The following is a 45144-nucleotide window of genomic DNA, read 5'->3' on the forward strand; positions in this document are numbered from 1 at the left end:
CCTTCCTCAAGACCTCGGCCGACAATTATGTGCTGCTCAAGGATGAGTATCTGCAAGAGACCTGATAGGGCTGGCAGAAACAGGAAGCCCGGCATGATGCCGGGCTTCGCTTCTTATATAGATATATAGCCGTGCAGAACGGCTGACCGGAAATCAGTGGGCCTGATCCCAGTTGTCGCCGGTACCCGCTTCAACCAGCAGCGGCACATGCAGTTCGGCAGCAGCCGACATCTTCTCCTTGATGATGGCGATGTACTCCTCCAGCTTCTCTTCGCGGATCTCGAACACCAGTTCATCGTGTACCTGCATCAGCATGCGGATCGACTCATCCTCGATACCGCGAATCCAGCTGTCCACGTTGATCATGGCGCGCTTGATGATATCGGCGGCCGTCCCCTGCATGGGGGCGTTGATGGCGGCCCGCTCGGCTGCCTTGCGCAGACCGGCGTTGCGGGACTTGATATCCGGCAGATAGAGGCGACGACCAAACAGGGTCTCGACATACCCCTGGGCTTCCGCCTGCTGACGGGTGCGCTCCATATACTCCAGCACGCCCGGGTAGCGTTCGAAGTAGAGATCCATGTACTTCTGCGCTTCGGCACGACCGATCCCCAACTGCTTGGCCAGACCGAAGGCGCTCATGCCGTAGATAAGGCCGAAGTTGATCGCCTTGGCGCTGCGGCGCATGTCGGTGGTGACCGCATCAAGCGCCACGCCGAACACCTCGGCGGCAGTCGCCTTGTGGATGTCCTTGCCCTCGGCAAAGGCGGTCAGCAGCCCCTTGTCACCGGAAAGGTGCGCCATGATGCGCAGCTCGATCTGGGAGTAGTCCGCCGCCACCAGCTTGTAACCGGCGCTCGGGATGAATGCCTGCCGGATCCGGCGCCCTTGCTCGTTGCGCACCGGGATGTTCTGCAGGTTGGGATCAGATGATGACAAACGGCCCGTAGCCGCTACCGCCTGATGATAGGAGGTGTGCACCCGCCCGGTCCGGGGCTTGATCATCAGCGGCAACTTGTCGGTGTAAGTGGACTTGAGCTTGGCCAGACCGCGATGTTCCATCAGCAGTTGCGGCAGCTCATAGGTCTCCGCCAGCTCGGCCAGTACCTCTTCTGCGGTGGACGGCGCCCCCTTTGGAGTCTTTTTGATGATCGGCAGGCCTAGCTTGGTGAAGAGGATCTCCCCCAGCTGCTTGGGCGAGGAGAGGTTGAACTCCTGCCCGGCCAGCTCGTGGGCCTGTTTCTCCAGCTCCGCCAACCGCAGCTCGATCTCCTGACTCTGCTGGTGCAGCAACTTGGGATCGATGGTGGTGCCGAGCAACTCCATCCGCGCCAGCACTGGCAGCAGCGGCAGTTCGATCTCGCTGAATACCTTGGCAAGGCCCGGTACGGCCTCCAGCTGACCCCACAGGGTCTGGTGCAGACGCAGGGTGATGTCAGCATCTTCCGCCGCATAGGGGGCCGCCTGCTCCAGCTCGATCTGGTTGAAGGTGAGCTGTTTCACCCCTTTGCCCGCGATATCTTCAAAGGAGGTGGTCTCAACCCCGAGGTAACGCTTGGCCAGCGAATCCATGTCGTGGCGGCTGGCGGTGGAGTTGAGCACGTAGGACTCAAGCATGGTGTCGTAGGCGATGCCCTGCAGGTCGATGTCATGGTTGAGCAGCACGTTGCGATCGTACTTGAGATTCTGCCCCACCTTGAGACGGGTCGGGTCTTCCAGCAGCGGCTTGAGCTTGCCCAACACCACGGCCTCGCTCAGCTGTACCGGTGCCCCCAGATAGTCGTGGCCAAACGGCACATAAGCAGCCTTGCCCGGCTCAACCGCGAAGGAGACGCCGACGATCCGCGCCTCCATATAGTCGAGACTGGTGGTTTCGGTATCGAAGGCAAACAGCGGTGCCGCTTTCAGCTGCTCCAGCCAGCCGTCAAACTCGGCTTCATCCAGAATGCAGCGGTAGTCGGTTTCGATGGCGGCAACCGGAGCGGCGCTCTCATCGCCAGCCTCGTCTTGTCCGGCAATCTCGCTGCCCTCTTCACCACCGGATTCCAGCTCCTTGATCAGGTTGCGCAGCTCGTATTCGCGATAGACCGCCAGCAGGGACTCCTTGTCGACCGGCTTGAGCAACAGCTCTTCCAGACCCTGCTCCAGCTCGACATCGGTCTTGATGGTCGCCAGTCGATAGGAGAGACGAACCTGCTCCTCCTGCTCGCGGAACTTGTCGGCGAACGCCTTGGAGCCACGGAAACCGAGCGCAGCTACCTTGTCCAGGTTGGCGGCAATCTCGTCGATGCTGCCAATCCCCTGCAGCAGAGCCAGTGCGGTCTTCTCGCCGACACCGGTCATACCGGGAATGTTGTCGACCTTGTCACCCATCAGGGCCAGATAGTCGATGATGAGCTCGGGCGGTACGCCAAACTTCTCGATCACCCCTTCCCGATCGGTCTTCACATCTTTCATGGTGTCGATCAGGGTGACATGGTCGGAGACCAGCTGTGCCATATCCTTGTCACCGGTGCTGATCAGCACCGGCAGCTGCTTCTCGGTCGCCTGGCGGGCCAGGGTGCCGATCACGTCGTCCGCCTCCACCCCCTCCACCATCAGGAAGGGGAAACCCATCGCCTTGATCATCTGGTGGATCGGGGCAACCTGGCTGCGCAGATCGTCCGGCATGCTGGCGCGGGTCGCCTTGTACTCGGGATAGATGTCATCGCGGAAGGTCTTGCCCTTGGCATCAAACACCACGGCCACATGACAGTCAGGATATTGCTTGCGCAGGCTGCGCATCATGTTGGCCATGACACGGACGGCGCCGCTCGGCAAACCGGTCGATGTGCGCAGATCGGCCTGCTGGGAGGCGAAGAAGGCGCGGTAAAGATAAGAGGAGCCGTCGACCAGAATAAGGGGGTTGCTAGGGGCCATGAAATCGTCCTGCCAGAGATAAACAGCCGCTAGGATGCCACAGGGCCCCCCTCACACCAAGGGGCGCAGCAACAGCACACAGCGCCTGATAAAGGGACTCAGTCTGTGGATAACTCTGTGTTCAAAAATGGGGGACATCAGAGCGCACAGTGACAAAACTGTGCATAAGAATATAAAAAGCCATTAAAAACAACATATTGGGATCGCAAAAACCGATCATGAGACAGTTAGAATGATCTCGATCAATGTGGAAAAAGATTTAAGGGAGTAGGTACGGCAGGATCCAAAACGAAACAATCCTAGCACAGCAAGATGACTTGACCAGCGGAGGGCGAGCGATAACCATACAAAAGTACAACAATCCATCCTGGCTCACATTTTCAACAACGAGGAGTTTGCCATGAAAAAAGTGGCCGTGATTTTGAGTGGCTGCGGTGTCTTTGACGGAGCCGAAATCCACGAGGCCGTCATCAGCCTGCTGGCGCTGGCCCGTCAGGGAGCCGCCGTCCAGTGCTTCGCCCCGAACGTGGCGCAGCTCCATGTCATCAACCACCTGACCGGTGAAGTGAGCGAGGGAGAGAGCCGCAATGTGCTGGTCGAAGCGGCCCGCATCTGTCGTGGCCAGATAAAGGATGTGGCCGAGCTGGATGCGGCCAATTACGACGCGCTGCTGGTGCCCGGCGGCTTTGGCGCGGCCAAGAACCTGTGCGACTTCGCTGTCAAAGGGGTCGAGTGCCAGATCCAGCCCGATGTGCTGAAAGCGTGCCAGAGTTTTGCCAAAGCCAACAAACCGGCCGCCTATATCTGCATCGCGCCCGCCATGATCCCGCTGATCTATGGTGCCGGGACGCTGGCGACCATCGGCCATGACGAGGGTACCGCCAACGCCATCGAGGCGATGGGTGGCAGCCATCTCAACTGCCCGGTCAACGAATTCGTAGTGGATCAGGAGCGCAAGGTGATCTCCACCCCCGCCTACATGCTGGCCAACAACATAGTCGAAGCGGCGGACGGCATCGAGAAGACGGTCAAGCAACTGCTGGCGCTATAATCCTCACCCTGCCAAAAACAGACGGGCCGCTCATGGAGCGGCCCGTTTTCAATTCTGCCTGAAGGCGATGAATTAGATGGTTTCGCCCATCTGATCCATTTTGCCCAGCAGAGCACGCAGACGCTCCTGCCATGCAGTGTGCTCGTTGCGCAGCTGATGGTTCTCGTCTTGCAGCTTGCTGTTCTGCTCTTTCAGCTCGTCCAGCTCCATCTTCAGCAGGGAGATGTTGTCGACAGCGGATTGTACTTTGGATTCGAGTTGCTCAAGGACTTCTAGTGACATATGCATACCTGTTTGTTCAATTGCGATGCCCCACAGAGGGCGATTCAAGCGCGTGAAGCCAGCATACCCCGAGCGCATCGGCACAAACAAGCCAGTGCGCTGTAAAATGCGCCTTCCATAGATGTATTGTCTAAATATGCGTCTATTTTTCTCGCATCCTGCGCCCGAGCCGCGACAACACACTGAACCGTGCGTAAAAAGCCCCGCCACCCGCGCATCATTGGCACCCTCCTGACGGCCCCGCCGTTATCCATGCAAGGCGATATAAGCCCCCAGCAATAGACAGGCAACCACATACATCAGCAGGCCGTAGAGCAGGTTCCAGCGCAGGATCAGCCCGGCACTGAGGTTGTAGCGGGAGGCCAGCGCCAGATTGGATCCGGAGAGCGGACTGGTGCCAGTAGCAAGCCCCCATCCCAGCAGGAAACACATGCCGAGCAGGCTGGGATCCGGTGCCAGCGGCCAGAGCAGCGGCGCCAGCCCGGAGATACTGATGAGCGGATGTACCCCGACGATGGCCACCAGCAGGATCAGCAGCAGAGTGAGGGACGCTTCAAACCAGCCAAAGTGGTTGAACAGCGGCAGGCCGTGACCGGCACCAAGATCGATGACCGACAGCGCACTGTTGATCCCTGCCGCCAGCAAACCGGCCCCCAGAAACAGCACCAGCTGACCACCGATGGCGGGGAAGCGCTCCACCACCTGCCGCTTGAGGGCCGCCTTGCGCCCGCCCCTCGGCATAAAGAGCAGTGCCAACAGCGGGGCCACCAGCGCGATCACCGCCAGAATGCCAAGCTGGGGCCAGATCTGCTTGATGAGCAGTACCAGCAGCGCCAAGGTGACCGGCAACCCCAGAGTCTGCAGCCGCAGCGGATAACCGGCAAAGTCGGCCACCCCGATCCGCTCCACCTGCCAGGCAGTCAGCCCCATCGCCAGCAAGGCGGCGAGGATCCCGAACGGCAGAATATGGGAAAGCTGCAAGCCCGGCGCATAGGTGAGCGCCACCGCCATGGCGACAAAGAAGGGTGACCAGAAGGCGGCAGCACAGAAGACCCGGCTCAACACCATCACCTGACGCCGCTCCAGGGTGCCATTGCGCTCCAGTCGATCGCCGATGATAAAGAGCACCGAGAGGTTGATGACCGCCCCCAGCAGATTGAGGCTGGCCATGGTGCTCCACAGCCCCTTTCGCCCGGTCCAGGAGGTGGTGCCGGTCAAGAGACCCGAGGTGGCGAGGTTGAGGGTGCTCACCGCGGCAAACATGGTGAGCATATTGATGTTGGGCAACAGCCAGTCACCGGCGGTGAGGGGCGCGCCCTGCCACCAGGAGAAGATCAACAGCAGCAGGGCGGCACCATACAAGGCCAGCGCCTGCCGCTTGGCGGCACCCACCAACCAGGGCCAGGTGAGCAGTGACGCCCCCCAGGCCGCAATGGCCGCAGGCCAGGGGGAGAGCCCCAGATAGAGATGGAGCAGGTTGAGCAGCCACATCCCCAAAATCAGATAACCCGACCAGCGTTTGGCCATCGACTACTCCGGCCGGGAGATCAGAGACACTGATCCATATCCAATGAAGGCTTGTCGCACTCCGGACGGCCGACGATCTTGGCGGGTACGCCAGCGACCGTGGTATGAGGCGGCACCGGGTTGATCACCACGCTGCCCGCGCCAATTTTGGCACCCACGCCCACTTCGATATTGCCGAGCACCTTGGCGCCCGCCCCTATCATCACCCCTTCGCGGATCTTGGGATGGCGATCGCCGCTCTCCTTGCCGGTACCGCCGAGGGTCACGCTCTGCAGGATGGAGACATCATCTTCAATCACCGCTGTCTCGCCCACCACTATGCCGGTGGCATGGTCAAACATGATCCCCTTGCCGATGCGGGCGGCCGGATGCACATCCACCCCGAACACCACCGAGATCTGGTTTTGCAGATAAAGGGCCAGCGAGCGGCGCCCCTGACGCCACAGCCAGTTGGCGACCCGATACCCCTGCAGGGCATGGAACCCCTTGAGATAAAGCAGCGGGGTGGAGAAGAGATCGACCGCAGGATCCCGCTCCTGCACAGCGCAGATGTCGGCCGCCACTACCGTCAGCAGCTCGGGCTCGCTGCGCAGGGCCAGCTCGATCACCTCGCGCAGGGCGATGGCGGGCATGGTGGCGCTGTCGAGTTTGTTGGCCAGCTGGAAGCTGAGGGCCGAACGCAGATTCTTGTGATTGAGAATGGTGGAGTGGAAGAAGCTGGCCAGCATCGGCTCCTGGGCCGCCATGCACTCCGCTTCTTGCTGAATTTTGTGCCAGGTTTTGGCAACCAGTTCATCCATGTTGCAGCCTACTGTTGTTCTGGGTGAGGGCTCTGTTGTTCTTTTGTCAGCACCGAGATGGGGTCCATGTGGATGATGACATCCATCCGCTCGAATGCCTGGCGTACCGCCAGTTCGGCTTCATCGGCGATCTGATGGGCCTTGACCAGGGGGATCTGATCATCCAGTTCAAGATGCAACTGTACGAATCGGGTCGGCCCGGATTGACGGGTGCGCAGGTCATGTACGCCGTGTACACCTTCTACGGCACAGCAGAGCGCCATTATTCTCGCTTGTTCTTCCGCTGGCAACTGACGATCGAGCAGGGCCTGCACCGACTCGTAGCCGATGTGTCCCGCCCCCCACAACAGGAACAGCCCGATCAGGATGGCAAACAGGCCGTCGGCCCAGTACCACCCCTGCCCCGCCAGCACCAGCGCCAGCAAGACACCGGCATTGAGCAGCAGATCGGAACGGTAGTGCAGCATGTCGGCCTTGATGGCCACACTGTTGGTCTTGCGAATGACAACGCTCTGGAAGCTGACCAGCAGCAGGGTCAGCACGATGGAGCCACCGCTGACCCAGAGACCCGCCTCCAGCCGCAGAATAGGCGCCTGATTGAGCAGAGATGAAATTCCGTGCATCACCAGCAGCAGGGCGGAGCCGGAGATAAAGGCCGACTGGATGAGGCCCGCCAGCGACTCCGCCTTGCCGTGACCGAAGCGGTGTTCGTCATCGGCCGGGGCAAGCGCATAGCGAATGGCCAGCAGGTTGATGATGGAGGCACTCACATCCATGAAGGAGTCGGTGAGCGACGCCAGCAGGGTCGACGAGTCGGTCATCAGCCAGGCGATCAGTTTGCCGATGATCAGCAAGGTAGCGGTGGTGACCGCCGCTATGCTGGCAAAGGTCACCCAACGGGAATATTGTTGATGGCTCAAAACCGGCTTTCCTCTGGCGATGAAAAACTTATTATACCCTGACCCCGGCGTCAGTTTGGCGCGAAAATCTGCGGAATAACACCAGATGAACAGAATACTCCTGGTCGACGACGATCTTGAATTGACCCAACTGCTCACCGAAATTCTGACCCTGGAGGGATTTCAGGTCACGGTCGCCGAGGATGGTGAAGAGGGGCTGCAACGGCTGGCGGAGCAGAGCTTCGATCTGGTGCTGCTGGATGTGATGATGCCCAAGCTCAACGGCTTTGCCATGCTGACCAAGCTGCGCAAGACCCACGATACCCCGGTGCTGATGCTGACCGCCCGCGGTGACAGCCAGGATCGGGTCAACGGTCTGGAAGCGGGTGCCGACGACTATCTGGCCAAGCCATTCGATGACAGGGAGCTGCTGGCCCGGGTACGCGCCATCCTGCGCCGTACCCAGAGCGCCCCGCCCCAGCGCGGCAACTCCTCGGACGAAGTGCACTTCATGGATATCGTGCTGCAACCCGGCCTGCAGCAGGCCCGCTGCGGCGAACAGCTGCTGGAGCTGACCGCCACCGAATTCGGGCTGCTGGAGTGCCTGCTGCGCAATCCCGGCCAGATCGTCAGCAAGAGCCACCTCTCCGAGCAGGTGCTGGGCAAGAAGCTGGAACCCTTCGATCGGGCCATCGACATGCACCTGAGCAACCTGCGCAAGAAGCTGCCGGACCGCACCGATGGCCAGCCCCGCTTCAAAACCGTACGGGGGCGCGGGTACCTGTGGCTAGAGCAAGAATAGAGCGCATCAACTCCCTCAACGGGATCTCGACCCACATCTTCCTCTGGTTCTGGTTCATGCTGCTGGTGATGCTGGCCGCCGTGATCAGCCTGCCGACACTGGATCCCCGCAACCAGATCCCGCTGCCGACCCATGAAGTGGCGCGGATGCAGAACAACGTGCAGGCCCTGCTCAACGCTGCCGAGCCGGATCAGGATTTCGATCTGGCCAAGGCGATGGACAAGATCGCCATGCTGCCGGTGGACAACGTCTACCTGCGCGACGAGAAGGGGCAGATCCAGTCCACCACCCATCCGCGCAAGTTCGTGGTGCGCTTTATGGTGGATGCCGATGACCCGGCCAATCCCATGCTGGGCAACGAGGATCGCAAGGCGATCGCCGGCCCCTTCCTGATGGAGCACCACGGCCATCGCTATCACGTCTATTTCGGCCTCAATGCCGAGAATCCCTACCTGTTCCTGTTTATTCAGGTGCTGGATCACCCGATCCGCATTCTGGGCATCTCGATGCTGGTCAGCACCCCGCTCTGCCTGCTGCTCGCCTGGCGGCTGACCCGGCCCATCCTGCAGTTGCAGAAATCGGTTTCCCAACTGGCGGCCGGCAATCTGGAGGTGCAGATCCCCAACCTGGGACGGGGCGACGAGATTGGCCAGCTGGCGGATAACGTCAGCCGCATGGTGGAGACGCTCAAGAGCATGATCCAGAAGCAGAAACAGCTGCTTTCCGATATCTCCCACGAGCTGCGCAGCCCCCTCACCCGGATGCAACTGGCGCAGGCGCTGATCCGCCGCAAGCAGGGTGACAGCGCCGAGCTGGCGCGGATCGAATCGGAGATCGGACGGCTGGACAAGCTGATCGGCGATCTGCTGGATCTGTCGCGAGTACAACAGCATGTTGAAGCCCCCATCGTGCAGCCGCTGGCCGACCTGCTGGAGCCCATCCTCGAAGATGCCATGTTCGAGGCAAACCAGAGCGGCAAACAGCTCAGACTGCCGCCGCTGCCTGCCGAGTCGATCCAGATGTGGCCCGAGCTGCTGGCCCGGGCGGTGGAGAACCCCCTGCGCAACGCCCTCAAGTATGCCCGCGAGTTCATCAAGGTGGACTGGTATCGGGAGGGACTGGAGTGGGTGATGACTATTCGGGATGATGGCCCTGGCGTGCCTGACGAGCAGCAGGCGCTGCTGTTCCAACCCTTCTTCCGGGTCGATGATGCCCGCAACGCCAAGACTGGCGGCACCGGGCTGGGGCTGGCCATCGCCTCGGAGGCGATCCAGCGCCACGGCGGCACCATTGCGGCCAGCAACAATCACCCCACCGGGCTGACCATCACCATCCGCTTGCCCATCGCCTGATCCTTTTCATCCGGACGGGCGCTGGGTATGCTGGCGCCCCTTCTTGGCTTTACACCTCTTTGCAGGAGCTCGTCATGCTCGATATCGTCCTCTACCAGCCGGAAATTCCGCCCAACACCGGCAATATCATCCGGCTTTGCGCCAATACCGGTTACCGGCTCCATCTGATCGAGCCGCTGGGATTTGAGTGGGATGACAAGCGGGTAAAGCGGGCGGGACTCGATTATCACGAGTTTGCCGAGGTGAAGCGCTGGCCAAGCTATGAGGCTTTTCTGGCTGCCGTAGCGCCCAAGCGGGTGTTTGCCTGCACCACCAAGGGCCGCACCGCGTACTCGGCAGCACAATATGCCCTTGGCGACGCCCTGCTGTTTGGCCCGGAGAGTCGCGGCCTGCCCATCGAGATCATCGAGAGTCTGCCGTTCGAGCAGCGGCTGCGCATCCCTATGGTGCCCCAGAGCCGCAGCATGAACCTCTCCAACGCGGTGTCTGTCTTTGTCTACGAGAGCTGGCGCCAGCTCGGCTACGACGGTGCCATGTAAGCGCCACCGATGATCAGTGGCGGGCGTCGAGCAGATGCCCGCTGCGCTCCAGCCGCCAGCAAGTGACCCCCAGCGACAGACCGCGCCCCACCATCAGCACCGCCATCGCCGCCCATAACGCTGCCACGCCCCACAACTGACAGAGCCACCAGATCGGGAAAAAGCCGCCAAACGCGGCCAGCAACATGCTGTTGCGCATCTCCCGCGCCCGGGTTGCCCCGATAAATACGCCATCCAGCAGGAAGCACCAGACCGCCAGCAACGGCATGGCGATCAGCCAGGGAAGCTGACGATGTGCCTCCGCCACCACGGCCGGAATGTCGGTGATATAGCCGATAAGGTGGGCACCAAAGAGGGCAAACACCAGGGTAAAACCACTGGCGATGAGGGCGGCCCAGCCCAGATTGAGCACGATGGCCTCCCGCAGTTTCTGCCGATCCTGCTGACCGATGGCTCGTCCTACCATGGCCTCCACCGCATAGGCAAAACCATCGAGCCCGTAGGAGATGAGCATCAGGAAGTTGAGCAGCACCGCATTGGCGGCCACCGCCACATCCCCCAGCCGCGCCCCTTGCAGAGTCATGAAGGCGAAGCAGAGCTGCAAACAGAGGGAGCGCAGGAAGATATCGCGGTTGAGACCGAGCAGCCGCACCATGGGCGCGAACTGCCGCCAGCGCTGCCAGCCATCTAGCCACACCGTCGGCGCCAGTTGCCCCAGCTGACGGCGTACCAGCCAGATACCGACTGCCAGCGCGCAGTAGTCCGCCATGACCGAGGCTGCCGCCACACCCCGCACCTGCCAGCCGAGTCCCAGCACAAACAGGGCATCGAGCGCCATATTGACCAGATTGGTGAGGATCAGCATCACCATGGGGCTGCGGGCATCCTGCATCCCCAACAGCCAGCCCATGATCACCAAATTGCAGAGCGCCGCCGGGGCGCTCCAGATCCGCACCGCCACATATTGGCCCGCATAAAGCTGCACCTCGGGCGAGCCGCCACTCAGGGCGATCAGCCGTGGCAACAGCGGGAAGAGCAACAGCAGCAGCGTCAGGCCGAGAGCAATGGCCAGCCCCAGCGCCCGCAGCAGGGTATCGAGCTGGGCACGACCGTCGGCGGCGCCGTGCGCCTGCGCCGTCAGGCCGGTGGTCGACATCCGCAAGAAGCCGAGCAGCCAGAAGATGAGGTTGATCAGGGTCGCACCGACCGACACGCCCCCCAGAAACCAGGCCTGACCGAGATGACCGATCACCCAGGTGTCCACCAGCCCCAGCAAGGGGGTGGTGATATTGGAAAAAACCATGGGCAGGGCGAGCGCAAAGACAGCGCGGTGGCGAGAGGGGTCTCGCCACCAGGGGGCAACAGCTGGGGTCACGCTCAGTGGCCTGCCAGCTTCAGAATGCGGGCGAAGTCAGAGAGCATGGTGGCCATCTGCACCCGGGGCACCTGACCCGGCGCCACTTGCGGACGGAATACCGCCTGCAGCTTGCCCTTGGGATTGATGAGCACGATGGAGGCGGAGTGATCGATCAGGTAATCCTTCTCCCCCTGATTAGCGATGGAGTAGATGAGCCCCAGATTGCGCACGAATGGGAACAGCTTGTCGTGGGGGGCAGTGGCCGCCTTGAACTCGGGATTGAAGAAGGCGGTATAGGTCTTGAGGCGTGGAATATCGTCACGCTGGGGATCCGCCGAGATAAACACCACCTGACTGTCGGGCGCCATCTTCTTCAGCTGGTCATAGACGGAGCGCATATCTGCCAGGGTGGTGGGGCAGATATCGGGGCAGAAGGTGTAACCGACAAACAGGAAGGTCCAGTGCCCCTTCAGGTTGGCAGGGGTGAACGGCTGGTTGTCCGCATCGGTAAAGGCGAAATCATTGATGTCCCGCCCCGCCGGATAGTAGTCGGCCTGTTCCGGCTGCTCTGGCTGCGTGGCGTAGAACACCAGGATCAGGCAGGCTGTCAGCAGCAGAAAGAGCAGGGGATAGCGGAGCTTCATCATAACAAGAGACCCTTTCAATTCGAGGCAGATGGCCAGCAGTGACCGGACAAGAGGGGGCATTGTACCCCAGCGAGCCGCCAAGGTGGTTCAACCTTGTGCAACGCCCTGTCAGGAGTCGACTATTTGGCATAATTAATCGCCAGTTGCGGCCATAAAAAAACCGGCCCCCTCGGGTGCCGGTTATGGATGGATTTGTTTGTCTCTTCTGCTCAGGGGCGAACGTTACGCCCCTGCTGCAACATCTTGCCGATGGCCCGCACGCCGATGGGAATCACGGGGGCCAGCCAGCCCTCTTCCCCCTGGCGATCACCGTGACCCCGTTTGAACAGCAGCACCAGACGCACCACCTTCTCTTTCGGGCATCCCAGCCAGAGCGTCCAGTGCGAACCACGATGGTGCAGCCAGAGACCGTAAAACCAGGTCATCCGGCTACCTTTGACAAAACGGGTGATTGACGATTCCGCTGGCGCAGCCCCAGCCTCTGAATCCCATGGCGATCTTGATGCCATACCAGTCCTCCTTGACCGACAGGTCATGTTGCTTCGTCGGCCTGAACTGGGAACAGGCCCGTCACGACTATCTGCAACCATTACGAGTGGTCCCCTTTGCCTGACAAAGCTCGGGATCTCCCCACTCCCCCTTCATATCCCGTGAAGGTGTACTGCCCTATTCTCGTTGTTACCGGCCCTTCCGTACCGACGCATTGTGATGGTCAGAGGGAGGTGCCAAGGCCTGTCTCAGCGACAGGGCACTGATCTGAGCATATATCTGAAATGGATGATTGGTAGCCGGTCGCGCAGGACAAAAATACCGCCGCCGATGATCTGTTTGATATGACAGGGAAAGTGCGCCAGAAACAGCACGGCCTCCCGAAGGAGGCCGTGTGGCAAACGCAGTTGGCGGGGATGATTACATCCAGTCGGCGTTGCGGATCACCCCGACCGCCAGCCCTTCGATGGTGAGCTGCTGACAGGAGAGGTCCACCTCGATGGGGGAGAGCTCTTCATTTTCCGGCAGCAGCCATACCTGACTGCCCTTGCGCTGGAAGCGCTTGACGGTGACATCCTCATCGAGACGGGCGACCACCACCTGACCGTTGCGCACCTCCTGGGTCTTGTGCACCGCCAGCAGATCGCCATCCAGAATGCCGATGTTCTTCATGCTCATCCCTTGCACCCGCAGCAGAAAATCTGCGCGCGGGTGGAACAGGGCGGGATCCACCTGATAGTGGCTCTCGATATGCTCCTGAGCCAGGATAGGTTCACCGGCAGCGACCTTGCCGATGAGCGGCAAGCCGCTCTCTTCCAGCACCTCTTCCTCTTCGAGTAACAGGCGAATGCCGCGGGACGTGCCCGGCATAATCTCGATGACCCCTTTTTTGGCCAGGGCCTTCAGATGTTCTTCGGCCGCATTGGCCGACTTGAAACCAAGCTTCTGGGCAATCTCGGCACGAGTCGGCGGCATGCCGGTCTCGCTCATGTTCACCTTGATCAGCTCCAGCACTTCGGCCTGGCGGGGGGTAAGGGGTTTCATAGAATTGGCACCTGTCTTTTTATACAGCACACTGGCAGTATATACAGTGCAGTGGCCAAGGCAAGGCGCAGCTGACATTTGTCGCGACCAACCCCTCATTTACTGCTGTTTTGATCCTGCGCAGCCGACTCATCGTACCTCTCGGCGACAAGGGGCTGTCGATTTGCTATGCTCACGCCGCATTTTTTTGGAGAGCAGACGCACATGTCCCTAGGACAGAAGATTTCCAGAGCCATCTTGCAATGGCCGGTCAGCGGCTTGGTCAATCACAAGAGCCTGCCGGAAAATCCCATCACAGAACTCAATCTGGATCCGGCCAGACCCATCGTCTATGCCCTGAAAACCAGTTCGATCACCGACCTGATGACCCTGCAGCAGTGCTGCGAGGATCTCGGTCTGCCCGGCCCCTTCACGCCGCTGGAACTGAACGGCCAGCTGCTGCCGCGCTATGTCTGTCTGGATCGTCCGCCTCCCCTGTTTGGCAAACGCAGCAAACCGCTCCCCTTCCTGCAGGAGTTCCACCAGCTGCTGGATCTGCACAAGCAGGATCCCGAGCTGGATATCCAGGTTGTGCCCGTCACCCTGTTCTGGGGCCGCGCTCCGGGTCGGGAAGGGGAAGAAGCCTCCGGCCTCAACATCATCAGCAGCCTGGCGCCGAACCGGCTGAAGAAGGCGCTTATCGTGATCCTCAAGGGTCGCGAGAATCTGGTGCGCTTCTCGCCGCCCCTCTCCCTGCGCTACATGGCCGACAAACACGGCACCGACGAGGCGATCGCCCACAAGCTGGCGCGAGTGGCCCGTACCCACTTCAGCCGCCAGCAGCTGGCCGCCACCGGCCCGAAACTGCCGAACCGCAACCTGCTGTTCAAGCAGTTGCTCGATTCCGCGGTGATCCAGCAGGCGATTGAAGAGGAGGCCCAGCGCGAAGGGATCAGCCTCGAGAAGGCGCAAAAGCGCGCCCATGGCTACATGGACGAGATCGCCTCTAACTTCTCCTACCGGCTGATCCGCCTGGGCGAGAGCTTCCTCGGCTGGCTGTGGAACAAGCTCTACCGCGGTTTGTCGGTCAATGGCGCCGAGAAGGTACGCCAGCTGGCGCAGGAGGGTCACGAGATCGTCTACGTTCCCTGCCACCGCAGCCACATGGACTACCTGCTGCTCTCCTACGTCATCTACCACCAGGGGATGGTGCCGCCCCATATCGCGGCAGGCATCAACCTCAACTTCTGGCCGGCGGGCCCGATTTTCCGCCACGGCGGCGCCTTCTTCATTCGCCGCACCTTCAAGGGCAACCCGCTCTACAGCACGGTATTCCGGGAATACCTCAACCTGCTGTTTGCCAAGGGGTACTCGGTAGAGTTCTTCACCGAAGGCGGTCGCTCCCGTACCGGCCGTCTGCTACCGCCCAAGACCGGCATGCTGGCGATGACCCTGCAGGCAATGATGCGCGGGCTGGACAGGCCGGTCACTCTGGTGCCGGTCTATCTGGGCTACGAGCACGTGATGGAGGTGAACACCTACCACAACGAGCTTAAGGGGAGTCGCAAGGAGAAAGAGAGCTTCCTGCAGGTGCTCGGCATCCTGCGCAAGCTGCGCAACTACGGCCGTGGTTTCGTCAACTTCGGCGAACCGCTGACCCTCAACAGCTACCTGAGCGAACATATCCCCGACTGGAAAAAGCACATCGGGGAAGAGGAACGTCCGGAGTGGATGGCGGGCACCGTCAACAATCTGGCCGAACTGCTGATGACCCGCATCAACGGCGCTGCCGCGGTCAACGGCCTGACCCTGAGCGCGCTGGCGCTGCTGGCCGCCGAGCGCCACGCCCTGACCCGCGACGAATTGCAGGCCCAGCTCAACACCTATCTGGATCTGCTCAAGGCGGTGCCCTACAGCCCGCAGAGCACCATTCCGGATGAGGATGCCAAGACCCTGCTGGACCAGGCGATGGAGCTCAACAAGTTCGAGGTGAGCGAGGACAAGCTGGGGCAGATCATCAGTCTGGACCGCTATCAGGCGATCCTGCTGACCTACTACCGCAACAACATCCTCCACCTGTTCGCCATGCCCTCTCTGGTGGCGGCATTGATCGAACGGTGCGAAGGGATCTCCCGCAGCGAGATCATGGCCCGTTGCATCGACATCTATCCGCTGCTCAAGACCGAGCTGTTCCTGCGTTATGAAGAGGAGGAGCTGCCGGCGCTGGTCGACAGCCTGCTCGACGCTCTGCAAACCCAGCAACTGATCGAGACCCGCGATGACGGCTACTGGGTCAATCCGGCCAACCAGATGCGCCTGCTACTGCTGGCGGAGAGCATTCAGGAGACCCTGCAACGCTACGCCATCGTGCTGACCCGGGTGCTGGCCCAGCCTCATATCGAGGCGGAGCAGCTGGAGGCGGACGGCCTGATGATGGCAGAGCGCCTCGGCACCCTGCACGGCATCAACGCCCCCGAGTTCTTCGACCAGAAGCTGTTCAGCACCCTGATCCACACCTTGCGCAAAGAGGGCTACCTCTCTCCCGAGTGCAAGCCGGATCTTGGCCGCTTCCAGGCGCTGGCCGACAACATAGTGCCGCTGCTGAGCAACAAGATCCGCCGCACCATTCAGGCAGGCAATCAGCTCTAATCTGCAACGCAAACAAAGAAGGCCGCATCATGCGGCCTTCTTTTTTATCGGAGTCTGCGCGGGAACATGTCACGCCAGCAGGTAATCGAGCACCAGACCGGCAAACACCAGCGCCCCCACATAGTTGTTGTTGAGAAACGCCTGGAAGCAGGCTTCCCGCTGCCGCTCGCGAATAAGCCGCTGCTGATAGACAAACAGCACCGCCGCCCCCAGCAATCCCCAGTAATACCAGCCCCCCAGCGTCATCAGCTGCCCGACCACCAGCAACAGCAGCAGAGTCGAGAGTTGCAGTGCGCCGATGATCCGCTTGTCGTAACGACCAAACAGGATGGCGCTGGATTTGAGGCCGATCTTGAGGTCGTCATCCCGATCCACCATGGCGTACTGGGTGTCGTAAGCCACGGTCCAGAGCAGGTTGGCGAAGAAGAGCAGCCAGGCCACCAGCGGCAGGGCATCCGCCTGCGCCGCATAGGCCATCGGGATCGACCAGGAGAAGGCCATCCCGAGCACCAGCTGGGGATTCGAGATAAAGCGCTTCATGAAGGGGTAACTCACCGCCAACAGCAGGGCGACAAACGACAGACCGATGGTAAGCGGATTCATGGTCAGCACCAGACCAAACGAAATGAGCGCCAGCACGAAGAAGAGCGCCAACACCTCCCACGGTTTGACTCTGCCCGTGGGCAAGGGGCGACCAGCGGTGCGTTTGACATGGCCGTCGAAGTTGCGATCCGCATAGTCGTTGATCACGCACCCTGCCGAGCGCATCAGAAAGACGCCGACCACAAACACGGTCAGCACCCAGAGATTGGGCAGGCCACCAGCGGCCAGCCAGAGCGCCCACAGGGTTGGCCACAGCAGCAGCAGAGTGCCTATGGGTTTGTCGACGCGGGCCAACTGCATATAGGCAAGTCCCCGCTCCTTGGTTAACAGATTCACTCCAGCTCCTTGTCACAGACGAGAGAGGGCAGAAACAGCTCGTGCACCAGCAGTGGCCACTGCCCCAGAAACAGACGGGAACGACGCCCCCAGACAGTGGCGGCCGGGCAACGGGGATTGGCGGCAATATCGAAACGGGCCAGTTGCAGGTGATCGCGACGGGCAGGCTCATGGCCAAATACCCGCTCACCCAGCGGCTGCTCGCCAAGCTCGGCAATGCCGCTCCCTTGCAATGCGTCATCGGCAAAAAGGGTCCAGCCCAGCACGGCGGGCCCACGATCCCCATGCAGGATCACCTCGCGGCAGGTACCGGCCGGCGAGGCCGAATCCACCAGCCACTGCTCATCGGCAGTAAGGGCGATCGGGTGATTGCCCAGCCACTCCACCGAAAAGTGGCGATTGTGCTGACGCAGCCGCCGGGTCATGGAGCCGGGCTCCAGCAGCCAAGGGCGCAGGCTGGCGGGCAATTCGCAACATTCGGGGGCCAGCCACCCACTTAACGGCGTGAGGGGAACAGTCAACTCGGACTTCACAGCTTCACCATCCAGAGATTTCCGTGTTCAGGTTAAAATCCGGTTTATTATCCGTAAATCAATAGCGAAATGTAAGAACATCCGTGCTTGACGGCCCCGATGGCAACATCAAAAATGGGTTATCTCTTGCTGATGAGCCATCTATATGAAGATCTTCAAAATTCTTCTGGTGTTGTTACTGAGCTGTGGCGCCCTGCAGCAGCAAGCTCTGGCTGAAGATGAGCCGCCCGCCGAGGGCGCAGAGGGGGCTGCCAAGCCTGGTTTCTCCTACCACGCGCTCGATCCCGACATCATCACCAACTACCTGAGTGATAGCAAAACCCTCGGTTATATCCGGGTCACGGTAGAGCTGATGGCGGAAAACGAAGCCGATCTCAAGCTGCTGGAGCAGCATGACCCGCTGATCCGCGATGCCATCATCCGTCTGATTGGCAGCAAAAATGCCGATCAAGTGAAGTCCCTGACCAACCGAGAAGAGCTGCGCAAGGAGTGCGAGACAACCGTTAACGAACTGCTGGTGAAAGAGACCGGCAAGAAAGCGGTACGCGAGCTTATCTTCACCAAGTTCCTCTACCAGTAATCCCTCCCGAAACAATCGCTTATTGGCATATCGGCCAATAAGCGAGCTTTGCCGGTTTATTCGAAATGAAAATCGATTACAATACGGCCGTCAAGTCGTAGAGGTAGTCGTTATGGGCAGCAAAACCCTGTGTGAATGGCGCCGTCACGAGATCCCCACCGATCTCAAGGCGTTGCGCAAGATACTCCGCAAACCCAAGTTTGTCTGCAGCAAGTGCGCCCGCAGTGCCAATGACAAGGGTTACCTCTGCCAGCCGCTGCGTTTGAAAGAGGAGTAACGCCCCTCCCTGTCAGGGCGTTATTGATCGGTCCACCCCTGACGCCCCTGCTCGAACAATCTGCGTGCTTGGGTATCATTCGGGCAGACACCGCGATACTCCTCGCCTGAGCGGCCGGCCAGATAGAGATGCTCGGGGCGGCAATACCATGCCAACCCCTTCTGGCGTCCCTGCTCCCACAGTTCGGTGTCCACCTTTTTGCCGCACTGGCCCTGATGGATCTCGATCCGCTCGGTGGTGAAGCCCAGCTTGCCATCCGCCTCCCCCACCTCACTCCATACCTTCTCGCAGGGATCATCGTTGGAGACACAGCCACCCAGCAGGGCAGCCAACAATATGATGGAGAGTCGCATAGTCATCCTTGAGCGTCATTTGGGCAGTTCATTCTACCCAGCGCCCCGCCCCTGACCAAGGACGAACGCTCAGCCATGTGAGCGCGGCAAAAAAATCAGGCGGGCCCAAAGCCCGCCTGTTCGTTCAATGCCGTGGTTCACTGGTCATCGAAAGTGTCATCATCCTGCCAGCTTTCATCTTCCCACTGATCCAGCTCTTCTTCCCAGGAATCCGGCTCCCAATCATCATCAGAGGAGTCGTAATCCGGCTTGTGTCCACCCATCTTCACTCTCCTTGGATAGTTCACCCGCACTCCAATTTTATCCGGAATTGTCGGGCTCGCCAGTCAGAGAGAGTTCAAAGTTTGACCAGGGTCCGGCCGGCGATCTGGCCTTGCGTGATGGCCTCGGCGGCCTCCACTACCTGCTCCAGCCCAATCTCGGTGATCGCCTGTTCAAAGAAGCTGGCGGGAAGATCCCGTGCCAGTCGCTGCCACGCCAGTTGACGACGTTCAAACGGGCACATCACCGAATCGACCCCCTGCAACCGCACGTTGCGCAGGATAAAGGGCATCACACTGGTCGGCAGATCAAAACCGCCCGCCAACCCGCAGGCCGCCACGGCACCGCCATAGTTCATCTGGGCCAGCAGCTTGGCCAGCACCTGACTGCCGACGGTATCGATGGCAGCGGCCCACAGCTGCTTCTCCAGCGGTTTGGCGGGCACCAGCAGTTCACTGCGTGGCACGATGCGGCTGGCACCCAGTGCGGTCAGCATGGCGCCCTGCTCTTCGGGACGACCGGTCAGCGCCGCCACCTGATAGCCAAGGGCTGCCAGCAGGGCAACCGAGGTGGCCCCCACACCGCCTGCCGCACCGGTGACCAGCACCTCGCCGCTATCTGGAGTAATGCCCGCCTCTTCCAGCGCCAGCACGCAGAGCATGGCGGTGAGACCGGCGGTACCGATGCACATGGCCTGGCGCTCATCCAGCACGGCGGGCAACGGCACCAGCCAGTCCCCCTTGACCCGCGCCTGTTCGGCCATGCCGCCCCAATGCCCTTCGCCCACGCCCCAACCGGTCAGCACCACCTTGTCGCCGGGCTGATAGCGGCTGTCGGCAGATTCGAGCACGGTACCGGCGAAGTCGATGCCGGGCACCAGCGGCCACTGGCGCACTATCTTGCCCTTGCCGGTGATGGCCAGTCCGTCCTTGTAGTTGATGGAGCTGTAAGCGACCGCTACCCGCACCTCACCTTCCGGCAACTGGCTCTCGGCCAGCCGGGTCAGAGTCGGAACAGTCTTGCCGTCTTGGTTTTCCAGTAACAGAGCCTTGAACATGGTTGCCTCTTTGATGACGTGTGAAACGGGGATCAGCTGCTTTGACGCTTTTGCAGTTGAAAATCGAGAGCCAGCGCGGTGCCCATCACGGGCTCCCCGGCCAGTTGGCGCAGGATCAGCTCGGCAGCCTCCTGTCCCATTTTGCGATAGGGGATCTTGACCGAAGTAAGGGTCGGATAACAGGCGCGCGCCACATCCAGATCGTCAAATCCGGCGATGGCGAGTTTGCCCGGCACATTCAAATGGCGACGCTGGCACTCGAACAGTACCCCGGCCGCCAGTTCGTCGTTGACGCAGATCAGCGCGTCCAGCTCGGGCCAGCGCAGCAGAAATTCCCCCAGCATGGTGGCGCCGGTGCTGAAGCTGGGCCGCTCAGAGGTGTTGATGATGGCATCGGGGGAGAGGTAGTTGTCGAGCAGCGCCTTCTGCCAGCCCTGCATCCGCTGTTGCAGCATCCACTGCTCCTGACGGGCACAGAGAAAACCGATATTGCGGTAGCCCCGCTCGATAAGGTGGCGGGTGAGCTGATAACCGGCATCGAAGTTGGAGACCCCCACGTTCATGTCGATGGGGCTGCGGGCCATGGCACCCACCTCAACCACTGGCAAACGGGCAGCTTTCAGGCGAGTACGGATCGTCTCGCCGGGATCGCCACCAAACAGCACCACCGCCGCCGGATTGTGCTGCAAAAAACTGGTCAGCAGGCGCTCTTCCTGCTGCTTCAGATGCTGGGCATCCCCCAGCATGATCTGGTAACCCTCCTCGAGCAGGGTCTGTTGCAGGCCAGCGATCACCTCGCCACAGCCCGCTTCCGCCAGACTCGGGACGATCACTACGATGGTCTGGGAAGTCGCAGAGGCCAACGCCCCGGCGGCCCGATTGGGGATATAGCCGAGCTCTTCCACCGCAGCTTCGATGCGCTCGCGCATCCTGTCGGAGACCATCTCCGGCGTGCGCAGGGCACGGGAAACCGTCATGGCCCCCACACCAGCCAGCTGGGCCACATCGTTGAGGGTCACCCGACCCGTGCTACGGCGCTTCTTTGCTTCTGACATCCATCCCATCCTCGACTTGCGGCTGCTCACTTTAAGGCAAAAGAGCGCCACTGACCATTTGCTCAAGGCCGATTCTACTCTCTTTCCCCCACAATGAGGGCAGGATGACTCCCGTTAATGGGTGAAGTGATAGCGCTATCACAGTTTGATGTTAGCGCTATCTGATAGCGCTAACTTTCGCGATCACCCTCACAGTTTCACCACCGCAAGATCGATAGATTGGCGCCATCATAACTAGCCGGATCACCACCATGCTGACTCAACTGCTGACCGAGGATGTCATCCGCATCGAACCCGCAGCCCGCGACTGGCGTCACGCCATCGAGCTGGCGACGGCGCCCCTGCTGGCCAATGGCACCATCGAACCCTCCTACGTGGCGGCGCTGTTTCGCTCTCATGAAGAGCTCGGCCCCTACTACGTACTGGGCCCCGGTCTGGCGATGCCCCATGCCCGCCCCGAAGACGGCGTCAACCGGCTGGGTCTGGGGCTGACCGTCATCAGGCAGGGGGTCAACTTCGATTCCGAGGGCAACGACCCGATCCGGCTGCTGATCACCCTGGCCGCCAGCGACAGCAACTCCCACGTGGAGACCATCGCCCAGCTGGCCGAGCTGTTTATGAATGAAGAGGACGTGGCGGCCATCATCGCTGCCGACACCAAAGACGACATCCTGCGCATTCTGGCGCGCTACTGATCTGCGCCACTGCGCACCTGACAGAGGAAGAAACAATGAAAATTCTGGTTGTATGCGGTCACGGTCTGGGCACCAGCCTGATGATGGAGATGAGCATCAAGAGCATCCTGAAAGAGCTGGCGGTCACCGCCGAGGTGGATCACCGCGATCTGGCCTCCGCCGGCAGCGAAACCGCCGAGATCTTTGTCGCCACCCGTGACATCGCCGAGCAGCTGCAATCCATGGGGGTCAACGGCCGTCTGGTGGCTCTCGCCAACATGGTCGACAAGGCCGCGATGAAAGAGAAGCTCGCCACCGCACTGCACGAACTGGGCGCCCTCTAAGGATCCTCCATGCGGCCTGCGGGCCGCATCTTCCATTGCCAGGAGCTGACCATGGAATTTTTCAACTTTCTGATGTTTGACGTGCTGTCCGAGCCTGCCGTGCTGGTCGGCCTGATCGCGCTTATCGGCCTTATTGCCCAGAAGAAACCGGTGACCGAGTGCATCAAGGGCACGGTCAAGACCATCATGGGTTTCGTCATTCTGGGGGCCGGTGCCACTCTGGTGATCAACTCGCTGGGTGACTTTGCCGTCATCTTCCAGCACGCCTTCGGCATCAAGGGGGTCGTCCCCAACAACGAAGCCATCGTCTCCATCGCCCAGACCTCGTTTGGCAAGGAGATGGCGATGATCATGTTCTTCGCCATGCTGGTGAACATCCTGATCGCCCGTCTGACCCCGTGGAAATTCATCTTCCTGACCGGTCACCACACCCTGTTCATGTCGATGATGGTAGCGGTGATCCTCTCTGCCGGCGGCATGAGCGGTGTGCCGCTGATAGCGGTGGGCAGTCTGGTGGTCGGCGTCGCCATGGTCTTCTTCCCGGCCATCGCTCACCCCTTCATGAAGCAGATCACCGGCTCCGATGACGTGGCGCTGGGCCACTTCTCTACCTGCTCCTACGTGCTCTCCGCCCTGATCGGCGCCAAGTTCGGCAACAAGGCCCACAGCTGCGAAGATGTACAGGTGCCCAAGAGCCTGCTGTTCCTGCGCGATACCCCGGTGGCCATCTCCTTCACCATGGGCATCATCTTCCTGGTGACCTCCGCCTTCGCCGGCCCCGAGTTTGTCTCCAGCGTCGCCAAGGGCAAGCACTGGTTCATGTTCTCCCTGATGCAGTCCATCACCTTCGCCGCCGGTGTCTACGTCATCCTGCAGGGTGTGCGGATGGTCATCGCCGAGATCGTTCCGGCCTTCAAGGGGATCTCCGACAAGCTGGTGCCGAACGCCAAGCCGGCACTCGACTGCCCCATCGTCTTCCCCTATGCCCCCAACGCCGTGCTGATCGGCTTCCTGTCGAGCTTTGCCGCCGGTCTGGTGGGGATGGCGCTGCTCTACGCCATGGGCCTGACCGTCATCATCCCGGGCGTGGTACCGCACTTCTTCGTCGGCGCCGCTGCCGGGGTCTTCGGCAACGCCACCGGTGGTCGTCGTGGCGCGATTTTGGGCTCCTTCGCCAACGGCCTGCTGCTGCTCACCATTCTGCCGGTGTTCCTGCTGCCGGTACTGGGCGACCTAGGCTTCGCCAACACCACCTTCAGCGACTCCGACTTCGGTGTGGTCGGCATCCTGCTGGGGCTGATCGTTCGCTAATCCCGGCCACTGCCAAAAACAAAACGGAGCGCATCGCGCTCCGTTTTTTTATGGCCGGCCATCGATGATGGATGGCGGGCTGTATGAAAGACTGAAACTCAGTCGTTCTCCAACGCTGTGAGGCAGTGCGAGAGGGTGCGCGCCAGGGCTCCCTGATTGCGCAGCACCACGGCGCGGGCCTGCTCGCCCATCTCGCGGCGGGAGCTCTCGTCGGCAAACAGCTGGCTCACCTGCTCGCCCAGCTCGGCGGCATCGGCCACGATGGCGGCGCCCCCCTGAGCCACCAGCTGACGAGTGATATCGCTGAAGTTGAAGTAGGCGGGCCCCGTCAGGCAGGGCTTGCCGAGGGCTGCCGGCTCCAGCAGGTTGTGACCGCCGATCTTCACCAGACTGCCACCGACAAAGGCCACATCGGCCGCCGCCAGCATCAGCGGCAGCTCGCCCATGGTATCGCCGAGATAGACCTTATCCTCCGCACGCACCGCAGCACCATCAGTGCGCCGCACGCAGCCGTAAGGGGCACACAGCTCGGCCACCCGGTCGAACCGCTCAGGGTGGCGCGGCACCAGAATGAGCAGCGCAGCGGGATGACGTTTGAGCAGCAGCTCGAAGGCGGCCAGCACCTGCTCGTCCTCACCCAGATGGGTGCTGGCGGCGATCCAGACCGGCCGATCTGTCCCCAGCTGCTGGCGCAGGGCACGCCCCTTGGCCTGCACCTCGTCACCAAACTGGATATCGAACTTGATGGAGCCGGTCACCGCCAGCCGCGAACGATCGATGCCGAGGCGGGCGAAGCGGTCGGCATCATCCTGATGCTGGCAGAGCAGATGGGTCAGCGGCCGGCTCAGGGCGTCGAAGGCGCCGTGGAAGCGGGCATAACGCTGGCAGGATCGCTCGGAAAGACGGGCGTTGATGATGGTCACCGGCAGGTGGCGCGCCTCGCAGGCGGCCAGCCAGTTCGGCCACAGCTCGGTCTCCATCACCCAGAGCGCGCGCGGCTTGAAGGTGTCGAGAAAGGCCGCAATCGCCCAGGGGTAGTCAAGCGGCGCGTAGCGATGGATCACCAGATCCCCCAGCCTGGCAGCCTGATCGGCGCCGGTGCGGGTGGTGGTGGTGAGCAGGATCGGCAGATCGGGCCGCTCCGCCTTGAGGGCACGAATGAGCGGCGTGATGGCCAGCGTCTCCCCCACGCTCACCGCATGGATCCAGAGCGGCGCCTCCTGTCCGGTGGCGGGCAGCCGCCCGAGATGCTCGGCCCAGCGCTTGCCAAAGCCGGGCTTGCCTTTCTTCGGCTTGTAGAGGGCCAGCAGCGCCAGCGGCAATCCCAGATGGATCAGCAGGTTGTAGAGCAGACGGTAGGGCATCTTACTGACTCTGCTCCAGCTTCTTGCAGGCATCGACCACCTGCTCCGGCGCCAGGTCGATCAGGCACTTGAGATGGCCGAACTTGCAGGTGCGCTTGAAGCAGGGGCGACACTCGATGTTGGTGTGAACGATCTCGACCCGATCCGCCAGCGGCGGAGTATAGAGCGGCGAGGTGGAGCCATAGACGCCCACCAGCGGCCGGTTGAGGGCGGCGGCGATGTGCATCAGGCCGGAGTCGTTGGAGATGACCCGGCTGGCCAGCGCCATCAGATCGATCGCCTCGTGCAGGCTGGTCTTGCCCGCCAGCACGTGGCAGTTGGGGCGAGTCAGCAGGTTGACCCGATCCCGGATGGTATTGGCTACCGGGACATCCTTGTTGGAGCCGAAGATCCACACCTGCCACCCTTCGTCCAGATGCTGCTGGGCCACTACGGCGTAGTGCCCCTCCGGCCAGCGCTTGGCCGGGCCAAACTCGGCACCGGGGCAGAGCACCAGCACCGGGCGGGCGCGATCCAGCCCCAGTCGCTCCAGCGCCTTGCTCTGGTTGACCAGATCGACGTGCAGAGAGGGGTGGGGAATGGTCGGAATATCGGCCCGGCTCTTCATCTGCTCCTTGGGATAAGCGAGCGCCAGATAGCCCTCCACCATCAGCGGGAAGGCGGACTTATTGCTGCGCATATCGTTGAGCAGGCCGAAGCGGTGCTCCCCCTTCCAGCCGGTACGCACCGGAATGCGGGCAAACCAGGGGATCAGCGCCGACTTCATGGAGTTTGGCTGGACGATGGCCTGATCGTACTTCTCGGCCGCCAGCTGCTTGCCGAGGCGGCGGCGCGCCACCAGCTTGAAGTCACCGTGGCCAAGGGGCATGGTGATCGCCTTGTCCACCTCCGGCATCCGCTCCAGCAGGGCGCAGCACCAGGCGGGGGCCATCACGTGCAGCTCGCACTCGGGATGGTTGGCCTTGATCGCCTTGTAGAGACTCTGGGACATCACCATATCGCCGACCCAGGAGGGGCCGATCACCAATATTTTCATTACGCGTCTTCTCTCGGGTCTGGCCCGGCGGTTAATCATCACTGGGCGAGATTATGCCCCAAGAATGGTCGGATAAATAACAGAAGATCCTTGGTAGTCGCCTCTGCTTTGCCTCGGCCGAGCGAGATTACGCGCCACAAGCAGCGGCCGGATAAATAACAGAAGCTCCTTGGTAGTCGCCTCGGCCAGCCGCCACCCGGGTCATGCCCCGGCCACGCTTTTAGGCTAGAATGGGCGCCAATTCGAGCATGTCCCGCCAGACGGGCAACAACCGAGAGCCCCATTTCGTGAAAAAACCGACTCTGGCTGCCGTTCTGATCGTCAAGAATGAAGCCGACAACCTGCGCAAGTGCCTCGCCTCCCTCGACGGACTGGTGGACGAGATCGTCATTCTGGACTCCGGCAGCCAGGACGAGACCCCGGCCATTGCTGCCGAATTTGGGGCCCGCTTCTTCGTCAACGCCAAGTGGCCCGGCTTTGGCAAACAGCGCCGACTGGCCCAGTCCCACGTGCAATCCGACTGGGTGCTGTGGCTGGATGCCGACGAGCGGCTCACCCCCGAGCTGAAAACCGCCATAGCCAACGTGATGACCAATCCGGCCAGCGATACCATCTACTCGATCCCGCGCCTCTCCTGGGTCTTTGGCCGCTTTATCCGCCACAGTGGCTGGTATCCGGATCGGGTGCTGCGCCTCTATCCCAAGGCGCTCACCAGCTACAACGAGGCGCTGGTTCACGAAAAGGTAGAAGTACGGGCCAACATGAAGATCGTCAATATTCATGGCGACCTGCTCCACTTCACCTATCGGGATCTGGAGCACTATCTGGTCAAATCGGCCGGTTATGCCCGCGCCTGGGCCGATCAGCGCACCGCTCGCGGCAAGAAGGGCTCCCTCAGTCAGGGGCTGATCCATGCTGTTGGCTGCTTCCTCAAGATGTACCTGCTCAAAGCGGGCTTCCTCGATGGCAAGCAGGGGCTGCTGCTGGCGATCCTCTCCGCCCACTCTACCTTCGTCAAATACGCCGACCTCTGGGTGCGCCAGCAACCGCAGCAGCCGGAATAACCGTCATACGAAACAGGGCCCCGAGGGGCCCTGTTTGCATTGCTGCATACGTTATTTGCGCCAGAAAGGCGCCGCCCAGCGGGCCATCACCGGCACCATGGTCTTGGGATCGAGTTGACTCATATCCTCAGGATGGTCGCTATCCTCCGGCGGGCTGAAGGCGAGGTGACGCCCTTCGCTGTTGAGGGGCTTCCAGCGCAGCGGAGTAGCGGAGCGGCGCATCGGGAAGAAGCCGATGGTCGGCACATCGAGCGCCCCGGCGATATGGAGCGGGCCAGTACTGCCAGCGATAAACAGGGCTGCGTTGGCCAGCACCTGACAGAACATCGGCAGACCATCGCTGGAGCGGTAGATCCAGCCGTTGCCACCGTGGGCCAGCAACTCGGCCGCCAGCTGTTCGGCCATCTTCTCCTCGCCCGGGCCTGCGGTCAGCACGCACTGCAGCTCGGGGCAGGCCTGATTGAGCTTGATGATGATGCGGGCATACTGCTCGATGGAGAGGTTGTTGGCAGACCCACCGCTACCGGCATGCACCATCAGCCAGGGGCGGCTGGCATCGAGCTTGAGCTTGAGTGCCAGCTGTTCGCGCACCTGTAGCAGGGTCTCGTCATCGAACTGCAGGAAGGGGGTCTTGGGCTCCACCACGGCCACCTGCTGATCGGCCAGGAAGCGGCGGATCAGCTCCAGGTTGTACTCGGACTCCGGCTTTTGGGAGCGGGAGCGGCGCTGTACCAGTCGCTGGTTGTAGAGCACCTGCGCCAGCTTGGTCGCCGGTGCCAGCCGGTAAGGGATGTGCGCCTTCCACACCAGCATGGCGTTGCGGGAGTTGGAGAAGAGGCAGATGGACGCGTCGAACGCCGCCGCCTTGATCCGCGCCAGCAGCGCTCGCTGTTGCTCCTTGTCGGCCCGCACGCCCGGATCGATGATCACCTCGTCAATCCAGGGGCAGAGCCGGGCCAGCGGCGCCGTGTAGGCCGGAACCAGGGCAGTCACATGACACTCCATGGAGCCTTTGAGCATGGCGAAGCTAGGCCACGCCAGCATGAAGTCACCAATCTTGTCATTGCGAACGACCAGAATACGTTTCATAAAAAATCCCTTTGCTCCCTGTCACCAATGCAAGGAGGCTTGATGCGCGATGGCGTATTCTTGCCTGATGCACTGCTATTCTCAAGCGACGACCTTATAATGCGACCAAATTTCCAGGTTGCAGGACCGCAAAGATGACTACCAGGGTAATTTATCCCGGGACTTTTGATCCCGTTACCAATGGCCACGCCGATCTGATCGGCCGGGCCGCCAAGCTGTTTGACGAGGTGGTGGTCGGGGTCGCCAACAGCCCGAGCAAGCGCCCGCTGTTCGATCTGGCAGAACGTGTCCAGCTTGTCCAGCAAGTGACCAGCCAGCTGCCCAACGTCAAGGTGGTGGGCTTCTCCGGCCTGCTGGTCGATTTTGCCAAAGAGCATCAGGCCAACGTGCTGATCCGTGGTCTGCGCGCCGTCTCCGACTTCGAGTACGAGTTCCAGCTGGCCAACATGAACCGCCGCCTGATGCCTGAGCTGGAAAGCGTCTTCCTCACCCCGGCGGAGGAGAACTCCTTTATCTCCTCCACTCTGGTGAAAGAGGTGGCGCTGCACGGTGGCGACATCCGCCAGTTTGTCGATCCCGTGGTGGCCCAGGCCATCGCAGCCAAACAGCAACAGCGCTAATTCCTCCCCTGATGGCAGAAACAACAAGGGCTACCCGCGGGTAGCCCTTGTTGTTTCTCTCTCGCAATGAAGAGGTCAGCCTGCTTGCCGGTTACTGACGGGCAAACCGCTCATTCATCTCCTTCACCAGCAGATCGAGCCACTCGTAGCGGCGCCGATACATGGCCCGCTTCTTGGAGGCGATCTCCTCCAGCGGCTTGCGCGGCTGGGCTTGCAGGGCGACGAAGTTGGCATCCACATCCCGGGCGTCGAACTCCTGCCACAGCTCGTCATAATCGGCCTGCAAATTGGCTTTCTGCTTGCTGCTGTAGCGCTTGGCCTGAAACACGTGGGCCCGCTTACGCACCGCCAGCACCTCTGCCGCCCCCATGGCCTGCGCCAGTTGCAGCACCAGCTGCACCAGCAGAGATTTGGGCCGCAGGCCGTGCCCCTCTTTGGTCAGCTCGCGCACCCGATCCTGAGCATTGTCGACCGCAGGCTCCGGCCCCTGCATGGAGCCGATCATCAGAATCAAACGATCCACGCTACCCGCCAGCGAAAAGGCGCAGCTGTAGAGGCGCTGCCCCTCGCCATTGACGATAGAGAGCGCCAGCTCGGCCTCGCGGCGGAAGGTGCCATCGTGGCGCAGTAGAATGCGGCAGCCGCTCTGGGGATAGTGCCCCAGCGCGATCCCCTCGCCCAGATAGAGGGGGTCGATCAGCTGCGGGTAGCACTCCAGCAGCAAACGGTAGTGATTTTCCAGCATCTCGGCCCGCTCACGGGCGCTGGCACAGGCGAAGCGATAGGGGCGCATCGGCTTGTCGAGCAGCTCGGGATAGACCGCTGGCAGTGCCTTGAGCGAGTCGCACTGAAACAGGCTGAAGACCCGGCTCAGCGACTTGCGATAGAGCAGGCTGCGCAGCACGAACTTGCCGCGATTGAAGGTTTTCCGGTCACATCCCTCGGGGTAGAGGAAGCGGGCCATGGATTTTGCGCAATAGCGCTCCTGCCGGGATAAATATTCCCAGTCTATTGATTTAACTGTCATTTTTATATTCTCAAACCGCCTGAACGGTCGGGATACTAGTGACAGCTGTGCAAATCTTCAACAGAGTGGAAATACGCTGTTACAACTTCCCCCGGATCGGGGCGAAAAGTGCGCTCAGCGCTGGCAATGACTGCAAAAAACCGTGGTGCGCTGGCCCATTCTTGTCTCGGTCAGCAGGGTATGGCAGTGGAAACAGGGCTGACCGCCACGGCCGTAGACCTGCAACTGCTGCACGAAATAGCCCGGCTTTCCATCAGCACTGGTGAAATCCTTGAGGGTAGTACCGCCCTGGCGAATCGCCTCGGCCAACACGCGCTTGATCTCGGCCACCAGGGTTCCCAGCCGCTCGGCACTGATATTGCCCGCCGCCCGTTTGGGGTGAATGCCGGCAGCATAGAGCGCCTCGTTGGCGTAGATGTTGCCCACCCCGACCACCACCTGATTGTCCATCAGGAACTGTTTGATGGCGGTGCTGCGCCCCTTGGCACGCTCATGCAGGTAATCAGCACTGAAGGCATCGGTGAGCGGCTCGGGCCCCAGCTTGGCGAGCAGCGCATGGGCTTCGGCCGGTTCCCGGGTCCAAAGCAGGGCGCCGAAGCGGCGCGGATCGTTGAGCCTCAGCAGCTTGCCATTATCCAGCTCGATATCCACGTGGTCGTGCTTCTCGGCCGGGGTGCCGATATCCAGTACACGCAGGCTGCCGGACATCCCCAGATGAAGGATGGCGGTGCCAAAATCGGTCTCCAGCAGCAGGTATTTGGCACGGCGACGCACCCGATGGATGGTGAGGTCCACCAGCTCTTGAATTTCACCGGGGATCGGCCAGCGCAGGCGGCCATCCCGCACCACTACACGCGTCACCTTGATACCGGTGAGCCAGGGGGAGATCCCCTGACGACTGACTTCAACTTCTGGCAATTCGGGCATGGGCACCTCGCAAGGAAAAGGGAATCAGGGGGCAGGGCGCAGCAGATCGCGATACTGTTCAGCTGTGAGGGCGAGCCAGAGACCAGAGGGCAGCTGGGCGCCATATTGGCCGCTGTTCTGATAGAGGCCGATCTCGACCGGACCGTTCTGGCCGGCAATCCACACCTTGATGGTCACCGGGGTACCGCGCACCGCCTCGCCGGGGGGGAGCAACCAGCCTTGCCAGCGCGCCAGACGGGCATCCAGCTGAGCAGTGTCGAGCCCTAAATCCGGCACGCTGCGCCAGCCCTGACCGATCCGCTCAATCTGCCAGCTCGGCCCCTGCCAAGTGAGCACCACGGCCGCATCCGGCAGCAAGGGGCGAGCCCGCCTGGCGCTGTTCTCCTGCTGGGCAGTCTCCATACGATGCAACAGGGTGATCACGATCAGCACCACCACAATGATCACGTTATTCCAGCCTTTGCGGCTCAATTTGAACATGGCAAGCCTCCCTTTGAACCGGCAGTGTACTGAATTCGGCGCATAAAAAAACCCGGCACGAAGCCGGGTTTTTGGGAATGCAGCATCAAGTAATTACTTGATTTTGCCTTCCTTGTAGATCACATGCTGACGAACAACGGGATCAAACTTTTTGATCTCCATTTTTTCGGGCATGGTGCGCTTGTTTTTGGTAGTGGTATAGAAGTGACCAGTACCGGCGCTGGAGTTCAGGCGAATTTTCTCGCGAATACCTTTAGCCATGATCTAATTCCTTATACCTTAACACCGCTGGCGCGCAGTTCAGCCAGAACCACTTCAACGCCACGCTTGTCGATGATACGCATGCCTTTTGCGGATACGCGCAGGCTTACGAAGCGTTTTTCACTCTCAACCCAGAAACGGTGAGTGTGCAGGTTCGGCAGGAAACGACGCTTGGTGGCGTTGTTAGCGTGCGAACGGTTGTTACCAACTGCCGGGCGCTTGCCGGTTACTTGGCATACTCTAGACATGTCAGTCTCTCCAAATCTTACTTCATTGCTCGAGCAAATATCTGCCCCGCTGGCCTTCGATTGCGGGGCAAACAGAAGGCGGCATTTTATACAGCATCCGTGATCAAAGATCAACTAATACGGTGCCAGAGCACAGTTATAGCCAACCGCGCTCGGCAAAAGAAACCGTGATGCCATCACCGATCACCAAGTGATCCAGCACTCTGATATCGATCAGGGCCAAAGCGGCCGTGATCCGATCCGTGATCTGGCGGTCGGCCCTGCTGGGCTCGGCGACGCCGGACGGGTGATTATGCGCCAGAATCACCGCGGCTGCATTATGTTTGAGCGCGATCTGCACGATTTCTCTTGGCCAGACGCTCGCCGAATCGATTGTGCCGAAAAAAAGCTCAACAAATTGAATGACTCTGTGCTGGTTGTCGAGCAGCAGCAGGGCAAACACCTCGCGCGGCCGATCCCGCAGCTGGGCCTGCAGATAGTCCCGGGTCAGCTGGGGCGAGGTGAGCGCATCGCCCCGTTGCAGCTGCTCGGCCAGATGGCGTCTGGCCATCTCCAGCACCGCCTGCAACTGGGCATATTTGGCCGGGCCAAGGCCGTGCGCCTCGCAGAATGCCCGTTGATCCGCGCCCAGCAAGCTGCGCAAAGAGCCGAATTGATTCAATAGATTACGTGAAAGATCCACTGCACTCAGGCCATTGACGCCAGTGCGCAGAAAGATGGCGAGCAGCTCGGCATCGGAGAGCACAGCAGGCCCCTGACGCAGCAACTTCTCTCTGGGGCGTTCATCTTCCGGCCACTCTTTGATGCTCATTTGTCTCTCCCTCATCCCTGTTGAGAAAAAACATAGCAAAAAATTGCGCGCGCCCGACCACACCCCTTGATGCCAACCCCTGTCGTCATCCATTGCCTGTGGTATCTTAGCCGACCAGTCAGAATGAGCCGGATAGAGAAACAGCAGATGAGATTGGCCGATAAACGCATCCTGTTGGGTGTCAGTGGCGGGATCGCCGCCTACAAGAGTGCCGAGCTGGTACGCCGCCTGAAAGATCAGGGCGCCGAAGTGCGGGTGGTAATGACCCGCTCCGCCAAGGAGTTCATCACCCCGCTGACCCTGCAGGCGGTCTCCGGTCATCCGGTGGCCTACAGCCTGCTGGACCCCTCTGTCGAGGCTGGCATGGGTCATATCGAGCTGGCCAAGTGGGCCGATCTGGTACTGATCGCCCCCGCCAGCGCCAACCTGATGGCGCGGATGGCTGCAGGCATGGCCGACGAACTGCTGACCACCCTCTGTCTGGCCACTCCGGCGCCCATCGCGCTGGCACCTGCCATGAACCAGCAGATGTATCTCAACGCCGCGACCCAGGCCAACCTCAAGACCCTGGCCAGCCGCGGCATTCTGCTGTGGGGGCCGGATGCCGGCAGCCAGGCCTGTGGCGATGTGGGCCCGGGGCGGATGCTGGATCCCCTCGAACTGGTGGAGCGCTGCTGCCAGCAGCTGGCCGCCGAGCCCTTGCTGGCAGGCGTCAAGCTGCTGCTCACCGCAGGACCAACCCGCGAGGCGCTGGATCCGGTGCGCTACATCAGCAACCACAGCTCCGGCAAAATGGGTTACGCCATCGCTCGCGCCGCCCGTGAAGCGGGCGCCGAAGTGACGCTGGTGAGTGGGCCGGTGACGCTGACTACGCCAGCAGGCGTGACCCGTGTCGATGTGGAGAGCGCCGAGCAGATGCATCAGGCGGTGATGAGCCGGGTGGGCGAGTGCGACCTCTTCATCGGCTGCGCGGCGGTGGCCGACTATCGCCCCGAGCAGGTGGCCAGCCAGAAGATCAAGAAAACCGGTGACAACGACCAGATGGTGGTGAAGCTGGTGAAAAACCCCGACATCATCGCGGCCGTCGGCGCCCTTTCAGACAAACCCTTCACCGTCGGATTTGCCGCCGAAACCGTGGATGTGGAACAATACGCCCTCGACAAGTTGCAGCGTAAGCGGCTGGACATGATCGCCGCCAACGATGTGTCCCGCGAGGGGCAAGGCTTCAACGCCGATGACAATGCCCTGACCGTGTTCTGGCAAGGGGGCCAGGCCCCGCTGCCGCTGGCCGACAAGCTGACGCTGGCCCGTCACCTGATCGCCCTGATTGCACGCCACTACCGGCACTGAGCGTCCCGACAGAACAAGACTCACGGCACCCCGCCTGCCAAGAGGGGCGCCAATACAAGATCCAACTGAAAAAGCGATTCATGACTACACAAATTGAACTGAAGATTCTGGATGCCCGTATCGGTACCGAGTACCCGCTGCCCGCCTACGCCACTCCCGGCTCTGCCGGCATGGATTTGCGCGCACTGCTGGATGCGCCGCTGACTCTGGCTCCGGGTGATACCACCCTGGTGCCGACCGGTCTGGCCATTCACATCCAGGATCCGGGTCTGTGTGCCACCATCCTGCCCCGCTCCGGCCTCGGCCATAAGCACGGCATCGTGCTGGGCAACCTAGTCGGTCTCATCGATTCCGATTACCAGGGTCAGCTGATGGTTTCGGTCTGGAACCGCGGCAAGGATGAGTTCACCATGCAACCCGGCGAGCGCATCGCCCAGCTGGTGATCATGCCGGTAGTTCAGGCCAGCTTCCAACTGGTCGATGAGTTCAATCAGAGCGAACGGGGTGAAGGCGGTTTTGGTTCTTCTGGTCGCCAATAACAGACCACACCAGCCTGATGGGCGGTGCCTAATAATAGAATCAAGCCATTGTTTTTTTAGGGGAATCCATGGCAAGCAGTAATCAGAAACAGAGTCGGCGCGATCAGATCCTGCAAGCGCTCGCCCATATGCTGGAAACCAGTCCGGGTCAGCGTATCACCACGGCCCGTCTGGCGGCCGAGGTCGGCGTCTCTGAAGCAGCCCTCTATCGACATTTTCCCAGCAAGGCGCGGATGTTCGAGGGGCTGATCGACTTTATCGAGGATTCCCTGCTGTCACGGGTCAATCTGATCATGGCGGAAGAGAAGGACACCATGGCGCGCTGTCACCATATCCTGCAGCTGCTGCTGGTGTTCGCCGAGCGCAATCCCGGCATCACCCGTATCCTCAACGGCGACGCCCTGCTGGGTGAGCATGATCGGCTACGGGATCGCATCAGCATCCTGTTTGACAAGCTGGAGACCCAGATCAAGCAGGTGCTGCGCGAGAAGCGGCTGCGCGAGGGGCAAGGCTTCCAGCTCGACGAGACCATGCTGGCCAATCTGCTGCTGGCCTACACCGAAGGCCGCATCAGCCAGTTCGTGCGCTCCGAGTTCAAGCTCAAGCCGACCGCCGGTTTTGAAGATCAGTGGCAATTTATCCGCAGCCAGCTGCTGCAGAGCTGATGGTTTTTTCGCATCATTCAGCAAAAAGAAGGGAGGCTTTGGCCTCCCTTCTTTTTTGTGTCAGGTTTTTATGGCAGAAAAGAAGTACCAGATGCGACCCGTACTGTCGCGCTGCGGTGTTAGATTTATCCACCATAAACCTTTTAGAACCTGACAGGACATCCTATGGAACCCGAAATCATTACCGAAGCGCAGACCTGGCTGGTCAATAATCAGGGACTGCTGATCGAATACGGCGTCAATATCGCCGCCGCCCTGCTGACCCTGCTGGTCGGCTATATCGCCGCCAACCTCATCAGCGGTGGCGTGGTCAAGGTGATGCAGGCCCGCAAGCTGGACACCACAGTCACCCACTTCGTCGGCAGCATCCTCAAATACGCCATTCTGGTGTTCGTAGTGATCGCTGCGCTGGGCCGTGTCGGCGTGCAGACAGCCTCCTTCGTCGCCATTATCGGTGCCGCCGGTCTGGCCATCGGTCTGGCGCTGCAAGGCTCGCTCTCCAACTTCGCTGCCGGCTTCCTGCTGATCATCTTCCGCCCCATCAAGGCGGGCGAGTTTATCGAAGTGGCAGGCACTGCGGGTGTGGTGCAGTCCGTTCAGCTCTTTACCACTACCCTCACCTCCGGTGACAACAAGATGGTGGTAGTACCGAACTCCGCCATCCTCAACGGCACCATCGTCAACTACTCGCGTATGGATACCCGCCGCGTCGACATGACCTTTGGCATCGGCTACGGCTCTGACCTGCGCAAGGCCAAACAGATCCTCGAGCGTCTGGTAAGCGAAGAGCCGCGCATCCTGAAAGATCCGGCAGCCACCATCGCCGTTGCCGCGCTGGCCGACTCCTCGGTCAATATCGTGGTGCGCCCCTGGGTGAAAACCGCTGACTACTGGGGTGTCTGGTTCGACTTCCACGAGAAGGTGAAACTGACCTTTGATGCCGAAGGCATCGAGATCCCCTTCCCGCAGATGGTGATGCACATGCAAAAAACGCAGGCGTGATCGCGGTTCTGCTGCAACAGACAATGCCAGCCTTCGGGCTGGCATTGTCGTTTCTGGCCCCAGCCCATGGCCATGTCGGTGCATAACCACGCCAACCGGATGAAAACAATTTCAGGCTATCGGGGTGGCCCCAATCATGAGCAAGCGCAAGATCCGCCTTGCTTTCGTGACACATAATCCCAATGTTCTGGTTGTATGCTCCCGGCAGTGACCCATTGCGGTAAAAGACAATCGGTAAAAATCTGTTACACGGGCCGCCCGATCGGCTCGCTATAATGCTCGGATAATAAGGTTTGGCGGGACCTTGCCTGCAAGGTTCAAACACAACTTGGCATTTCAGGAATCCTATGAAAAATATCAATCCAACCCAAACCCAGGCCTGGCAGGCACTGGAAGCCCACTTTGCAGCAAACAAAGAGACCCGACTCAAGGATCTGTTCGCGCATGACCCGAAGCGCTTTGACAAGTTTTCCCTTACCTTCGGCGGCGACATCCTGGTTGATTACTCGAAGAACCTGATCACCGAAGAAACCCTCAAGTTGCTGGTTTATCTGGCCAAAGAGACCGATCTTCGCAGCGCGATCGATGCCATGTTCAATGGCGACAAGATCAACATGACCGAAGGCCGCTCCGTACTGCACGTGGCCCTGCGCAACCGCTCCGACCGCCCCATCGAGTGCGACGGCAAGGATGTGATGCCTGAAGTGAACGCTGTACTGGCCAAGATGAAGGGCTTCTGCGAGAAGGTCATCTCCGGCGAGTGGAAAGGCTACACCGGCAAAGCGATCCAGCACGTGGTCAACATCGGTATCGGTGGCTCCGATCTCGGCCCGGTGATGATCACCGAGGCACTGCGTCCCTACAAAAACCACCTGCAGATGCACTTCGTCTCCAACGTCGATGGCACCCACATCGCCGAGACCCTGAAGAAGATCGATCCGGAAACCACTCTGTTCCTGGTGGCCTCCAAGACCTTCACCACCCAGGAGACCATGACCAACGCCCTGACCGCCCGCGACTGGTTCATCAACATCGCCGGTGACAAGGCCCACGTTGCCAAGCACTTCGCAGCCCTCTCCACCAACGGCAAGGCCGTGGCCGAGTTCGGCATCGACACCAACAACATGTTCGAGTTCTGGGACTGGGTTGGCGGCCGCTACTCCTCCTGGTCTGCCATCGGCATGCCCATCGCCCTGTCTGTTGGTTTCGAGAACTTCGAAGCCCTGCTGCAAGGCGCCTTCGAGATGGACATGCACTTCGCCACTGCCTCCTATGAGCAGAACGTGCCGGTGCTGCTGGCGCTGATCGGCCTGTGGTACAACAACTTCTACGGTGCCGAGTCCGAAGCCATTCTGCCGTACGACCAGTATATGCACCGCTTCCCTGCCTACTTCCAGCAGGGCAACATGGAGTCCAACGGCAAGTACGTGGATCGCAATGGCAAGCCGGTTGACTACCAGACTGGCCCCATCATCTGGGGTGAGCCGGGCACCAACGGCCAGCACGCCTTCTACCAGCTGATCCATCAAGGCACCAAGCTGATCCCCTGCGACTTCCTGGCGCCGGCCATCAGCCACAACCCGATCGGTGACCACCATCCGAAACTGCTGGCCAACTTCTTCGCCCAGACCGAGGCGCTGGCCTTCGGCAAGAGCAAGGAAGAGGTTGAAGCCGAGTTCCTGGCTGCAGGCAAAACCCTGGAGCAGGTCAAGGATCTGGTGCCGTTCAAGGTGTTCGAAGGCAACCGCCCGACCAACTCCATCCTGTTCAAGAGCCTGACCCCGAAAACCCTGGGTGCCCTGATCGCCATGTACGAGCACAAGATCTTCGTACAGGGCGCAATCTGGAACATCTTCTCCTTCGACCAGTGGGGTGTGGAGCTGGGCAAACAGCTGGCCAACAAGATCCTGCCGGAGCTGGGCAACAACGAGGCTGTCACCAGCCACGACTGCTCCACCAACGGTCTGATCAACACCTGGAAAGCGTGGAAAGCCTGATTTATCCAGCCTTTCTGAATGCAAAAGCCCCGCTCGATGAGCGGGGCTTTTTTATGACTGTCAGGCTGGTTTTTCTGGCGGGCCGGTCGGGTGTCCAGTCCGACCGGCGACGGGGATCGTCATCCCCACCCCTTCATCATCCAGCCCGATGCGGGCTTAACCGCCAACGGCGATGCGTTTCATGTCCTTCATGTAACCGCGCAGTACCTGGCCGATCTTCTCGATCGGATGGTTGCGGGTCGCCTCGTTGGCCGCCAGCAGCGCCAGGTTATCGACGCTCTGCCCTTCCGCCTTGCTGGCACCCAGATCGCCCGCTTTCAGGGTCGGCATGAAGTGCTCGCGCAGCAACGGCACGGCGGCGTTGGCGAACAGGTAGTTGCCGTACTCGGCGGTGTCGGAGATGACCACGTTCATCTCGTACAGACGCTTGCGGGCAACGGTGTTGGCGATCAGCGGCAGCTCGTGCAGGGATTCGTAGTAGGCAGACTCCTCGTAGATACCGGAAGCCACCATGGTCTCGAACGCCAGCTCGACACCCGCCTTGACCATGGCCACCATCACCACGCCATTGTCGAAGTACTCCTGCTCGGCAATCTTGCCAGCGAACACCGGGGCGTTTTCGAAGGCGGACTTGCCGGTCTCTTCACGCCAGGTGAACAGTTTGACGTCATCTTCGGCCCAGTCGGCCATCATGCCGCGGGAGAACTCACCGGCAATGATGTCGTCCATATGCTTCTCGAACAGCGGGCGCATCAGGGTCTTGAGCTGCTCGGAGAGCTCGAAGGCGCGCAGCTTGGCGGGGTTGGAGAGGCGGTCCATCATCAGGCTGATGCCACCCTGCTTCAGGGCTTCGGTGATGGTCTCCCAGCCGAACTGGATCAGCTTGCCGGCGTAGGCCGGGTCTGTGCCTTCGGCAACCAGCTTGTCGTAGCAGAGCAGAGAACCGGCCTGCAGCATGCCGCAGAGGATGGTCTGCTCGCCCATCAGGTCAGATTTCACTTCCGCCACGAAGGAGGATTCCAGCACCCCGGCACGGTCGCCGCCGGAGGCAGAGGCCCACGCCTTGGCGAGGGCCATGCCTTCGCCCTTGGGATCGTTCTCTGGGTGAACGGCGATCAGGGTCGGCACGCCGAAACCGCGCTTGTACTCTTCACGCACTTCGGTGCCTGGGCACTTGGGCGCCACCATCACGACCGTGATATCGGAGCGGATCTGCTGACCCTCTTCCACCACGTTGAAGCCGTGGGAGTAGCCCAGCGCAGCGCCCTGCTTCATCAGCGGCATCACGGTCTTCACCACGTCGGAGTGCTGTTTGTCCGGAGTCAGGTTCAGCACCAGATCGGCGGTCGGGATCAGCTCTTCATAGGTGCCGACCGCGAAGCCGTTGTCGGTAGCCTTCTGCCAGGAGGCGCGCTTCTCAGTGATGGCGGCCTTGCGCAGGGCGTAGGAGATATCCAGCCCGGAGTCGCGCATGTTCAGACCCTGGTTCAGACCCTGGGCACCACAGCCCACAATCACCACCTTCTTGCCCTTCAGCACGTTGCAGCCGTCCGCGAACTCTTCGCGCTGCATGAAACGACACTTGCCCAGCTGGGCCAACTGCTGACGCAGGTTCAAGGTGTTGAAATAGTTAGCCATGGTGATTGCTCCGTTCGATTGATTCCATGCCGGATGGCGGCGTTTTCTGAACCACTATAGCGCGGGACACTTATTGCCTGAACTGATATATTCGAAACAGTACGTTGCAATAATTGAAACGTTAATCCTTCATAATTGCCTGCTGAATGTACCGCGAGATGGCAGAAACAAGCCGCCAACCGCTGGATATCGGGCACACAAGCCGCGCCAGGAGCTGAAAGATGGACCTTCGCAATCTCGAGCTGTTTCTCCACCTCGCCGACTCCCTCCACTTCGGCAAGAGTGCCGATGCCATGGCGGTCAGCCCCTCCACCCTGAGCCGCGCCATCCAGCGGCTGGAGCAGGAGACCGGCTGCATCCTGTTCGAGCGGGACAACCGCTCGGTACGGCTCACCCCTGCCGGCGAGAAACTGCGGGAGTTTGGTGGCGGCCTGTTGCAGGAGTGGCGTCAGCTCAAGCAGGAGCTCAAACGCAGCGATGAACCGCTGCAGGGGCGGCTGCGGGTATTCTGTTCGGTCACTGCCAGCTACTTTCTGCTGCCCGAAGTGCTGGAGCGCTTTCGCCGCCGCTACCCCCAGCTGGAAATCAAGCTGGAGACCGGCGACCCGGCGCTGGCGGTGGACAAGATCCTGGCCGATGAGGCCGATCTCGCCATCGCCGCCCGTCCCGATGCCCTGCCCGCCAAGTTGGAGTTCGCCAGCCTTCAGCTGGTGCCGCTGGTCTTTATCGCGCCGCGCAACGCACCGCAACTGAACCAGTGGTTCCGTCAGGGCGAGCCGGACTGGGAGCAGCTGCCAGTCATCCTCTCCGAGCAGGGGCTGGCCCGCAAACGCAGCGATCAGTGGTTTCGCAACAAGGGGATAGCGCCCAACATCTATGCCGAAGTGGCGGGTAACGAGGGGATTGTCGCCATGGTGGCGCTCGGCTGTGGCGTAGGATTGGTGCCGGCGGCGGTGATCGACCACAGCCCGCTCGGCGACAAGGTGCGGATCATCGACCTCAAACCCGCCTTCAAACCATTTGATGTGGGGGTCGGGGTGCTCAAGAAGCGGCTGGAAGAGCCGCTGATCCGTGCCTTCTGGGATACTGCGCAGAATCAGGGCTCACTGCGCTGACACCGGATTATAGATAAGGGCCGGATCGGCCATCATGATGCGACTGGGCAGCGGCAAGTCGGGGTTCTGCAGCTCGAGACGCACCCGCTCATCCAGCTTCAGCCGCCGAATGGTGCTGCCAAATCCCTCTTCAAAGACCCGATCAAAAGCACCAGACTGCCGCACCCGCAGCAGGCCGAGCTCGATGCGCTGGGCCAGCTCCGGATATTTTGGCGAGACAAAGAAGAGCAGCGCCAACGGGTAGCGAAACACCAGACGGGGCTCGATGGCGAGATCCGGATGCTGCCTGAGCTCATCCTCGATCTCGATGACCGAACGCAGGAAGCAGTCAAAACGCTTCTTGCGCAGCATGTTGAAGAGCGCCTCATAAAGATTGCCCACCGTCACCTTGAGGCCGTTAGCCCGCAGCAACTGGGTGTCTGGCCAGAATCTGTGCTGGCCGATGGAGAGCCCGGCGCGATGCCAGTCTGCCAACGACCCGAGCGCGGCAAAACGTCCCTCATCCCCCTGCCGAACCAGACACACCCGCCACCCCAGCAGCCCCTTGGCCAGCGGAATGTGGATTGCCAGCAACTCCCGCTCTCGCTCACCATCGGGGGCAAAAACACCGACCTGAACCAGCTCGCCGCTGCGCAGCTCCTTCACCGCCCGCCCCTGCTCCATTTGCGGGCTGGAGACCAGCTGATAGGGGCCATATTCGGGCACGGTGAGATCGAGGGAGAGGCGCAACAACTGGACGACGGCGGGGTTGGGATGATCCAGCAGCAGATTCCAGGCGCGGATAGGCTGCTCGGCTGCCGATACGCCAACCGTCCACAGTGCCATGCACCACCACCAGACTCTGATCATCCCGTGCGCCATCCGTGCCTCATGCTCCTCGCCATACTATAACGCCAGCCTGCGCCTCAACGGCGCCCTCCCTGAAAGATGTGTGAGCGCTCTCGTGTCAAATCTCGTGTCAAAAGTGACAATAGGCAAACCCGGCAGGTCATCGCAGACTGGACGTTCATCAACAAACACCAAGGCGCAGGGAGGAGAGCCATGAAACAGCATCTGGTAGAGATCAAGGGTTCAACCCTGTTTGACGAGTACCTGCAAAGCATGGGCGTGCCCAGCACGGCGCTCGACCGGGAGCAGGATATCTATCTGCAGGAACGCCACCTGGGTGCCATTCGCCGGGTGCAAGGCGAACTGCGCTTTTATCTGCGTGCCAATGCCCTCAACAAACGGTGATCAGGATCCGGTCACAGAACCCGCAGCAAAGGCGTATTAGACTGGTATCTTCCCCCTTTTGTCGGGAGTACCCATGAAAGCAAGCGGTCTGGATCGGCTGTTCAAACCCCAATCAATCGCCGTGATCGGCGCCTCGACGGACCCGCTCAAGGCGGGTCATGTGATCGTGCGCCACCTGCTGGCGGGCCAGTTCAAAGGGCCCATCCTCCCTGTCACCCCGCGCAACAAGTCCATCGCCGGCGTGCTGGCCTATCCCGACATTGCCAGCCTGCCGCTGACCCCGGATCTCGCCATCATCTGCACCAGGCGGGAGCGGGTCTTGCCGTTACTGGAAGCGCTCGGCCAAAAGGGTACAGGCGCAGCCATCATACTGGCCGCCGACTTTTCCCCCGAGGAGCGGCTGGAGCTGAAACGGGTCTGCCAGCAATATGGTATTCGCCTGCTCGGCCCCAACAGCATGGGGATGCTGCTGCCCGGCCAGGGGATCAACGCCAGCTTTTCCCCTATTGCCGCCAAGCCGGGGCAGGTCGCCTTTCTGTCGCAATCCGCCGCCGTCAGCACCACCATTCTGGATTGGGCCAAGCAGCATGAACTGGGCTTTTCCGCCTTCATCTCCCTTGGTGATCACTGCGACATCGACTTCGGCCAGCTGCTGGATCAACTCTCCCGCGACAGCGTCACCCGCGCCATTTTGATCTATATGGACAAGTTGCACGACGCCCGCCACTTTCTCTCGGCGGCGCGGGCAGCCTCGCGCAACAAGCCGATCCTAGTGCTGAAAAGCGGGCGCCACGATCCGGCCCACGGCCTCGACAATGTCTATGATGCGGCCATCCGCCGCGCTGGTATGCTGCGGGTGCGGGATACCCATGAACTGTTCGCCGCGGTCGAAACCCTCAGCCACTCCATGACCCTCAAAGGGGAGCGGCTCGCCATCATCTCCAACGGCCGCGGCCTGGCCAATATGGCGGTGGATGTGCTGCTGGAGCGGGGCGGCAAGCTGGCACGCCCGCCGCTCGATATCGGCAGCGATGCCACCATCACCACCTATCAGGAGGCGCTGGACAGCGTGTTGCTGGAGGATGGCATCGACGCCATCCTGATCATCCACGCCCCCTCGCTCACGGCACCGAGCGCGCCGCTGGCCAGCCATCTTATCGCCCATTTGAAACAGCACCCCAGAGCGCGCCGTTTCAATATCCTCACCAACTGGGCGGGTGAATACTCGGCGCAGGAGGGGCGAAAACTCTTTACCGAGGCGGGCTTCCCGACCTACCGCACGCCGGAAAGCGCCATGGCCGCCTTCATGCACATGGTGGAATACCGCCGCAACCAGAAGCAGTTGATGGAAACCCCGGCATCCCTGCATGGCAACCAGCTCAATGGCGAGCTGTGCCAGCAGCTGATCCGCCAAGCACAGGAGCGCAAGCAACTGAGACTGGATACCCATCTGGTGCACCCGATTTTGCAAGCCGCCGGTCTCTCGACCCTGCCAACCTGGATCGTCACCGACGCCATCGAGGCGACCCTGACCGCCGAGCAGATCGGCTATCCGGTGGCGGTAAAACTGCGCTCGCCCGATATCCTGCACAAGTCTGCCGTACACGGGGTGGTGCTCAATCTGCGCACCTCGGCCGAAGTGGCGCAAGCTGCAGATGCCATTCTGGACAGGGTCAAACAGCATGATCCGGGCGCCCGCATCGAAGGCTTGCTGGTGCAGCGGATGGCTCGCCGCAGCGGCGGCCTGGAGCTGCGGGTGCGGATCCAGCAAGACGCCATCTTTGGCCCCGTTATTCTGCTGGGTGAGCCGGGTGCGGAACAGCAGGAGATGGTGGCTGCCTTGCCACCGCTCAATCAGGCGCTGGCCCGTTACCAGATCATCGGCGCCCTCAAGAGCCGCAAGATCCGCGAACAGGCCACGCCGGAACGACTGGATATCGATGCCTTGGGCCAAGTGCTCTGCCAGCTCTCCGAACTATTGCTCGCCTTTCCTGAGATTCAGGAACTGGACCTGCACCCGCTGCAAGCGTACGGCGCCGAAATGGTGGTGCTGGATGCCAGCCTCACACTGAGTGACCCTACCATCCCGACAATCAACCGACTGGCAATCCGCCCCTATCCTACCGAACTGGAGGAGGGTGCCTGGCTTAAAGATCAGCGCCATATCCTGCTGCGCCCGATCCGGCCGGAAGATGAACCGGCTCACAAGCAGTTCGTGCTGCAGGTCTCCGATGAAGACAGGTACAAACGCTTCTTTGCCGATGTGGGCGAGCTGGGCCATGAAGAGCTGGCTCGCATGACCCAGATCGATTACGACCGGGAGATGGCCTTCGTGGCTGTGGGGCAAGATGGCGAGCTGCAGGATCAGATCCTCGGCGTAGTGCGCGCCATTTCGACCCCGGACCAGAGCGATGCCGAGTTTGCCATTCTGGTGCGATCGGACTTGAAAGGGGTGGGTCTCGGCAAATTGATGATGGAGAAGATCATCCGTTACGCCAAAGAGCAAGGGATTGGCCAGCTATCCGGCATGACCATGCCCAGCAATCGCGGCATGGTCAACCTCGCCAAACGACTTGGCTTCAAGATCGATGTGCAAATGGAAGAGGGGGTGGTCAATATGGAACTGCCCTGTAGTCAGCAGGCAGCAGAAGGCTGATTTGACCGCCTGTAGATGCGTCCAAATGGCTTTAAATGAAGCAGATAAGACTCGGATACTATAAACTGGTGGGGATAATCGGCTATCTGGCCATTCTTCCGACAGGTAAAAGCCAGACATTGGCAGTTTAACTGCGCTAAAAATACAAAAGCCCGGTCGTGAAACAGGGCTTTGACGTTCGTTCTGGTGTGCAAATCTGGAGGTCACTGGACAAAATCGCCCATAGCAAAAAGGCCTTCCCATCAGGGAAGGCCTTCAAATTAGTGGCGGAGCGGACGGGACTCGAACCCGCGACCCCCGGC

At 60.8% G+C, this 45144-nt stretch carries 47 protein-coding genes (1 of these 47 running past the window's edge); 21 read left to right on the forward strand and 26 right to left on the reverse strand.

Annotated features, from left to right (window positions below; all coding sequences use genetic code 11):
- On the forward strand, window positions 1-65 hold the 3' end of the coding sequence (locus AB5Y71_RS05510) for a gamma carbonic anhydrase family protein (protein ID WP_368171163.1). Its footprint begins 475 nt before the window's first position; 65 of the gene's 540 nt are visible here — the last part of the coding sequence; its start codon lies off the left edge, out of view; its stop codon occupies window positions 63-65.
- 88 nt (window positions 66-153) lie between these two features.
- Here AB5Y71_RS05510 and polA read toward each other — a convergent pair whose 3' ends face one another.
- Window positions 154-2919 carry a DNA polymerase I gene (polA, locus tag AB5Y71_RS05515; RefSeq protein ID WP_368171164.1) on the reverse strand — a complete coding sequence of 922 codons (2766 nt, stop codon included), beginning with the start codon at window positions 2917-2919 and terminating at the stop codon, window positions 154-156.
- Between the two features lie 400 nt (window positions 2920-3319).
- Here polA and elbB point away from each other — a divergent pair, with 400 nt between their 5' ends.
- On the forward strand, window positions 3320-3970 hold the full coding sequence (gene elbB / locus AB5Y71_RS05520; protein ID WP_368171165.1) for an isoprenoid biosynthesis glyoxalase ElbB: 651 nt from the start codon (window positions 3320-3322) through the stop codon (window positions 3968-3970).
- Between the two features lie 72 nt (window positions 3971-4042).
- Here elbB and AB5Y71_RS05525 read toward each other — a convergent pair whose 3' ends face one another.
- The 4 genes from AB5Y71_RS05525 to AB5Y71_RS05540 form a co-directional block, all read right to left on the reverse strand.
- Window positions 4043-4252 carry a cell division protein ZapB gene (locus AB5Y71_RS05525; RefSeq protein WP_005339554.1) on the reverse strand — a complete coding sequence of 70 codons (210 nt, stop codon included), beginning with the start codon at window positions 4250-4252 and terminating at the stop codon, window positions 4043-4045.
- Window positions 4253-4498: 246 nt separating this feature from the next.
- Window positions 4499-5779, reverse strand: coding sequence for a hypothetical protein (locus AB5Y71_RS05530; protein WP_368171166.1), 1281 nt, complete (start codon window positions 5777-5779; stop codon window positions 4499-4501).
- Between the two features lie 20 nt (window positions 5780-5799).
- The gene (gene cysE / locus AB5Y71_RS05535) at window positions 5800-6579 is read right to left on the reverse strand and encodes a serine O-acetyltransferase (RefSeq protein WP_005339552.1); all 780 of its coding nucleotides are present in this window, start codon (window positions 6577-6579) and stop codon (window positions 5800-5802) included.
- An 8-nt stretch (window positions 6580-6587) separates the two neighbouring features.
- Window positions 6588-7499, reverse strand: coding sequence for a cation diffusion facilitator family transporter (locus tag AB5Y71_RS05540; RefSeq protein ID WP_042081837.1), 912 nt, complete (start codon window positions 7497-7499; stop codon window positions 6588-6590).
- Between the two features lie 85 nt (window positions 7500-7584).
- Here AB5Y71_RS05540 and AB5Y71_RS05545 point away from each other — a divergent pair, with 85 nt between their 5' ends.
- From AB5Y71_RS05545 to trmL, 3 genes are all read left to right on the forward strand, one after another.
- A complete protein-coding gene (locus tag AB5Y71_RS05545) occupies window positions 7585-8280 on the forward strand; it encodes a response regulator (RefSeq protein WP_005339549.1) in 696 nt (231 codons plus the stop codon).
- A complete protein-coding gene (locus AB5Y71_RS05550) occupies window positions 8262-9632 on the forward strand; it encodes an ATP-binding protein (protein ID WP_005357421.1) in 1371 nt (456 codons plus the stop codon). Before AB5Y71_RS05545 ends, AB5Y71_RS05550 begins: the two co-directional genes overlap by 19 nt.
- Window positions 9633-9706: 74 nt before the next feature.
- Complete coding sequence (gene trmL, locus AB5Y71_RS05555) at window positions 9707-10171, forward strand: tRNA (uridine(34)/cytosine(34)/5-carboxymethylaminomethyluridine(34)-2'-O)-methyltransferase TrmL (protein WP_058057055.1); 465 nt, start codon at window positions 9707-9709, stop codon at window positions 10169-10171.
- A 13-nt stretch (window positions 10172-10184) separates the two neighbouring features.
- Here trmL and dinF read toward each other — a convergent pair whose 3' ends face one another.
- The 4 genes from dinF to lexA form a co-directional block, all read right to left on the reverse strand.
- Window positions 10185-11546, reverse strand: coding sequence for an MATE family efflux transporter DinF (gene dinF / locus AB5Y71_RS05560; protein WP_368171167.1), 1362 nt, complete (start codon window positions 11544-11546; stop codon window positions 10185-10187).
- A gap of 2 nt (window positions 11547-11548) precedes the next feature.
- Entirely contained in the window at window positions 11549-12175 is a 627-nt protein-coding gene (locus AB5Y71_RS05565; protein WP_005339543.1) for an SCO family protein, read from the reverse strand.
- 209 nt (window positions 12176-12384) lie between these two features.
- On the reverse strand, window positions 12385-12600 hold the full coding sequence (locus tag AB5Y71_RS05570; RefSeq protein ID WP_005356042.1) for a hypothetical protein: 216 nt from the start codon (window positions 12598-12600) through the stop codon (window positions 12385-12387).
- Between the two features lie 484 nt (window positions 12601-13084).
- The gene (gene lexA / locus AB5Y71_RS05575; protein WP_005339540.1) at window positions 13085-13708 is read right to left on the reverse strand and encodes a transcriptional repressor LexA; all 624 of its coding nucleotides are present in this window, start codon (window positions 13706-13708) and stop codon (window positions 13085-13087) included.
- Between the two features lie 204 nt (window positions 13709-13912).
- Here lexA and plsB point away from each other — a divergent pair, with 204 nt between their 5' ends.
- The gene (plsB, locus tag AB5Y71_RS05580) at window positions 13913-16336 is read left to right on the forward strand and encodes a glycerol-3-phosphate 1-O-acyltransferase PlsB (RefSeq protein ID WP_019446525.1); all 2424 of its coding nucleotides are present in this window, start codon (window positions 13913-13915) and stop codon (window positions 16334-16336) included.
- A gap of 69 nt (window positions 16337-16405) precedes the next feature.
- On the opposite strand, the gene ubiA is transcribed toward plsB, so the two are convergent.
- Window positions 16406-17275, reverse strand: coding sequence for a 4-hydroxybenzoate octaprenyltransferase (ubiA, locus tag AB5Y71_RS05585; RefSeq protein ID WP_201993717.1), 870 nt, complete (start codon window positions 17273-17275; stop codon window positions 16406-16408).
- On the reverse strand, window positions 17272-17808 hold the full coding sequence (locus AB5Y71_RS05590) for a chorismate lyase (RefSeq protein WP_267514230.1): 537 nt from the start codon (window positions 17806-17808) through the stop codon (window positions 17272-17274). Before AB5Y71_RS05590 ends, ubiA begins: the two co-directional genes overlap by 4 nt.
- Window positions 17809-17953: 145 nt before the next feature.
- Between AB5Y71_RS05590 and AB5Y71_RS05595 the strand changes: the two genes are divergently transcribed.
- Entirely contained in the window at window positions 17954-18388 is a 435-nt protein-coding gene (locus AB5Y71_RS05595; RefSeq protein WP_005339527.1) for a flagellar basal body-associated protein FliL, read from the forward strand.
- A gap of 112 nt (window positions 18389-18500) precedes the next feature.
- Window positions 18501-18665, forward strand: coding sequence for a hypothetical protein (locus AB5Y71_RS05600; RefSeq protein ID WP_368171168.1), 165 nt, complete (start codon window positions 18501-18503; stop codon window positions 18663-18665).
- A gap of 20 nt (window positions 18666-18685) precedes the next feature.
- Here AB5Y71_RS05600 and AB5Y71_RS05605 read toward each other — a convergent pair whose 3' ends face one another.
- The 4 genes from AB5Y71_RS05605 to AB5Y71_RS05620 all read right to left on the reverse strand — a co-directional run bounded on the left by AB5Y71_RS05605 (window position 18686) and on the right by AB5Y71_RS05620 (window position 21391).
- Window positions 18686-19018: a DUF2799 domain-containing protein gene (locus tag AB5Y71_RS05605; RefSeq protein WP_368171169.1), complete on the reverse strand. Its 333-nt coding sequence runs from the start codon at window positions 19016-19018 to the stop codon at window positions 18686-18688.
- Between the two features lie 137 nt (window positions 19019-19155).
- Window positions 19156-19281, reverse strand: a complete 126-nt coding sequence (locus tag AB5Y71_RS05610) for a hypothetical protein (RefSeq protein WP_005339521.1) — start codon at window positions 19279-19281, stop codon at window positions 19156-19158.
- 74 nt (window positions 19282-19355) lie between these two features.
- A complete protein-coding gene (locus AB5Y71_RS05615; protein WP_368171170.1) occupies window positions 19356-20336 on the reverse strand; it encodes an MDR family oxidoreductase in 981 nt (326 codons plus the stop codon).
- 32 nt (window positions 20337-20368) lie between these two features.
- On the reverse strand, window positions 20369-21391 hold the full coding sequence (locus tag AB5Y71_RS05620; RefSeq protein WP_323876438.1) for a LacI family DNA-binding transcriptional regulator: 1023 nt from the start codon (window positions 21389-21391) through the stop codon (window positions 20369-20371).
- Between the two features lie 251 nt (window positions 21392-21642).
- Between AB5Y71_RS05620 and AB5Y71_RS05625 the strand changes: the two genes are divergently transcribed.
- The 3 genes from AB5Y71_RS05625 to AB5Y71_RS05635 are packed head-to-tail and all read left to right on the forward strand — an operon-like array spanning window position 21643 to window position 23720.
- Window positions 21643-22086, forward strand: coding sequence for a PTS sugar transporter subunit IIA (locus AB5Y71_RS05625; protein WP_201931714.1), 444 nt, complete (start codon window positions 21643-21645; stop codon window positions 22084-22086).
- Between the two features lie 35 nt (window positions 22087-22121).
- Window positions 22122-22409, forward strand: coding sequence for a PTS sugar transporter subunit IIB (locus tag AB5Y71_RS05630; RefSeq protein WP_338710671.1), 288 nt, complete (start codon window positions 22122-22124; stop codon window positions 22407-22409).
- A 51-nt stretch (window positions 22410-22460) separates the two neighbouring features.
- On the forward strand, window positions 22461-23720 hold the full coding sequence (locus AB5Y71_RS05635) for a PTS ascorbate transporter subunit IIC (protein WP_005357405.1): 1260 nt from the start codon (window positions 22461-22463) through the stop codon (window positions 23718-23720).
- A 98-nt stretch (window positions 23721-23818) separates the two neighbouring features.
- Here the strand turns inward: AB5Y71_RS05635 and waaA are convergent, their stop codons facing one another.
- Both waaA and waaF read right to left on the reverse strand, forming a co-directional pair.
- Window positions 23819-25084: a lipid IV(A) 3-deoxy-D-manno-octulosonic acid transferase gene (waaA, locus tag AB5Y71_RS05640; protein WP_368171171.1), complete on the reverse strand. Its 1266-nt coding sequence runs from the start codon at window positions 25082-25084 to the stop codon at window positions 23819-23821.
- A gap of 1 nt (window position 25085) precedes the next feature.
- Window positions 25086-26120 (reverse strand): lipopolysaccharide heptosyltransferase II, encoded by a 1035-nt coding sequence (gene waaF / locus AB5Y71_RS05645; RefSeq protein WP_368171172.1) that lies wholly within the window; start codon window positions 26118-26120, stop codon window positions 25086-25088.
- Window positions 26121-26407: 287 nt separating this feature from the next.
- Between waaF and AB5Y71_RS05650 the strand changes: the two genes are divergently transcribed.
- Window positions 26408-27184: a glycosyltransferase family 2 protein gene (locus AB5Y71_RS05650; protein WP_127008528.1), complete on the forward strand. Its 777-nt coding sequence runs from the start codon at window positions 26408-26410 to the stop codon at window positions 27182-27184.
- Between the two features lie 51 nt (window positions 27185-27235).
- Here AB5Y71_RS05650 and AB5Y71_RS05655 read toward each other — a convergent pair whose 3' ends face one another.
- Window positions 27236-28273 carry a glycosyltransferase family 9 protein gene (locus AB5Y71_RS05655; protein WP_005339514.1) on the reverse strand — a complete coding sequence of 346 codons (1038 nt, stop codon included), beginning with the start codon at window positions 28271-28273 and terminating at the stop codon, window positions 27236-27238.
- Between the two features lie 134 nt (window positions 28274-28407).
- Here AB5Y71_RS05655 and coaD point away from each other — a divergent pair, with 134 nt between their 5' ends.
- Window positions 28408-28893, forward strand: a complete 486-nt coding sequence (gene coaD, locus AB5Y71_RS05660) for a pantetheine-phosphate adenylyltransferase (RefSeq protein ID WP_019446530.1) — start codon at window positions 28408-28410, stop codon at window positions 28891-28893.
- A 91-nt stretch (window positions 28894-28984) separates the two neighbouring features.
- Here the strand turns inward: coaD and AB5Y71_RS05665 are convergent, their stop codons facing one another.
- From AB5Y71_RS05665 to radC, 6 genes are all read right to left on the reverse strand, one after another.
- Complete coding sequence (locus AB5Y71_RS05665; protein ID WP_368171173.1) at window positions 28985-29920, reverse strand: VirK/YbjX family protein; 936 nt, start codon at window positions 29918-29920, stop codon at window positions 28985-28987.
- A gap of 114 nt (window positions 29921-30034) precedes the next feature.
- On the reverse strand, window positions 30035-30847 hold the full coding sequence (mutM, locus tag AB5Y71_RS05670; protein ID WP_368171174.1) for a bifunctional DNA-formamidopyrimidine glycosylase/DNA-(apurinic or apyrimidinic site) lyase: 813 nt from the start codon (window positions 30845-30847) through the stop codon (window positions 30035-30037).
- Between the two features lie 24 nt (window positions 30848-30871).
- Window positions 30872-31327 (reverse strand): hypothetical protein, encoded by a 456-nt coding sequence (locus AB5Y71_RS05675; protein ID WP_368171175.1) that lies wholly within the window; start codon window positions 31325-31327, stop codon window positions 30872-30874.
- Window positions 31328-31420: 93 nt separating this feature from the next.
- Window positions 31421-31588, reverse strand: a complete 168-nt coding sequence (rpmG, locus tag AB5Y71_RS05680; RefSeq protein WP_005307500.1) for a 50S ribosomal protein L33 — start codon at window positions 31586-31588, stop codon at window positions 31421-31423.
- 11 nt (window positions 31589-31599) lie between these two features.
- A complete protein-coding gene (rpmB, locus tag AB5Y71_RS05685) occupies window positions 31600-31836 on the reverse strand; it encodes a 50S ribosomal protein L28 (RefSeq protein ID WP_005307492.1) in 237 nt (78 codons plus the stop codon).
- A 136-nt stretch (window positions 31837-31972) separates the two neighbouring features.
- Complete coding sequence (gene radC, locus AB5Y71_RS05690; protein ID WP_047434157.1) at window positions 31973-32647, reverse strand: DNA repair protein RadC; 675 nt, start codon at window positions 32645-32647, stop codon at window positions 31973-31975.
- Between the two features lie 147 nt (window positions 32648-32794).
- Here radC and coaBC point away from each other — a divergent pair, with 147 nt between their 5' ends.
- The 5 genes from coaBC to pgi all read left to right on the forward strand — a co-directional run bounded on the left by coaBC (window position 32795) and on the right by pgi (window position 38200).
- A complete protein-coding gene (gene coaBC / locus AB5Y71_RS05695) occupies window positions 32795-33997 on the forward strand; it encodes a bifunctional phosphopantothenoylcysteine decarboxylase/phosphopantothenate--cysteine ligase CoaBC (protein WP_368171176.1) in 1203 nt (400 codons plus the stop codon).
- Between the two features lie 80 nt (window positions 33998-34077).
- Window positions 34078-34536: a dUTP diphosphatase gene (gene dut, locus AB5Y71_RS05700; RefSeq protein WP_005339498.1), complete on the forward strand. Its 459-nt coding sequence runs from the start codon at window positions 34078-34080 to the stop codon at window positions 34534-34536.
- 68 nt (window positions 34537-34604) lie between these two features.
- The gene (slmA, locus tag AB5Y71_RS05705) at window positions 34605-35201 is read left to right on the forward strand and encodes a nucleoid occlusion factor SlmA (RefSeq protein ID WP_005339495.1); all 597 of its coding nucleotides are present in this window, start codon (window positions 34605-34607) and stop codon (window positions 35199-35201) included.
- 165 nt (window positions 35202-35366) lie between these two features.
- Entirely contained in the window at window positions 35367-36203 is an 837-nt protein-coding gene (locus tag AB5Y71_RS05710) for a mechanosensitive ion channel domain-containing protein (RefSeq protein ID WP_088868140.1), read from the forward strand.
- A 347-nt stretch (window positions 36204-36550) separates the two neighbouring features.
- Window positions 36551-38200, forward strand: coding sequence for a glucose-6-phosphate isomerase (pgi, locus tag AB5Y71_RS05715; RefSeq protein WP_368171177.1), 1650 nt, complete (start codon window positions 36551-36553; stop codon window positions 38198-38200).
- 156 nt (window positions 38201-38356) lie between these two features.
- On the opposite strand, the gene ilvC is transcribed toward pgi, so the two are convergent.
- Complete coding sequence (gene ilvC, locus AB5Y71_RS05720) at window positions 38357-39838, reverse strand: ketol-acid reductoisomerase (RefSeq protein WP_368171178.1); 1482 nt, start codon at window positions 39836-39838, stop codon at window positions 38357-38359.
- 221 nt (window positions 39839-40059) lie between these two features.
- On the opposite strand from ilvC, the gene ilvY reads away from it, so the two are divergent.
- Window positions 40060-40953, forward strand: a complete 894-nt coding sequence (gene ilvY / locus AB5Y71_RS05725; RefSeq protein ID WP_335854918.1) for an HTH-type transcriptional activator IlvY — start codon at window positions 40060-40062, stop codon at window positions 40951-40953.
- Here ilvY and AB5Y71_RS05730 read toward each other — a convergent pair.
- The gene (locus AB5Y71_RS05730; RefSeq protein WP_368171179.1) at window positions 40942-41802 is read right to left on the reverse strand and encodes a hypothetical protein; all 861 of its coding nucleotides are present in this window, start codon (window positions 41800-41802) and stop codon (window positions 40942-40944) included. The genes ilvY and AB5Y71_RS05730 overlap by 12 nt on opposite strands.
- Window positions 41803-41994: 192 nt before the next feature.
- Between AB5Y71_RS05730 and AB5Y71_RS05735 the strand changes: the two genes are divergently transcribed.
- The gene (locus AB5Y71_RS05735; RefSeq protein ID WP_005339486.1) at window positions 41995-42186 is read left to right on the forward strand and encodes a hypothetical protein; all 192 of its coding nucleotides are present in this window, start codon (window positions 41995-41997) and stop codon (window positions 42184-42186) included.
- 73 nt (window positions 42187-42259) lie between these two features.
- Window positions 42260-44842 carry a GNAT family N-acetyltransferase gene (locus tag AB5Y71_RS05740; protein WP_368171180.1) on the forward strand — a complete coding sequence of 861 codons (2583 nt, stop codon included), beginning with the start codon at window positions 42260-42262 and terminating at the stop codon, window positions 44840-44842.
- Window positions 44843-45144: the final 302 nt, after the last annotated feature.

It is taken from the genome of Aeromonas sp. R9-2, from assembly GCF_040908025.1.
In the GTDB taxonomy this organism is placed as follows: domain Bacteria; phylum Pseudomonadota; class Gammaproteobacteria; order Enterobacterales; family Aeromonadaceae; genus Aeromonas; species Aeromonas veronii.

Coding starts and splice junctions, on each gene's coding strand:
- polA (WP_368171164.1), bottom strand. CDS start 2,919: ATGGCCCCTAGCAACCCCCTTATTCTGGTCGACGGCTCCTCTTATCTT.
- elbB (WP_368171165.1), top strand. CDS start 3,320: ATGAAAAAAGTGGCCGTGATTTTGAGTGGCTGCGGTGTCTTTGACGGA.
- AB5Y71_RS05525 (WP_005339554.1), bottom strand. CDS start 4,252: ATGTCACTAGAAGTCCTTGAGCAACTCGAATCCAAAGTACAATCCGCT.
- AB5Y71_RS05530 (WP_368171166.1), bottom strand. CDS start 5,779: ATGGCCAAACGCTGGTCGGGTTATCTGATTTTGGGGATGTGGCTGCTC.
- cysE (WP_005339552.1), bottom strand. CDS start 6,579: ATGGATGAACTGGTTGCCAAAACCTGGCACAAAATTCAGCAAGAAGCG.
- AB5Y71_RS05545 (WP_005339549.1), top strand. CDS start 7,585: ATGAACAGAATACTCCTGGTCGACGACGATCTTGAATTGACCCAACTG.
- trmL (WP_058057055.1), top strand. CDS start 9,707: ATGCTCGATATCGTCCTCTACCAGCCGGAAATTCCGCCCAACACCGGC.
- AB5Y71_RS05565 (WP_005339543.1), bottom strand. CDS start 12,175: ATGATGAAGCTCCGCTATCCCCTGCTCTTTCTGCTGCTGACAGCCTGC.
- AB5Y71_RS05570 (WP_005356042.1), bottom strand. CDS start 12,600: ATGACCTGGTTTTACGGTCTCTGGCTGCACCATCGTGGTTCGCACTGG.
- lexA (WP_005339540.1), bottom strand. CDS start 13,708: ATGAAACCCCTTACCCCCCGCCAGGCCGAAGTGCTGGAGCTGATCAAG.
- plsB (WP_019446525.1), top strand. CDS start 13,913: ATGTCCCTAGGACAGAAGATTTCCAGAGCCATCTTGCAATGGCCGGTC.
- AB5Y71_RS05595 (WP_005339527.1), top strand. CDS start 17,954: ATGAAGATCTTCAAAATTCTTCTGGTGTTGTTACTGAGCTGTGGCGCC.
- AB5Y71_RS05600 (WP_368171168.1), top strand. CDS start 18,501: ATGGGCAGCAAAACCCTGTGTGAATGGCGCCGTCACGAGATCCCCACC.
- AB5Y71_RS05605 (WP_368171169.1), bottom strand. CDS start 19,018: ATGCGACTCTCCATCATATTGTTGGCTGCCCTGCTGGGTGGCTGTGTC.
- AB5Y71_RS05610 (WP_005339521.1), bottom strand. CDS start 19,281: ATGGGTGGACACAAGCCGGATTACGACTCCTCTGATGATGATTGGGAG.
- AB5Y71_RS05615 (WP_368171170.1), bottom strand. CDS start 20,336: ATGTTCAAGGCTCTGTTACTGGAAAACCAAGACGGCAAGACTGTTCCG.
- AB5Y71_RS05620 (WP_323876438.1), bottom strand. CDS start 21,391: ATGTCAGAAGCAAAGAAGCGCCGTAGCACGGGTCGGGTGACCCTCAAC.
- AB5Y71_RS05625 (WP_201931714.1), top strand. CDS start 21,643: ATGCTGACTCAACTGCTGACCGAGGATGTCATCCGCATCGAACCCGCA.
- AB5Y71_RS05630 (WP_338710671.1), top strand. CDS start 22,122: ATGAAAATTCTGGTTGTATGCGGTCACGGTCTGGGCACCAGCCTGATG.
- AB5Y71_RS05635 (WP_005357405.1), top strand. CDS start 22,461: ATGGAATTTTTCAACTTTCTGATGTTTGACGTGCTGTCCGAGCCTGCC.
- waaA (WP_368171171.1), bottom strand. CDS start 25,084: ATGCCCTACCGTCTGCTCTACAACCTGCTGATCCATCTGGGATTGCCG.
- waaF (WP_368171172.1), bottom strand. CDS start 26,120: ATGAAAATATTGGTGATCGGCCCCTCCTGGGTCGGCGATATGGTGATG.
- AB5Y71_RS05655 (WP_005339514.1), bottom strand. CDS start 28,273: ATGAAACGTATTCTGGTCGTTCGCAATGACAAGATTGGTGACTTCATG.
- coaD (WP_019446530.1), top strand. CDS start 28,408: ATGACTACCAGGGTAATTTATCCCGGGACTTTTGATCCCGTTACCAAT.
- AB5Y71_RS05665 (WP_368171173.1), bottom strand. CDS start 29,920: ATGACAGTTAAATCAATAGACTGGGAATATTTATCCCGGCAGGAGCGC.
- mutM (WP_368171174.1), bottom strand. CDS start 30,847: ATGCCCGAATTGCCAGAAGTTGAAGTCAGTCGTCAGGGGATCTCCCCC.
- AB5Y71_RS05675 (WP_368171175.1), bottom strand. CDS start 31,327: ATGTTCAAATTGAGCCGCAAAGGCTGGAATAACGTGATCATTGTGGTG.
- rpmG (WP_005307500.1), bottom strand. CDS start 31,588: ATGGCTAAAGGTATTCGCGAGAAAATTCGCCTGAACTCCAGCGCCGGT.
- rpmB (WP_005307492.1), bottom strand. CDS start 31,836: ATGTCTAGAGTATGCCAAGTAACCGGCAAGCGCCCGGCAGTTGGTAAC.
- radC (WP_047434157.1), bottom strand. CDS start 32,647: ATGAGCATCAAAGAGTGGCCGGAAGATGAACGCCCCAGAGAGAAGTTG.
- coaBC (WP_368171176.1), top strand. CDS start 32,795: ATGAGATTGGCCGATAAACGCATCCTGTTGGGTGTCAGTGGCGGGATC.
- dut (WP_005339498.1), top strand. CDS start 34,078: ATGACTACACAAATTGAACTGAAGATTCTGGATGCCCGTATCGGTACC.
- slmA (WP_005339495.1), top strand. CDS start 34,605: ATGGCAAGCAGTAATCAGAAACAGAGTCGGCGCGATCAGATCCTGCAA.
- AB5Y71_RS05710 (WP_088868140.1), top strand. CDS start 35,367: ATGGAACCCGAAATCATTACCGAAGCGCAGACCTGGCTGGTCAATAAT.
- pgi (WP_368171177.1), top strand. CDS start 36,551: ATGAAAAATATCAATCCAACCCAAACCCAGGCCTGGCAGGCACTGGAA.
- ilvC (WP_368171178.1), bottom strand. CDS start 39,838: ATGGCTAACTATTTCAACACCTTGAACCTGCGTCAGCAGTTGGCCCAG.
- ilvY (WP_335854918.1), top strand. CDS start 40,060: ATGGACCTTCGCAATCTCGAGCTGTTTCTCCACCTCGCCGACTCCCTC.
- AB5Y71_RS05730 (WP_368171179.1), bottom strand. CDS start 41,802: ATGATCAGAGTCTGGTGGTGGTGCATGGCACTGTGGACGGTTGGCGTA.
- AB5Y71_RS05735 (WP_005339486.1), top strand. CDS start 41,995: ATGAAACAGCATCTGGTAGAGATCAAGGGTTCAACCCTGTTTGACGAG.
- AB5Y71_RS05740 (WP_368171180.1), top strand. CDS start 42,260: ATGAAAGCAAGCGGTCTGGATCGGCTGTTCAAACCCCAATCAATCGCC.